Source organism: Streptomyces sp. NPDC001406 (assembly GCF_042895285.1).
Lineage (GTDB): Bacteria > Actinomycetota > Actinomycetes > Streptomycetales > Streptomycetaceae > Streptomyces.
Genome location: NZ_JBIAWG010000007.1, coordinates 28,813 through 84,808, shown reverse-complemented (window position 1 = coordinate 84,808; position 55,996 = coordinate 28,813). Strand labels below are relative to the sequence as shown.

Here is a 55,996-nt window from a genome sequence, read left to right as displayed (position 1 = left end):
CAACGGCCAAACCAACAAAAACGTGAGACCTCGTTCCAGGTCTTGCCATACAGGTTGAATCGTCAATACCGTCGTACATCTCACCCGCATCGGTCCGTCACTACGCGGTTCCAGGGGAGGGCTCAAGGACCGCGACGTTCCGGCGCGGGGCGCGGTAGGGGGGTGCCGTGCTCGGTGACCGCATGTGTGACCGAGTCGTGCCGCGCGACCGGCTGCCGTTTTTCCTCGGCAGCCCGGCCAGCTTTGCCAGCTCACCCGCGTGCACGGAGATCCGTTCGCCGTGCCGTATGTGAGAACCCCCCTTTCGAACCGGATACAGAGCCGGGCCGCCCAGGGGCGGGCGGTCCACCGGACGAGAGGGACAAGACTCATGAATTCTGTTGTGCGCCCGCCCACTTCGGGCCAAGATCCGTTAATGACGGGCACCTACCGGCCGATCTCTTCTCACCTGGCCATTGCGCCGCCGGTGAGCGTGGTGATCCCCGCCATGAATGAGGCGGAGAATCTGCCCTACGTCTTCAAGACACTTCCGGACTGGATACACGAAGTCGTTCTTGTGGACGGCAATTCCACCGACGACACCGTCGAAGTGGCCCGTGAACTGTGGCCGAAGGTCAAGGTCGTCGAACAGCGGGGCAAGGGCAAGGGGGATGCCCTGATCACCGGGTTCGAGGCCTGCACCGGCGACATCATCGTGATGGTCGACGCGGACGGCTCGGCCGACGGCAACGAGATCGTCTCGTATGTCTCCGCCCTGGTCTCGGGCGCCGACTTCGCCAAGGGCTCGCGGTTCGCCAACGGCGGCGGCACGGACGACATGACCTTCATCCGCAAGCTGGGCAACTGGACGCTGTGCACCATCGTCAACCGCAAGTTCGGCGCCCGCTACACCGATCTCTGCTACGGATACAACGCGTTCTGGCGGCACTGCCTCGACAAGATCGACCTCGATTGCACCGGCTTCGAGGTGGAGACCCTGATGAACATCCGGGTGGTCAAGGCCGGGCTGAAGGTGCAGGAGATTCCCAGCCACGAGTATCTCCGCATCCACGGCACGAGCAATCTGCGGGCCGTGCGGGACGGGTTCCGGGTGCTCAAGGTCATCCTGAGGGAGCGCTCCAACCGGCGTGCGCTGCGGCGCCGCGAGCACCACTCGCCGATGCTGAACACGGGCCGGGGAGAGCTGTCTTGAGCGATCCCGACATCTCCGTCGTGATCTGCGTGTACACCGAGGACCGCTGGGAGGACATCCTCGCGGCGGTCTCCTCGGTGCGCGCGCAGTCCCGGCCCGCCCGGGAGACGCTGCTGGTCGTCGACCACAACCGGGCGCTCCTGGAGCGGCTCACCAAGGAGTACAAGGAGGCCGGCGAGGTACGGGTGCTCGCCAACGCGGGTCCCCGTGGCCTGTCCGCGGGCCGCAACACCGGCATCGCCGCCTCGTACGGCGAGGTGATCGCCTTTCTCGACGACGACGCCGTGGCCGAGCGGGACTGGCTGCGCCGCTTCGCCGAGGGGTACGCCGACCCGCGGGTGATGGCGGTCGGCGGCCGCACGATGCCGATCTGGGCGTCGGGGCGCCGCCCCGCCTGGTTCCCGGAGGAGTTCGACTGGGTGGTGGGCTGCACCTACAAGGGGCTGCCGCCGGGCCGGGTCCGGGTCCGCAACGTCCTGGGCGGAAACGCTTCTTTCCGTCGCACGGCGTTCGACGCGGCGGGCGGCTTCGCCACCGGCATCGGCCGCGACGGCGACAAACGGCCGCTGGGCTGCGAGGAGACGGAGCTGTGCATCCGCCTCACCCGCGCCCGGCCGGACGCGATCCTGCTGATCGACGACCGGGCGGTGATCCACCACCGGGTGCCCGAAGCACGCGAGCACTTCCGGTACTTCCGCACCCGCGCCTACGCAGAAGGATTGTCGAAGGCCCTGGTGGCCCGGAGCGTGGGCGCGGACAAGGGACTCGAATCGGAACGCCGGTACACCACGCGTGTGCTGCCCGCCGGGGTCGCTCGTGGCCTGCGGGACGCACTGCTGGCCCGGCCGGGCGGCGCCGGCCGGGCCGGGGCGATCGTGGCCGGCGTGCTCACCGCGGCGGGCGGGTACGTGGTGGGGAGCGCACGGGCGCGCACAGGGGACACCACGTTCTCCGTCGTGGAGATCGAAGGGGGGACCGGATGAGCGACACCCGCGTGCCGATTCTCATGTACCACTCGGTCGCGGCCGCGCCGAACGACGCCACCCGCGCCCTGTCGGTCGCCCCGGAGGCGTTCGCGGAGCAGATGGCGCTGGTCGGCGACCTGGGCCTCACCCCCATCGGCACGGCCGAGCTGGCGGCGGGCTGGCGCTCGGGCGGCCCGCTGCCCGAGCGCCCGGTGCTGATCACCTTCGACGACGGCTACGAGGGCGTGCACCGGCACGCCCTGCCCGTCCTCGCCAAGCACGGCTTCGCGGCGACGCTGTTCGTCTCGACCGGCTGGATCCGGGGCGCCTACGACACCGGGGGCGGCCTGGACACCATGCTCGACTGGCACCAGGTGTGCGAACTCGCGGGCTCCGGGGTCGAGATCGGCGGGCACAGCCATACGCACCCGCAGCTCGACCAGCTCGACGACGACACGCTGCGCTCGGAGCTGACCCGCTGCAAGGAGATCGTCGCCGACGAACTGGGCACCGTGCCGACCTCGTTCGCCTACCCGTACGGCTACTCCAGCCGCCGGGTGCGCCGGGCCGTGCGGGAGGCCGGGTTCGCCCAGGCGCTCGCCGTCGGCAACGGGCTGGCCCGCCGCGGCCAGGGGCCGTACGCCCTGCAGCGGGTCACCGTGCGCCGCGGCACCGGCGCCGAGGAGTTCGAGCGGCTGGTCGAAGGCCGTTCGATCGGCCGCAACTTCGCCAGGGACCGTGCCCTGACCAAGGGGTACGCCGTCCTCCGCAGAGCACGTCAGGTCCGCCGGAAGGCCATCCGTTCCCGTGTCTGACACGACGACCACGACCGAGGCCGCATCGTCCGGGACACAGGCGCCCGAGCAGCCGGGGCGCCGTCTCCGGCTGCCCGTCAGGGGCCTGTCGCCCGGTGGCAGCCCACTGTTCCGGAACGCCTATGCCCTGATGCTCAACACCGGCATCTCCGCCGTCCTCGGGCTCGGCTTCTGGCTGGCCGCGGCCCGCTACTACACCGAGTCGGCGGTCGGCCAGGGCTCCGCCGCGATCGCCGCGATGAAGCTCCTCGCGGGCTTGACCGCGGTGACTTTGACCGGCGCCCTGGCCCGCTTCATCCCGGTCGCCGGGCGCGGCACGGGACGACTGATCTTCCGTACGTACGCGGGCAGTTCGCTGATCGTGGCGCTGGGCGCGGGCGTCTTCCTGATGACGCTGGGCGTGTGGGGGCCGTCGTACCGCTTTCTGCACGGGCCGCTCAACGGGCTCGGCTTCGTCGTGGCCGTCGTCGCCTGGAACGTGCTCACCCTCCAGGACGGTGTGCTGACCGGGCTGCGCAGCGCGCCCTGGGTGCCGGTCGGCAACACCGTGTTCTCGGCCGTCAAACTGGGTCTGCTGGTCGCGTTCGCGGTGGCGATCCCGACGACCGGTGTCTTCGTCTCCTGGGTCGCCGCGATCGCCACCTCGGTGGTGCCGCTCGGCTGGCTGGTGTTCAGGCGTCTGGTGCCCCGGCACGTCAAGGCGACCGCGGAGCACACGAGTCCGCCCACGCTGAGGGAGATCGGCAGATTCCTCGCCGGGGACTACACCGGCTCGCTGTTCTCGCTCGCCGTGGTCTACCTCGTCCCGGTGATCATCGCCTCGCAGGTCAGCTCCGAGGACAACGCGTACTTCTACATCACCACCACGATCGGCGGCACGGTCAATCTGCTCGCCATCAACATGGGCGCCTCCCTGACCGTCGAGGGCTCGCACGAGCCCGCCCGGCTGGCCGCCAACACCCGGGCGGCGCTGCGGCGGATGGCCCGGATCATGCTGCCGATCTGCGGGCTGCTGTTCGTCGGGGCGCCGTGGATCCTCGGCGTGTTCGGCACGGGCTACGCGGACGCGGCGACCCCGCTGCTGCGCTGGTTCGCGGTCGGCGCGCTGCTGCGGGTCGTCATGGAGACGTACTTCGCCGTGCTGCGCGCCCAGAGCCGCACCGCCGGACTCGCCTGGCTGCAGGGGCTGCTGTGCGTCCTGGTCCTCGGTCTGACGCTGCTGCTGCTCCCCCGTATGGGGCTGACCGGCGCGGGCGTGGCCGAGATCTCCAGCCTGGCGGTGATCGTGACGATCACCGCGCCCCGGCTGTGGAAGACGCTCCGGGCGGCACCGGCCGAGATCCCCGAGGACGCGGCACCGGACGGCGACCTCGCCGACCTGGGCGCGCCCGAGGTCCCGGCCACGACCCAGCCGCGCAGGCGGGGTCCGGCCTGGGCGCTGGACTCCGACACCCTCGCGCTGGGCATCCACGTCGACTTCGACCATCTGGAGCGCCGCCCCGACGTGCGCCCCGGTCCGGGCACCCCGCCCACGGGCACGCCCGTGCCGCACCCCGAGGACCGGCCGACGTGGGCACTGCGGCCCCGGGCGGCTGAAGCCGTGGGACTGCCTGTCGAGGAGCGTGAGCCGGGCTCGGAGGCCTCGCTGGGTCCGGCCGAGGCCTCGCTGCTGAAGGAGGCCGAGGTCGACGCGCCGTTCGAGGAGGACGTCGTAGCGGAGGCTCCCGACGCGCCGGAGGAAACCGCGACACCACCGGAGGAGGGCCCGCCCGGGACAGCGGCCGCGTCGCTGCGCGACCGGCTGACGCCCACCCGCTCCGGAGTCGTCCTCGGCTGTCTGCTGATCGCCGCGCTCCTGCTCTACTGGGTGCCGGCGCTGCGGCTCGGCGAGTCCGACCTGGACGAGATGGGCGGGCTCGGCCTGATCTCCGTACTGCCGCTGCCCACGCTGGTCGGGGCCGCGCTGCTGATCGCGGTGTTCGCCTCGCTGCTCTGGCTGCGCCGCGAGCACCGGGCGCTGCTGCTGGTCACCCTCCTTGCGACGGTGGTGTCGCTGCACGCCCTGCCGGCCGTGATCGAGACGGAACCGCGGTTCGCGACGGCCTGGCAGCACCTCGGGTTCATCGACTACATCGACCGCACCGGGTCCGCCGTGCCGGACCTGGACGCGCGCTGGAGCTGGCCGGGCTTCTTCGCGGTGGCCGCGTTCGTCGCCAAGGCGTGCGGGATCACGGACTTCACGGAGATCATCCGCTGGTGGCCGACGGGCATCCAGCTCGCCTATCTGGCCCCGATGTTCCTGCTCGTGCGCCATATGCGGGCGAGCTGGCGGGCCAAGTGGACCGGCATCTGGATCTTCGTGCTCAGCGGCTGGGTCGGCCAGGACTACTTCTCCCCGCAGGGCTTCACCTATCTGCTCTATCTCGTCTTCGTGGCGGTCCTCCTCGTCTGGTCCCGCGCCCCGCGCGTGATCTGGACGAAGTTCCGCCCCGGTGAGGCCGAGGTCGAGCCGGCGGACCGGCGTCAGCGGGCCGTGCTGCTCATGGTGCTCATCGGTCTGTACGCGGCGAGCGTCCCGGCGCACCAGCTCACCCCGTTCGTGATGCTGGGCGTGCTGGCGGTGCTGGTCCTGATCGGGCGGTCGGAGCTGCGCGGTCTGCCGATCCTGTTCGGGGTGCTGGCCGCGGTGTGGCTCGGCTTCATGGCGGAGCCGTACTGGTCCGGGCACTTCAACGACCTGTTCGGCGGGGTCGGCGGGGTCGGCAGCAATGTGTCGACCTCCGTCTCCGGCCGTATCCAGGGCGGCAGTTCGACACACAAGCTGGTTCTGTACACCCGGGTGCTGCTGGCCGGCGGGGTGATGGCGTTCGCCTGCTGGGGCTGGTGGCGGCGGCGCGACCACAAGTACCGCGAGCGGTCGCTGCTGGTGCTCACCTTCGTCCCGTTCCTGGGCTTCGGCATGCAGTCGTACGGCGGCGAGATGGCGCTGCGCGTCTTCATGTTCGCGCTGCCGGGCGCGGCTCTGCTCGGTGCGCTGGCCCTGTTCCCGCGCACCGGGGTCACCGCGAAGGAGCGCGACAAGGACCGGATCAGTCTGGCTCCGCTGGCCGCGCTCATGGCGGGCCTGCTGCTCATGGGCGGCTTCCTGGTGGCCCGCTGGGGCAACGAGCCGTTCGAGCGGATCCGGCCGGGCGAGGTCGCGGCCATGGACTATGTGTACGCCCATGACAAGCCGACCGTGCGGCTGCTGTGGCTGAGCAACGACACGGTCAACAACGTGACACCGGCGATGCCGTGGGGCGCGCGGGACATGGAGCGGGTCAACTATGTGCCGACCCTGGCCCCGACCGACCCGGTCCTGGTGTCGGGCCTGGTCAAGGCGCTCAAGGACGCGGGCCCGAACTCGTATCTGATGCTCAACAGGAGCCAGATCACCTACCTCCAGATGGACGTGGGCTACTCGGCGACCTGGGAGTCCCGGCTGATCCAGAACCTGGACAACCGGCAGGAGCTGACGAAGGTCCTGGTCAACGACGACGTCACGATGTACGCGATGCGCAAGCAGCCCGCGGGCGAGGTGCCGCGGCCGGATCCCGGTCCGATCGGGCCGCAGGTGACCTGGACGCCGTGGTCCGTGGTCGGCGGGCTCGCGGCGGTCGCGCTGATCCTGCTGCTCACCGTGCGCGAGGTGGTCCGGGTCGCGGTGCGGCCCGGGGTGCGTCAACTGCGCTGGCTGCAGAGCAGTTTCTGGTTCTCGCTGCCCCTGCTGGCGGTCCTGCTGGCCTCGCTGGTGCAGCGGTTTCTGACCATGAAGTGAGGCCCGAAGTGGCTCGCCGGGTTAGCGGGCGAGCCACTTCACCTCGTACGCATGCATGTCGAACCGCTTCCCGTCGACCTGCGCGCTGATGGTCCGGTCGAGTGTGTTGACCACGAGGACGGTCTTGTCACTGGCCAGCACGCGGACATTGGGCACGTCGTCCTTGGCGACGGACACGGTCTCGTACCGGGTGCCCGGCCCGAATGCCTTGCCGAACCTCGACACCAGGTCGTACATGGGCAGCTGCTTGCCCCCGTCCGCGCCGTCGGTCGGCGTCCACAGGCAGCCGGCGCAGTCGGTGCCCTTCTTCTCCTCCGGGTTCCAGTAGAAGCCGGAGTCGGCGCCGCCCTTGACCATGGCGATCATTCCGGTGGCCTGGACGGCGACGCGGTGGGTCTCGGACCAGCCCTTGCGGTCGTCGTTGCCGTCGGCGGGCTCGACGTAGTACTCGGCCCACCACAGGGGCAGGTCGTGGGTCTGCCGGCGCACCCACTCGCTCACCGCCGTGAGCTTGTCGGTGGCGGCGAACTCGTCGGGCAGCATGTCGTCGTCGTTGGTGTAGCTGGAGCCGTCGACAACCACGAAGTCGGCGCCGGCCTTGTGCGTGTTCCAGTAGTCGAAGGCGTCGAGGACCCGCTGGTCCATGGCTCCCCAGGCACCCCGGAAGGTCGTGGCGGCGTCCTGGGTCTGACGTGGGTCGACGCTGTCCATGACCAGGTACGGCCCGCCGACCATGATGTCCTTGTTCACCTTCTTCAGGGCCTTGTACACGAGGTTGTACATCGTGGTGTAGCCCTCGTAGTCCCAGCGCCCCTTGCCGTTGTTCCAGAAGCCCTTGAACTCGTTCCAGACGATGAAGTGGCGTACGTCCGGATAGCGCCTGGCGACGGTCGCGGCGAGGTCGGCGAAGTCCTGGTAGTGGTCGGGGGTCGGCGCCGTCTCCAGGGCGGCCTGGCTCCAGTCGGTGTTGCCGACACCGGCCTTGCCGCCCTTCATCCAGTCCGGGGAGCAGCACAGCGTGACGACCGGGGTGGCGCCGGACTTGCGCATGAAGTCGATACGGCGGTCCATCGCGCCGAAGTCGTATCGCCCCTTCACCGGCTCCGGGTTGTCCGCGCCCCAGCCCATGATGTGCTGGTTCTGCGGCAGCCCGCCGTTCTTGGCCAGCAGTTCCTCGACGCGCCGGGTGGCGGAGTCGCTGCCCTCGTCGGCGCTGTACTGGGTGTGGGTGAAGCCCCAGCCGACGTACGGGTCGGTCGGGTGGGGCGGGGTGGCCGGTGTGCCGTGCACCTTGTCGCCGTCGCGGGTGGTGCCCGCGGTGCTCGCGCCTTTGCCGGGGAGCGTGTTGATCAGGGTCACCACGAGGGCCAGCGCGGCCATTCCCACGCCGAGCAGGGCGGTGAGCCGCCACCGCCGATTCCCCGAATTCCACCCATGACGTCCCATCAAGGACAACAGTAATGGCGAATTTCGTGTACGGGGGAGGTGTTGGGAACACCGGGAACAAGCGGCGGAAATGCAGTGCACGGAGCGCGTCGGTGCCGGATCATGGCGGCATGTCTGCGAACCCACACGACGCTCTGCCGATCCGGCTCAACGTCGACGACTCCGACTCGCCGTCCGACGTCGTCGACGCGCTGTTCCTCGGCCGCTTCGCGACGGGCGAGCAACCCTACTCGCACGCGGTCAACATCGACCGGGTGCGCTCCGGCGCGAGCCTGCTGCCGCAGGACGCCCGGGTGCTGCGTGTGGCCCGCGACGACGACCGCAGCGCGACGCTGGCCGAGGGGGACGGCTGGACACTCCTCGTCTCCCGGTGGAACCGGGGCGCGGACGTCACGGTGACCGCGACCACCGCCGAGCTGGCGAAGAAGGTCGTCGACCAGGCCACGGACGGCGCGGCGGACGAGCCCGAGCCGCAGCCGGAGAACGTGACCATGGGCTTTTGGTACGTGTCGCCGAGGCGCGGCCCGCACCGCACGACCCGCCAGATCTCCGCGGGCACCTGGGACGAGGTGCGGCCCAACTACACCGCGCCGGTGGCGGAGGCCATGGAGCGCCTGATGAAGACGACCCCGGAGGACATCGCGGGCCGCCTTCTGCTGCTGCACGGTCCGCCGGGCACCGGCAAGACCTCGGCCCTGCGCACGCTGGCCCGCTCCTGGCGGGACTGGTGCCAGGTGGACTGTGTGCTGGACCCCGAGCGGCTGTTCTCCGACGTCGGCTATCTGATGGACATCGCGATCGGCGAGGAGGACGCGGCGGGCAAGGGACGCTGGCGGCTGCTTCTGCTGGAGGACTGCGACGAACTGATCCGCGGCGAGGCCAAGCACACGGCGGGACAGGCGCTGTCGCGGCTGCTGAACCTGACCGACGGCCTGCTGGGCCAGGGCCGCAACGTGCTGGTCGGGGTCACCACCAACGAGGACCTGGAGCGCCTCCACCCGGCCGTGGTCCGTCCCGGCCGCTGCCTGGCCCGGATCGAGGTGGGCCCGCTGACCCGCCGGGAGTCGGTGGCCTGGCTGGGCCGGGAGGACGGCGTGGGCCGGGAGGGCGCGACGCTGGCGGAGCTGTACGCGCTGCGCAGGGGCACGTCGCCGACGTCGGTGCCGGGGGCGCGGGACGGGGCGGACGCGGGGCTGTATCTGTAGGAGGCCCCCGCTGCCGGCCGGTGCTTTGATGGACGTATGACCCTGTATGTCGGCACATCCGGGTGGCAGTACAAGGACTGGCGGGGTGTCCTGTATCCCGCCGAGGTGCCGGTGCGGCTGTGGCTGGAGGAGTACGCGGAGCACTTCGCCACGGTGGAGATCAACAACGCGTTCTACCGGCTGCCGACGCGGGAGAACTTCGAGGCCTGGCGGGACCGGCTGCCGGACGACTTCGTGGTGGCGGTGAAGGCGAGCCGGTACCTCACGCACATCAAGCGGCTGAAGGACCCGGCGGAACCGGTGGAGCGTCTGATGTCGCATGCGGCCGGCCTGGGCGCCCGCCTCGGCCCGGTCCTCCTCCAGCTGCCGCCGACCCTGCGCGTCGACCCCGCTCTGCTGGACGCCTGCCTCGCCTGCTTCCCGTCCGGCACACGGGTCGCGGTCGAGCCCCGCCACGATTCGTGGTGGACGGCCGACATCCGCGAGGTCCTGGAGTCCCGGGGCGCCGCGCTGTGCTGGGCCGATGTGCAGGCCCACCCGGTGACCCCGCTGTGGCGCACCACGGACTGGGGCTACGTCCGCTTCCACGAGGGCCGCGCCCGGCCGTGGCCGCGCTACGGCCGCCGCTCCCTGGAAACCTGGGTCGACCGCATCGCGACGACCTGGTCCGACGACCACGACGTCTACACGTACTTCAACAACGACCCCGGCGGCGCGGCGGTGGAGGACGCGCGGACCTTCGGCAGACTGGCGACAGGCGCGGACCTGACGGCAACCCGCACACCGGAACTCGGCGCACACCGCTGAACGTCGACCGCTGCGCCGACGTCGGCGTGGGCGAGGCCGCTCGGGGAAGCCTCGCTGACGGACCAGGTCGCCGCGGTGGCTGCGGCCGGGCGAGGCCGCCGGACTGGAGCGGAAGTGCTCGAGGCGGCTGTGAAGCCTGCGGCGGCGGGCCGGAAGTGGCGGAAAGTGGCCGCTGCTCGATCTCCGCCACAATGGCACTCAGCCACAAGGACGCATCCCGGCGGTGCCGAACCCGCCTCACCCCTCCCCGAAAGCCGCCCGCAGGGCATCCCGCACGGCGGCCAGAGCCGCCTCCTCGTCCAACCCGAGCCGCCGAACACGCTCGACGTAAGCCTGAGCAGCCGACGCCGCCTCACGCACCGCGGCCGAGCCGGCGGCAGCCACGAACGTGCCGTTGCGTCCCCGGGTCTCGATCACCCCGTCCGACTCCAGCGCCCGGTACGCCTTGGCCACCGTGTTCACCGCGAGCCCCAGCGACTCGGCCAGCCCCCGTACGGTCGGCAGCCGATATCCCACCGGCAGCGCACCCGACCGCGCCTGCTCGGAAATCCGCGCCCGCACCTGCTCGTACGGCGGCGCGCTGTCGTCGATGTGGATCTTCAAGGTCACGGGGCCGATTGTCCCGCACCCACCGGAAAATGAGAGGCATCCCGACACGGCTCCCGCATACCGTGCGGCCCCATGACAGTGATCGTGCGGGACCTGCGTCCCGAAGTCCAGGCCGATGCAGAGGGCTTCGCCCACGTCCGGCACCTCGCCCTCCCCTTCTTCCTCGTCACTCCCGGCTCCATCGCCTACGACATCACCCACGCCCACCCCGAGGCCCACTTCCGCCCCCTCGTCGCGGAGGAGGACGGCGAGATCATCGGCACGGCCCAGGTCGGGATCGCCTACGACAGCCCCCACCCCGGCCAGGGCTATCTGAACGTGTACACGAACCCGGAGCGGACGCGCCGCGGCGCCGGGGCGCTCCTGGTGCGGGCGGCCGAGGAGCACCTGGCCGCGCACGGGGCGACGAAACTCTTCGCCTGGGTCCTGGACGAGCCCGGCAACCGCTCCTTCGCCGAGCGGCGCGGCTATCGCGCGAGCCGTTCCGCGCACTTCCTGCGCCTCGACCTGGCACACGGCGCCCTGCCGCCGCGCCAGGACCTCCCGCCGGGCGTCGAGCTGCGTACGGGCGCCGACTTCGCGGACGACCCGCGCCCGCTGTTCGCCCTGGACGCGGAGACGCTGGCCGACGAACCGAGCGACATCGACCACGAGTTCACGGACTACGAGGCCTGGCTCCAGGAGACGTGGAGCCACCCGCTGTTCAGCCCCGAGCTGACGTCGGTCGCCGTCGTCGAGGGCCGACCCGTCGCGTTCAGCGCGGCCCGCACGGACGGCGGCACCCGGTACGGAACCGTCATGACCGGCACGGCCCGCGCCTTCCGCGGCCGGGGCCTGGCCAAGCTCGCCAAGAACGACTCCCTGCACCGCGCCCGCGCCGCCGGGTACACGGAGGCGTTCACGGGCAACGACACCGGCAACGGTCCGATGCTCGCGATCAACAAGTGGTTCGGGTACGAGGTCTGTGCGACGGAGGTGCACCATGTCCGCGAACTCGGCTGAGCGGGCGACCGTCGTGGAGGTCGTGCTCGTCAAGGGCGGCCGTACGAAGATCCGTTACCCGGCGGAGCTGCTCCGCGACGACGGCGTGCGCGTGTCCGTGCGGGCCCCCTGGGCGGGCGAGGGCGTGCGCGACTTCGGCTTTGTGCGCTTCGAGCCGGGTGATGTGTTCACCGAGCACTACTGGCGCGACCGCTGGTACTCCGTGAAGGAGGTCCGCGCCGGTGACGGCACGATCAAGGGCTGGTACTGCGACATCACCCGGCCCGCGACGCTCTCCGGCACGGACCTGGTCGTCGAGGACCTCGACCTGGACCTATGGCGCTCCGCCGACGGCACGGACGTACGACGCCTGGACGAGGACGAGTTCGCCGAGAGCGGTCTGGCACAGACGGACCCGCGGGCCGCCGCTGCCGCCCTGGCCGCCCTCGACGAACTGGAGTCACTGGCACGTGAGGGCGGCTTCGAGGCCCTGACGCGGCCCTGAAGTCTGACGCGGCGCCGACGGCCCGATCCGGCACCGGGCAGGGCGGCTCATGTCGTCACCACCACGGCGTACCGCTCGTCGTCCACCCGCCTTCCCCACAGCCGTGCGTCCTCCGACAGCCGCTCCACGCGCACATGCCCGGCGAGCGGTTCCAGGAGGCCGACGAGCCGGTCGGCGGGTATGCCGACCGGGGTGACCGTCCCCCACACGCCCTCGACCAGCACGAGCCGCCCTCCCTCACTGCCGAAAGCGCGGGAGGTACCCCCAGGCCGCAGCAGCCCCCGCCAGTGCCGCAGAGCACGGGCGGGGTCGGGCAGCGTCCACAGCACATGCCGTACCAGCACGACGTCGTAACGCTGCTCCCCCACCGGAGGTGCCGCCGCGTCACCGACCAGGAACACCGCGTCACGCCCGGCGAGCTTGGCGCGGGCCCGCTCCACCATGGGCGCGGACAGGTCGACGCCGGTCACGCGGTGTCCCCGCTCGGCGGCGAGGAGCGACAGGCTGCCCGTGCCGCAGCCGAGGTCGAGGACGTCGGCGGGGCGGCCGGGGAGCCAGGCGCTGAGCCTTTCCGCCCAGGCCGCGCGCACCTCGGGGTCGCGCAGGCCGTGGTCCGGCTCGTCGTCGAAGGCGGCCGCCTCGGCGTCCCAGTCGATCGCGTCCGCACCCACCGCAGCCGTTCGGTCACTCTCGTTCGTCATGGCCCCAGAGTGACACCCGCCACTGACAGTCGAATCGTGACAGCGGCCACTGACAGACCGGGACCGATGAGGAACTCTCGCCGAAAGCGTCTACCTCCGTGAGACCGCGGGCCTCGGTAGGCACTGAAGGAGGCAGCCATGCGCCGCACCACCGTGCAGAAGCCCCTGAAGAGGACCGACAACAGCCGCCGGCACCGCGACGAGGTCGACGAGCGCCCCGCGGGACGCCCCGAGGTGCGGAAGGACATCGCACGCACCTGGTGGCCCGACGGCTGACGCCCAAGGCGCCTCACTCCAGTCGCTTGCGGTAGTGGAAGCGGTCGTACGGACCGTCGACGCGGCGCTCCACCACCTCGTATCCGAACCTCGGATAGATCTTCTGGTTCTCCCACATCATCGCGTTCGTATAGAGCCTGACCTCGGGCAGACCCAGCGCACGCGCGCGTGCGTCCACGAACTCCAGCAGCCGCCGTCCCACTCCCCTGCCATGCGCATCGGGGTGGACGGCGATGCTGTCGAGGAACAGATGGTCCTCGTGCGCCTCGACCACGACGAGGCCGATCACGGGCTCGCCCGTCACGTACACCCGCCCCGCGGCGACGTCCGCCGCGTGGTCCGCCCGCATGGGCCCGGGAACCACCCCGATGCGCTCGATGTAGTGGTGGTACGCCGCGTCGGTCACGGACTTCACGGCGGCCACATCGGCGGCCGTGGCCGGCCGGATCTCGTCGTTCTCCATGCCGCGCACGCTACCTATCTCAGCGCAGCCTGAGCACTCCCTTAACGGCACCATAAGGATCTCCATCACCCGCTTCCAGCAGGCGATTCCGCGGTTCCTTGCGGCTAGTTTCGGATCGCCCCCCACGGGATCCCCCACCTGGATCCGCCCCGCACCGAGGACCGTCCGAGGAGTTCCCCATGCCCGCACGCCGCAAGGCCGCCGCTGTCGCCGCCCTCGGTCTGGCCCCGCTCGCGCTGACCGCCCTCGCCGCCGCGCCCGCCTCGGCGCACGGTTCGATGGGCGACCCGGTGAGCCGGGTGTCGCAGTGCTACGCGGAGGGTCCGGAGAGCCCGAAGTCCGCGGCCTGCAGGGCGGCGGTCGCGGCCGGCGGCACCCAGGCGCTCTACGACTGGAACGGCATCCGGATCGGTGACGCGAACGGGCGGCACCAGCAGCTGATCCCGGACGGCAAGCTGTGCAGCGCGAACAACGACGAGTTCAAGGGGCTCGACCTGGCCCGCGCCGACTGGCCGGCGACGAGCGTGCGCAGGGGGTCGTACACCTTCAAGTACCGCGTGACCGCCCCGCACAGGGGCACCTTCAAGGTCTATGTCACCAAGCCCGGTTACGACCCGTCGAAGCCGCTCGGCTGGGGCGACCTGGATCTGACGCACCCAGTGGCGACGGCGACGAACCCGGTCGCCTCGGGCGGCTTCTACACGTTCTCGGGCACCCTCCCCGAGCGCTCCGGCCGACAGCTTCTGTACGCGGTCTGGCAGCGTTCGGACAGCCCGGAGGCGTTCTACTCCTGCTCGGACGTGGCCTTCGGCGGCGGAACGGACGGCGGGAAGGGCGGTGGGAGCAACGGTGGCGGTACGGCCGGCAACGCCACCCCGGCGCCGACCGCCTCCGCGCCCTCGGAGGAGCAGATCACGGCCGGTGCCGACAAGTCGACGATCGAGCACCACGGTCACGGGGACGACGACGCCGGTACGTCGGCGGAGCCCACGGCACGCGCCGAGGCCGGCCCGGCCAACGCGCCAGAGGCGGCGGGTACTTCCAAGGAACTCGCCGAGACCGGCGCCGACGGCAGCACGCCGTACCTGGCGATGGGGGGTGCGGCCGCCCTGGCGCTCGGGTCCGCCGCCGCGTTCGCCTCGATCCGGCGGCGTGCGATCAGCGGTGGCCGTGGCGGCCGCTGAACAAGGCTCCGGGGCCTGACCGGCGGCTCAGGCCGGACAAGCCCCGGCGAACGTCAGCTGAACACCGACGCGCAGGTGGTGGCGGTGGCGTGCGCCGGGTCGAGCGCGTTGGCCACTTCGTGGAAGGCGATGCGGTCGAAGAGCCCGATCGCCACGTGTTCGGAGAGGTCGAGCGGGCACAGGTCCTGGAGCAGGACGTTGTTGACGTCCGAGCCGCTCAGGTACTGGCTGCGCCAGGGCGTGGCCACCTCGTCGTACTTGGTGGCGATGACCGTGTAGTGCACTCCGGGGACGGTGTCGCCGCCCGCGTTGAGCCTGGTGAGGAAGTCGGAGCCGGCGATCTGGTCGGCGAGGCCGGGGGTGGTGGCCTTGATCAGGTCTTCGGCGCCCGGGAAGTACGGCAGCAGGTTGGTGAGGCCGTTCAGGTTCGTCCCGTGGTTGTCGGGGGCGAGGCCGACGAGGGCGTTCACCTTGGCGGCTCCGCCGAGGAACTTCAGGTAGTAGCGGGGCATCATGCCGCCCTGCGAGTGGCCGACGAGGTCGGCCTTGGCGGCTCCGGTGGCGGAGAGCACCTTGTCGACGTAGTCGGACAGTTGCTGTGCCGACTCGTCGATGGGGCCGAGGCCGTAGAAGAGCGGGACACCGGACAGTTGTCCGTAGTCGAGGGAGAAGACGCAGTACCCGCGGTCCTTCAGGTACGGTGCGAGGGACAGCCAGTTGTCGATGGAGTTGCCCAGGGTGCCGTGGACCAGCACGACGGGGCGGGGGTGGCTCGCGGACGGCTTGCAGGAGTAGTCGTTCCAACCGCTGGTCGGGGCGGTGGAGGCGTGGGCGGTGGCGGCGGGGACGGCGGCGACCGTGGCGGCCAGGAGCAGTGCGACGAGGGGTCTGGCGACTCTCTTCCAGGGCAGCATCGGGTGATCTCCTTGCGGCTCAAGGGAGTTGCGACGGCATGACGCCCTGTGATCCGGATCACGAAGGATGCTGTTCACTCGTCAAGTTACGGGCGAGTAGTGCAAGTGTGAAGTTACGCGTCAGTAAAAACTTCCAGTGGTAACCAGCGACGCGCCGGATCGCCGATGAACCGTCACCAAGCAGGCCTGACAGGACCGTAGGGCGCGATACGCACCAACCGGTCCCGCAACACGCGCACTTCACCTTCGCCCAGGAGTTCGACCCACGCCCCCACGGCCTCGGCGGCCGCCTCCTCCGCCGCCCGGGTGCAGGCCCAGCCACGCTCGGTGAGCACGATCAGCCGGGCGCGCGCGTCCGCGGGATGCGGGCGCCGCTCGGCGTACCCCTTGCGCACGATCTCGTCGACGAGCTGACTGGCCGCCTGCTTGGTCACCCCGAGATGCGCGGCGAGGTCGGTCACCGTGGCCCCGTCCGGGGCGAGCCGCGCGAAGGCGAAGCCATGGGCGGGCCGCAGCCCCTCGAAGCCACGGGCGACGACCCCGTCGTGAATGCGTTGCGTGAGCTCACCGGCGACGGCGAGCAGGGCGGCGGACAGGCCTATGGCTTCGGAGTTCTGCACGGAGGCATTGAAACACCCTTGACGAATTGGTCAAGCAGCTTGACCATGTAGTCAAGAAGCTTGACCAAACACCGGAGGTCGTCTTGCCCGTCGTCCGCTCGTCCGATGCCGTGACCCACGAGATCCACGGCGCCCGCTTCATCTCGTACGCCACTCCCCTCACCGGCAGCAAGGAGCTGTGCGCCTGGCGGGGCGAGATCCCGGCGGGGACCAAGGCCCCCGCCCACACCGTCACCCGTGAGGAGATATTCCATCTGCTGGTCGGCGACCTTCTGATCACGCTCGACGGCCACAGCGAGCGGATCGGCGCCGGCGACACGGTGATCGTCAACCCGGGCGTGGCCCTCGCCGTCGAGAACCCGACCGATCACACCGCGATCTCCTGGGTCACCACCTCCATCGGCCTGGAGGCGGAGCTGGCCGACGGCACCCTCATCACGCCGCCGTGGGCCAACTGACGCCCGGCCGAAGGGGTCACGCCGCCAGCGTCCCCGGCATCACCGCCCGTGGTCCGAACTTCGCTCGCACGCGGTCCGCGACCTCCTCGATACGGCGGACCCTCTCGTCCACGGGATCGAAGGTGAGCTGGTGGGAGGCCTGTGCGGCGGGGGTGAGGCCCTCCGCGCGCAGGACGAGCGCACGAACCCGGGCGCGCTGGAGGCCGAGCGCCTCGTACATGCCGTACGCGGTTTTCGTCAGCGCGGCGGAGTGCGCGGTCGGCTCCCCGAGGGTGCGGCTGCGGGTCGTCGAGGACCGGTCGGCATAGCGCACGGTGAGGGTCAGGGTGCGGCAGACCTTCTCCAGGGCGCGCAGCCTGGCGCCCAGTTCCTCGGCGGCCGAGAGCAGGGCACGGCGGTGCCGGTCGGGGTCCAGCTCGTCGAGGGGGAAGGGGCGTTCGGCGGCGAGGATGGGGGTCCCCCCTGCTCGAGCGCAGCCGAGAGCTTGGGGGAGGGAGACGGCGTTCGGCACGACCCGGCCGCGGTCGATGCCGTTCGCCTTCTCGTGCAGCTCACGGCCCGCCTTCGCGCCGACCAGGCGCTGGAGCGTGGACAGCGGCGCGGCGGCGACCCGGCCCAGGGTGTCGAGGCCGTACTCGCACAGGGTGCGGGCGGTGGCCGTGCCGACGCCGGGCAGCGCGGCCACGGGGCGGTCCGCGAGGAACTCCGCCATGGCGTCGGGGCCCTCGGGGACCGCGCGGGTCACCCCGGGCCGCGCGTCGCGCAGCGCCATGCGGGCCGTCATCGGACCCGGCCCGGCGCCGATCGTGCAGTCGACGCCGTACAGCGCGAGCGCACGGACGCGGATCACCGCCGCCAGCTCGACGGCGCTGCGGCCGAAGTAGCGCTCGGCGCCGCGCAGATCGGCCAGCGCCCCGTCCGGTGGCAGCGCCTCCACGACCGGGGTGAACTCCTCCAACAACCCGAGCAGCCCCGGCAGGGCCGCCTCGTACATCGGAGGCAGCTGGAAACGTACGCAGAGGATGGTCATCCCGCACTCCCCGGACTCTGGTGCCACAACTTCCGTATATGTGAGGGCTCTTGACCCGCGGGGCGGAGATCGGCCCATGGGTGCAGCTCGTATCCGGTGGGCAGCTGGATGCGGCGGCCGTGCGTCGGATCGCCGCCCGCCCCGTCCGGCACCGGCTCCGCGAGGCGGGCCGCCACCTCGTCGAGCCCGCCCTCGGCGCGCAGTTCGACGAGTTCGGCGAGGTTCCAGGCGGCGGCGCCCACCACGCTGACGCTGCGCGGGCCGCGCCGCTGCACCACCCCGCGCACCAGCAGCAGCCAGGAGTGGAAGACGGTGTGCGCGCAGGCGTCGTGGGAGTCGTCGAAGAAGGCGAGGTCGACCAGTCCGGTGCCGTCGTCCAGCGTGGTGAAGATGACCCGCTTGCCGGACCGGATCGGCGGGGTCTGGGTGGCCGCTTTGGCGCCCGCGACCAGCACCGTCTCGCCGTGTCCGGCCTCGCGCAGCCGGCGTGCCGACACCACGCCCAGCTCCTTCAGGAACTCCCGGTGGTCGTCCATCAGATTGCGCGAGGCGTCCATGGACAGCACGCCGAGTTCGGCGCTGAGCTTCTCCGCCGAGGTGAGGTCGGGCAGTCCGGCCGGGGCAGTCTTCCGTCCGCCCGCCAGCGGGAGCTGGCCGCCGCCGGCACCCCGGGCACCCCGGTGCAGCTCGGTCAGGTGAAGTTGCAGATCACGGCGGTTGGCGCCGAAGGCGTCCAGCGCGCCGACCTGGGCGAGCCGCCCGGCCAGTGGCCTGCTCGGTCGTGCCCGCTGCCAGAAGTCCAGCAGGGAGGCGTACGGCTGTCCGTCCGCGATCCGCGCCGCTTCGGCCTCACTGATGCCGTACACATCGGAGAGGGCGAGCCGGAGGCCCCACACGGCAGGCGATTCAGCCGATTCAGACACCAGTTCGATACGGTGGGCGACCGCGGACCGGTTCACGTCCAGCGGCAGGATCGGCACCCCGCGCCGGCGCGCGTCCGCCAGCAGCAGCCGCTTCGGGTACATCCCGGGGTCGTGCGTGAGCAGTCCCGCGTAGAAGGCGGCCGGGTGATGCGCCTTCAGCCAGGCCGACTGGTACGTCGGTACGGCGAAGGCGACCGCGTGCGCCTTGCAGAAGCCGTACGAGCCGAAGGCCTCGATGATCTCCCAGGTCCGCTGAATCGTTTCCGCGTCGTATCCGTGCGCCGCCGCGTGCTGGGCGAACCAGAACCGGATCCGCCCCTGCGACTCCGGGTCGGACAGCCCGCGCCGCACCCGGTCCGCCTCGCCGCGACCGCAGCCGGTCATGATGTCGACGATGTCGATGATCTGCTCGTGGAAGACCACGACCCCATAGGTGTCCCGCAGCGGCTCCGCCAGGTCCGGGTGCGGGAAGCGGACCGGCGCCCGCCCGTGCCGCGCCTCGATGAACGGCCGCACCATGTCGGCGGCGACCGGACCGGGCCGGAAGAGGGAGATGTCGACGACCAGGTCGTGGAAGGTGGCCGGCTGCAGTCGCCCCACCAGGTCCCGCTGGCCGGGCGACTCGATCTGGAAGCAGCCCAGCGTCTCGGTGGACCGGATGAGCGCGTACGTCGCCGGGTCGCCCGGCGCCACCGCGTCCAGGTCGATCCGCTCCCCGGTCGCCCGCTCCACCTCGGCGACCGCGTGTGCCATCGCCGACTGCATCCGCACCCCGAGCACATCGAGCTTGAGCAGCCCGAGGTCCTCCACGTCCTCCTTGTCGAACTGCGACATGGGGAACCCCTCGCCGCTGGTCGGTACGACCGGCGTACGGGAGAGGAGGGAGGCGTCGGAGAGCAGCACCCCGCACGGGTGCATGGCGATGCCGCGCGGGAGGGCGTCGAGGGACTCGACCAGTTCCCAGAGCCGCCCGTACCGCTCCCCCTCCCCCGCCAGCTGCCTGAGTTCGGGCAGCTCCTCCAGCGCCGCGCGGGCGTCGCGGGCGCGGATGTGCGGGAAGGACTTGGCGATACGGTCGATCTCGGCCGGATCCATGGACAGGGCCGCACCCACGTCACGGATCGCATGGCGGACCCGGTACGTCTCCGGCATGGAGACGGTCGCGACCCGCTCGGTGCCGAACCGACCGATGATCGCCCGGTAGACCTCCAGCCGGCGCGCCGACTCCACGTCGATGTCGATGTCGGGCAGCACGACCCGCTCCTTCGACAGGAAGCGCTCCATCAGCAGCCCGTGCTCGACCGGATCGGCGTGTGCGATGCCGAGGAGATGGTTGACGAGGGAGCCCGCGCCGGAGCCGCGCGCGGCGACCCGGATGCCCATCTCCCGTACGTCGTCCACCACCTGGGCGACGGTGAGGAAGTAGGAGGCGAAGCCGTGGTGGGCGATGATGTCCAGCTCCCGGTGCATCCGCTCCCAGTAGGCACGGTCTCCGGCGTGGCCGCGCAGCACCATCCCCGCCGCCGCCCGTGAGGCCAGCGCCCGCTGGGCGGTGCGGCGGCCGGCGCCGACGAGGTGCGGCTCGGGGAAGTGGACGGTGCCGATGCCCAGGTCGTCCTCGGGGTCGACCAGGCACTCGGCGGCCGTCGCCCGCGTCTGCTCCAGCAGGCGGTGGGCGGTGTCGCGCCGGTAGCCCGCGGCCTCCACGATCCGTTCGGCCGCCCCGAGCATGGCGCCCGCGTCCTTGAGCCAGGCCTCGCCGGAGTCCAGTTCCTTGGCCGGGTCGATCGGGACGAGTCGGCGGGCGGCGTCCAGGACGTCGGCGACCGGGCCCTGGCCGGGGTCGGCGTACCGGACGGCGTTGCTGAGCACCGGCCGGATCCGCTGTTCGGCGGCGAAGCCGACGGTGCGGGCGGCCAGGCGCAGGGAGCCGGGGCCGGTGCCCTGGCGGCCGTGCCAGACGGTCTCCAGACGCAGGGCGTCGCCGTAGATCTCGCGCCAGGGGGCGAGCAGCCGGGCCGCGCGGTCCGGGCGCCCGGCGGCGAGGGCACGGCCGACGTCGGAGGCGGGGCCGAGCAGGACGGTCAGGCCGTCGGCGTGGTTGCCGGACCAGGGCAGGAGGGGGGTGCCCTCGGCATCGGCGGCATGGGCGGCGGTGACCAGGCGGCACAGGTCGGCCCAGCCGCGGGCGCCGTCCCGGGCGAGGAAGGTCGCGCGGGGAGTCGACTCGTCGACGAAGGCACCGCCGCGCACGGGAGTACGGCGCCTTTCCCGTCGTACGGACGCGTCCTCGTCGCGCACCCGCGCGGGCGCCTCCACGGCCAGCTCCACCCCGAACAACGGGCGGACGCCGGCCTTCGCACAGGCCTTGGCGAAGCGGACCGTGCCGGAGAGGGTGTCGCGGTCGGTGAGGGCGAGGGCGTCCATGCCCCGCTCGGAGGCGCGCTCGGCGAGACGCTCCGGGTGTGAGGCTCCGTATCTCAGGGAGAACCCGGAGACGGTGTGCAGATGCGTGAAGCCCGGCACACGCACCTCCCGCACTCGTGAGCCCCTACCGGCTCTCGAACATCAGTTCCCTAATCCCCTACCCACCATACCCTCAATTCCGAACACCTGTGCGACATCCACTCCAGCGCGTCCCACCTGCGCAAACGCCGACCGACTGGGGGCGCGGGGACGGCAGGGACGGGGGGGCCGGTGAGCTGGGCACGGCGCGGTCCGGACGCCGTACGGCCGATGTCGGGGACGGGGTCGGGCGGGGTGCGTTCGGTGGCGGCGGGACGTGGGTGACCGGACGGCGGAGGTCGACCCAGCCGCGATCGGCGTACGGCAGAGGTCGGCCCAGCCGCGATCGCCGTCCCGTCGGTGAGGGCGCTGCGCGACGCACGGGCCGGGGTGGCTTGCGCGGCCCCAAGACCGTCGCGGAATTCCCCGCGGACCGGCCCCGTGGCCGCATTGCCCGGCGGCGCCACGGGCGGCGGTGCCACGGTCGGCTGCCACGGTCGGCTGCCACGGTCACGCCCGCGCCCTGTGCGACTCCGCCAAGGCCCGCCTCATCGGCCATCGCCATCGCCGCGCCCGGCCCGCCTTTACACCTGGCCGCCACAGCTGCCCGCCTCGCGGTTCGCGGCTCGTCCCACGCACGGCGGCTGCCGAGGCGACGGCCCGGGGCGGATCCCGGGCCGGGACATCAGTGGCGGGCGGATCACCCGCGACGGCCACTGGGCCCGCGATCCCGTGGGCCCACTGACCTGTACCTCGGGCGCGCCGCGCGGTCGGTTCGCCCCTTGTGCGCCCCCTGCCTCACCCCAGGGCTTCGGCGGAACGTCGGTCTTTCACCCCGGCCGTGGGCCGGTGCCGGCCGCCTGTGCCCCTTCGGGCCGACCCTCGGCGCCGCCCCGTGCGGATACGGCAGCGCGGCGGGCGCTGCCCAACCGACCCCCAGGGCCCCCAGGGAACCGCACACGAAAGTCCCGCCCCTCCTGTGTGGGGCGGGACCTCCTGGGAGTTCGCGGTGTGGGTCAGCCGATCTGGGTGCCCGTCGCGGACAGTGCCTCCGTGACCGGCTGGAAGAAGGTCTCCCCGCCGGAGGTGCAGTCGCCGCTGCCGCCGGAGGTCAGACCGATCGCGTTGCTGCCCGAGAAGAGGGAGCCGCCGCTGTCGCCGGGCTCGGCGCAGACGTCGGTCTGGATGAGACCGCTGACCGTGCCCTCCGAGTAGTTCACGGTGGCGTTCAGACCGGTGACCTTGCCCTCGTGCACCTGGGTCGTCGAGCCGCTGCGCGTGACCTGCATGCCGACCGTGGCCTCGGCCGCGCCCGTGATCTTCTGGGTGGAGCCGTTGTAGAGGTCGACCTCGCTCGGGTGCTCGGTGTTCGAGGTGTACTTGACCAGACCGAAGTCGTCGCCCGGGAAGCTGGACTTCTCGTTCTTCCCGATCTCCTTGCCGGACGAGTCCGACCAGGTGGAGATGGACGCGGTGCAGTGCCCGGCGGTCAGGAAGTACGGCTGCCCGTCCTTGACCACGTTGAAGCCGAGCGAGCAGCGCCCGCCCGAGCCGGTGATCGCGTCACCGCCCGCGATGAAGGGCTTGAACTCCCCCTTCGACCGCTGGAGTTCGGCCATGCCGCCGAGCCCGTCGACCACCTTGGCCAGCTTGGTCCACTCCGTCTTCGAGACGGTCCTGTCCGCCCTGACGACGACCTTGTTGGTGACCGGGTCGGTCGCCCACGAGGTGCCGGGAATGGTCGCGTCCTGCTTCAGCGTCGTACGGGCGCCGTCGAGTTCGGCGAGGGAGTTGGCGACGACTCTGGCCTTGGCCCCGGCCTCCTCGACGGTCTTCGCGGCGGCCTCGTCGAGCACGTTGACGACCAGGTTCTTCGTCTTCGTGTCGTAATACGTGCCCGCCGCGTCCGAACCGAGGTCGTCGACGAGTGTGGAGGCGAGCTTTCCGGCCGCCGGGGCCGACAGGGTCTCCGGCGCGGCGGCCTTGGCCGGCTCACTGGCGTTCGCACTCTGGAAGGTGACGCCCGCGGCGACCAGTGCGGTGATTCCCGCACCCGCCATGGCGATCCGGCGCCTGGGTATGCGTCGGTGCTTCAACTCATGTCCTCCTGTGGGGGGACGGCCCGGGCGGTTGTGGGGACCTTACGGGCCGGAAGGCTGGTTGACGGGCGCCTACTCTTCCGAACCCCACAGGGAGCGCACAAGGTCGAGTTCAGGACGCGCGTAGACGGGTGCCTCGCGCCCCTCCGCCTCGGACCACCCACGGCCACCACGGGAAAATTCGCACTGCAAACACTACGTGCGAGTAACTGATGAGCGGTCAGTGACATCAGCCCTGGCTGGAATTCGATCCTCCGGATGCCGGAGGCAGCTGCTGCGCCTTCTCCAGGAACCGCAGCAGCTCCACCGGGAACGGCAGCACCAGGGTGGAGTTCTTCTCGGCCGCCACCGCCACCACCGTCTGCAGCAGCCGCAGTTGCAGCGCGGCGGGCGTGTCCTGCATCTGCTGGGCCGCCTCCGCCAGCTTCTTCGACGCCTGCAACTCGGCGTCGGCATTGATGACCCGCGCCCGCCGCTCACGGTCGGCCTCGGCCTGCCGGGCCATGGACCGCTTCATGGTCTCGGGCAGCGACACGTCCTTGATCTCGACGCGGTCGATGGTGACACCCCACTCCACGGCCGGGCTGTCGATCATCAACTCAAGCCCCTGGTTGAGCTTTTCCCGGTTGGACAGCAGATCGTCCAGCTCGCTCTTGCCGATGATCGAGCGCAGGGAGGTCTGCGCCATCTGCGAGACCGCGAACCGGTAGTCCTCGACCCGGACGACCGCCTCGGCCGGCCCGGTCACCTTGAAGTAGACCACCGCGTCCACCCGCACCGTCACATTGTCCCGGGTGATGCCCTCCTGCGCGGGCACCGGCATCGTCACGACCTGCATGTTGACCTTCTGGAGCCGGTCCACGACGGGGACGATGAGGGTGAACCCCGGCCCACGGACCTCCGGACGGAGCTTGCCGAGCCGGAACACCACGCCCCGCTCGTACTGTTTGACGACCCGGGCCGCGGCCATCACATACACCGCTCCGGCGGCCACAAGGGTCGCTCCCGCCGCCACCAGCTCCTCGACCATGCCGGCCCCCAGGGGTCCGAAGTGGGAGTGTTCAGGAGAGCACTTCCTGTCCTTCGAAGGTAACTCCGCAACCCGGACAAGAGGGAGCCCCCGCACGCCGGTTGCGTGCGGGGACCAACGGAGCCGACCCGTCAGGGAAGGGTCACGCCGTAGTAGCTCAGTGCCTCGGTGACCGGCTGGAAGAAGGTCGTGCCGCCGGAGGTGCAGTTGCCGCTGCCGCCGGAGGTCAGACCGTAGGCCACGCTGCCCGCGTAGAGCGGACCGCCGCTGTCGCCGCCCTCGGCGCACACCGTGGTCTGGATCAGACCGTAGACGATGTCACCGCTGCCGTAGTTGACCGTGGCGTTCAGCGCGGTGACCCGGCCGCTGTGGGTGCCGGTGGTGGAGCCGCGCCGGTAGACGGTCGTGCCCACGGACGGGGTGGCCGCGCTGCTGATGGTCTGGCTGCCGACCGCGCTCGGGTGCGCGATCGAGGAGTTGGTGTAGCGCACCAGCGCGAAGTCGTTGCCCGGGAAGCTGTAACCGGTGTTCGTGCCCAGCACCGTGGCGTGGGACGAGTTGCTGTACCAGGTGGAGGCGACCTCACCGCAGTGACCGGCGGTCAGGAAGTAGTACGTGCTGCCTCGGTGCACGTTGAAGCCGAGCGAGCAGCGGTAGGAACCGCCGTAGATGGCGTCGCCGCCGGTGATGAGCTTGTTGAACTTGCCGGAGGTGTGCTTGATGGTGAGAGCCCCGGAGTCGGCCCCGGCCTGCCGCTTGATCTTGGCGATCTCGGCCTTGGAGACGGTGCTGTCGACGGTGACGACGACCCGGTTGGTCTTGCTGTCCACCGCCCAGGCCGTGCCGGCCACGTCGGCCTTCAGGACGGAGTCGCTCGCCTTGGTGAGCTGGGTGGCGCTGAACGTGTGGGCGTCACTCGCGCTTGCCGTGGGGGCGGCGAACGCGGCTGCGGCCACGAATCCGGAGACCAGGGCGATGAACCGGGTCCGTCTCGCGATACCGCTGTGGGGAGTGGTGCGCTTGATCCTCACTTTTCGTTCCCTCCCAGGGGAAGTCGGGGGCCCGCGTGGGGTCGGGGCCCGTGAGGCGCAGCCAGGGAGAGCGCCCGGGTTTCGAACACACAGTGCCCTGACAAGCGCTGAAGGGGAGTATTCGGTCGAACGACCGGTCGGCGCAAGGGCTCCTTTCGGCCGTGCGACCGTGTGCGATCTGTGCGAACTTTGTGCGATCCCGGGGTGGTCTGGGGGAGATGACTGTCCGTCACAATACCGGCGCACGGCCGTGTCCCCGTCGAGCGACCAGCGGCCGGGGATGTCCAAAAGTCAACCATTCCGATGGACATACGGTCCTGACACTCCCCCAGTCACGGCGGCGCGCTCTCGCGTCACACCCCGCAGTCGCAGCACGAGCAGCACTCGCAGCATTCACAGCACTCGCATGCCTCGCAGCATGAGCAGTCGCAGTCGCAATTGCCGCACCAGCCCTCGCGCTTCCTGCGCGACCAGGCACCCTCGTACTCGTCGGCGCAGCACACCTTGCAGGTGCAGCACAGCCCGAGGGCCGCCGCGCACCCGGCCCACAAGCCCCGCTTGTCCGGGCGCGGAGGCTCACCGCCGAAGGGGTTGCCGTAGGGGTTGCCCGGCGCCTGGGGCGCGTAGGGGCCCTGCGGCGACCCGAAGGAGGCCTCGGGCGCGTGCCCGCACGACGTGGTCCCGAACGCCCGGTCCACCGAGCGCCCCAGCTCGTGCACGAGCAGCAGATGCGCCAGCTTGCCGTCGACGAACTCCACCTCGCGCAGGGCGAGCCGGATGCCGTGCAGCGCGTCGTCGGCAAGCCGGCGGGCCTCGGTGAGGGAGGTACCGGTCGCGGTGAGCGGGTTCCAGGCGCCGGACGCGGCGTCGGCCTCCCGGTCCTCCACGGCATCCAGGAGGTGCGCCAGCCGCCCGAAGAGGCGCCCGGCCTCGGCGAGCGGCGCGGCGTTGCCCGGCCGCCCGGCCAGCACCGCGGTGTGGGCGAAGGCGGCGGCGGTCGCGGTCTCGGTCGGCTCGGTCACCGTCAGGACCGGCGTTCCCGGTCCCGCGAGGGCCTCGATGCCGACCTGCCGGTCGACGGCGTCGACGAGCAGGGCCGTGTCGAAGCCGACGGCGGACCCGCCGCGCGCGCCGGCCCGCCCCCAGTTGTCGGCCACCCGACGCGCGGCGAGCGCCACCGGCTTGCGGGCCAGCAGTCCGTCCCGGTCGGCGACATGATCGCGCACCTTGGCCGAGGCGAGCACCAGCGAGACGGCCGCCGCGAGCCGCGCGCCCTCACCCTGTGCGACGGAGGCGGTCCGCATACCGCGCAACGGGCAGGGTCCGGCCGTACGCCGCCACCCTCCGGCCGTCCCCGCCGCCCCGGCCGTGCCCGCCTTCCTGGCGTTCACGGCCTGAGCCTCCGTCAAAACCGATATGAGAAGCCCGTCATAGTTCGTCACGACGCGTGCGAACTGTCCGTGGTCACCACGCAGCGCGAGGCACAGCCCGCACAAGTGCGCCATCCACTGGGTCTTGAGGCTCTCCCCGAGCCGGTGGCTGCAGGGCCTGACGATTCCGAACACAACGATCCCCCGTGAGCTGTACGACGTTGAGCTGCGGCATCGTATCGACCGACTGTCATCTCGCAGCAGCCCCGCGACTCACCCAGACGCGCCATTCATCACCCGGACGCCACCGACAATAATATTTCACTCTCAGTCAGCAGCCGTATAGAGAACGACCCTTGGGGCACTTGGGCTCTCGACGGATGGGCTGTGCACCAGTACCGTCACAAACCCCCCGCGCGGCGTCTATCCACTTGGCGCGCCATCCGCATCATGGACGACCATAGGGATGCGAAAAGCAAGAAGGACCGCTGTGAGAGGAGGCGTCCATGGGATCGGTACGCAAAGCGAGTGCCTGGCTTGGCCTCGTCGACGACAACGACGACGAGCGTTACTACGACGACGACTACTCCGAAGGGACCGAGCAGCCCGGGGATGCCTGGGTCACCGACCCGCGGGTCAAGGTGGCCTCGGACGTCGCCGAGGAGAGGGGCCGCCGCATCGGCACGGTCACCCCGGACAGCTTCCGGGACGCGCGTGCCATCGGCGAGCTGTTCCGGGAGGGGGTCCCGGTCATCATGAACCTCACGGCGATGGAGCCGGCCGACGCCAAGCGCGTGGTCGACTTCGCGGCCGGACTGACCTTCGGCCTGCGCGGCACGATCGAGCGGGTCGCCACCCGCGTCTTCCTGCTGACGCCGGCGAACACGGAGATCGTCAGCGGCGAGGCGTCGGCCCACCGCTCGGACGGCTTCTTCAACCAGAGCTGAGGCAGGGCCGCTCGCCGGCCCTGCCTCGGCCTGAGGGGCCGGGTCAGCGGAAGGCGTCGAGTCCGGTGAGTGCCTTGCCCAGCACGAGCTGGTGCATCTCGACGGTGCCCTCATAGGTGAGCACCGATTCGAGGTTGGTCGCGTGCCGCATGACGGGGTATTCGAGCGAGATCCCGTTGGCACCGAGGATCGTCCGCGCCGTACGGCAGATCTCGATCGCCTCCCGTACGTTGTTGAGCTTGCCGAAGCTGACCTGCTCGGGACGCAGGCGGCCGGCGTCCATGCGCCGCCCCAGATGATGGGCGAGCAGGATTCCCTTGTGCAGTTCGACCGCCATGTCGGCGAGTTTGGCCTGGGTGAGCTGGAAGCCCCCGATGGGCCGCCCGAACTGCTCCCGCGTCTTCGCGTATTCGACAGCCGCCTCGAAAGAGCTGCGGGCCGCGCCCATGGCTCCCCAGACGATGCCGTACCGGGCGTGCGAGAGACAGCTGAGCGGACCGCGCAGCCCTACGACCTCCGGGAGCACGGCGTCGGCGGGCAGCCGTACGTCGTCGAGGACGAGTTCGCTGGTGACACTGGCGCGCAGGGACCACTTGTGCTTGATCTCGGGCGCGGAGAATCCGGGGGCGTCGGTGGGCACGACGAAGCCGCGGATGCCGTCGTCGGTCTGCGCCCAGACGACGGCGACTCCCGCCACCGACCCGTTGGTGATCCACATCTTCCGCCCGTTGAGCACCCAGTCGCCGCCGTCGCGCTTGGCGTGGGTGCGCATGGAGGCGGGGTCGGAGCCGTGGTCGGGCTCGGTGAGCCCGAAGCAGCCGATGACCTCGCCGGCGGCCATACGGGGCAGCCACTGCTGCTTCTGCTCTTCGCTCCCGAACCGGTGAATGGCGTACATGGCGAGGGATCCCTGTACGGAGACGAGGGACCGGATGCCCGAGTCGGCGGCCTCCAACTCCAGACAGGCGAGTCCGTACTGCACGGCGGAGGCACCGGCGCAGCCGTATCCGTCGAGGGACATCCCGAGCGCCCCGATCCCACCGAGCTCGCGGGCCAGCTCCCTGATGCCGGGCAGCTCGCCCTTCTCGTACCAGTCGGCGATGTACGGCAGGACGCGGTCCGCGGCCCAGCTTCGCACGGTGTCCCGGATGGCGAGGTCCTCCGGGTCCAGCAGGTCGTCGATCCCGAGGGGGTCGGCGGGGTCGAACGGGGGCAACTTCGAGGACGCGGACATGGAACACCCTCCGGCACGAGATAAAAACTAGCACCGCTAGTCACGACTCATCCCAGACGTTACGACGCAACCAACCGAACGTCCAGTCCACACTCTCCCACCCTCTGTGAGAACCCCCACGGGAAAGGCCGGCCTCTCAGCCGACTGTCACGGGCGGTGCGCGGGTGGGAGAACACAACCCACGCACGGACAGCCGCAAACGGCGAACAACCCCCCAGCGCTACGCCGAGACGCGCGTCCTCGCCGGCTCCCTGGGCGCCGGCACCTCAACGGCTGCCGCCGCCTCCTCCTCGCACTGCATGACCCGCGGCAACCGCACCGCCATCACCGCCCCGAGCAGCAACAACCCCGCGCTCACCAGCAACGTGACATGCAGACCATGCACAAAGGAGTCCCGCGCCGCCCGGCGCAGAGCCACCCCGGCCGACCCCCCGAGCCGCGCGGCGACGCCGTACGCCTCCCCCAGCGAATGCCCCGCCGCCGCGGACGCCGACGCCGGCACACCCGGCACCGCAGCGAGCCCGGGCGCGTACGCCGCGTTCATCACGCTCCCGAGAAGCGCGATCCCGATCCCCGCCCCCAGCTGGTACGAGGTCTCCCCGATCGCCGCCGCCCCACCGGCCTGCTCCGCGGGCGCCTCGCTCAGCATCGACTCGTACGCCCCGAAGAGCGTCGTCTCCAGCCCGAAGCCGAGCACGACGAAACCGGCCAGCAGTAGCCCCGTGTTGTCCTCGCCGCCCATTGCCGTCAGCGTCAGCACCCCCGCGGCGGTGAGGAGGAACCCGAAGCACACCATCCGCCGCGGCCCGAACCGGCGCAGCATGCGCGCGCCCGCGAGCCCCGCAGCCATCGCCGCGATCGTCAGCGGCAGCAGCCGCAGTCCCGTCTCCAGCGGCGACAGCCCGAGCACCAACTGCAGATACTGCGCCGCGATCAGCTCCAGGCCCACCAGCGCGAGCATCGCCAGCACGATGCACCCCACCGACGTGCTGAACGCCGGCCGCGCGAACATCCGCAGATCCACCAGCGGATGCGGGCGCCGTCGCTGACGGCGGACGAACAGCGTCATCAGCAGCGCGCCGAGAACCAGCGGCACCAGCGTGAACACGCTCGCCACCGGCTCCCCGCCGCCGAGCCGCTTCACACCCAGCACCAGAGCGAACAGCCCGGCCGCCGCCGTCAGCGCGCCGACCACGTCCCAGGGGCCGTTGCGCTCGCCCCTCGACTCGGGCAGCAGCAGTCGGCCCACCGGCAGGCTGACCAGCATCAGGGGGATGTTCACCAGGAACACCGAGCCCCACCAGAAGTGTTCGAGCAGGAAGCCGCCGAGCAGCGGACCGACCGCCGCGCCGACCGCCGCGACCGCGCTCCAGATGCCGATCGCCAGCGCCCGCTCCCGCCGGTCGGGAAAGACCTGGCGCAGGATCGACAGCGTGGCGGGCATGATCATCGCGCCGCCGACGCCGAGCAGCGCGCGGGCCAGAATCAGTACATGGGCACTCGGCGCGACGGCCGCCACGGCGGATGCGACGCCGAACAGGGCGTACCCGAGAAGGAGAATCCGTCTGCGGCCCACCCGGTCGCCGAGCGTGCCGAAGAGGATCAGCAGCGACGCGCAGATAAGCGGATAGGCGTCGACGATCCAGAGCAGTTCTATGGCACCGGGCCTGAGGTCCTCGGTGACCGCGGGCACGGCCACGTGCAGCACGGTCGCGTCGAGGGCGACCAGGAGCAGGCTGACGCAGAGGACGACGAGGACGACCCAGCGGTTGGCACGCACCCCGGCCGTCCGACGGCGCAGCCGAACGGCAGCCGTGGTCGTCCCGGACATGCACGTACCTCCCAGATGAACCCCTCGCGTGCGGCGGATCGGCGGGTGGGGACTACCCGTCGTACGGCCGGCGAGGAGCGGTGTCTCCGGCCTGCGCATACCAACGCGAGTGACACGTCAGCGTACGCGAGTTCGTTCCGGCTGAGCGTGGCCGACCTCTCACACTCCACGCGGAACCCTTGTGGCGTACGCCACTACCCGCCTCCCTTGACCACGCCCCGGTGAGCTGTCCGGTTCCGCCGCCGGTCGATAATCGAGCCCGTGACCGATCTTGAAACGCGCGTGGCACCCCGGTTCGCGCTCCTGCGCCGGGCGGCCCCGGCTCTGCTCGGGTACGCGGCCGTGCGTGTCCTGGACCTGCTCGTGCTGGCGGTGTGGAGCGCGGCACGCGGCAAGAGCGCGCACACGCTGCTGACCGCGCGCTGGGACGCCCTCTGGTACACGCGGGTCGCGGAGCTGGGCTATGGCTACGAGGTGCGGCTGCCGAACGGCGACGTCCACTCCAACCTGGCCTTCTTTCCGCTGCTGCCCTGGCTGGAGCGGCTGGTGCACGCGCTCACGCCGCTGTCGTACGCGGACGCGGGCCTCGTCGTGAGCGTGGTCGCCTCGCTCGCCGCGGCCTGGGGGATCTTCGCGGTCGCGGACCATGTGTACGGGCGGCGGGCCGGGGTGTGCGCCGTACTGCTGTGGGCGGTGCTGCCGGTCGGGATCGTGCAGTCGATGGCGTACAGCGAGTCGTTGTTCACCGCCCTCGCCGCCTGGTCGCTGTACGCCGTGCTGACCGGCCGCTGGGTGGGTGCCGGTCTGCTGGCCGCGTTCGCCGGGCTGACCCGTCCGGTGGGGCTCGCCGTGGTGGCCGCGGTGTGGACGGCGGGCATTGCCTCGTTCGTGCGAGATCGGCGCGCGGCTGTGGCAGACGGCGCACGGGGCGACGAGCACGCCCCCGATGCCGCCAGCGCCGTCCGCGCCCCGCGCGTCGTGACAACCGACGGCGCACCGGACGCAACACGCGCCCCATCCATCCCTTCCGGCGCGCCCGTCGCGCGCCGCGCCCTCGGCATGCTCCTCGCTCCCCTCGGTGCCGCCGCCTATGTCCTGTGGGTCGGCCATCACACCGGCAAGGGCCCGCTCGGCTATCTGGACGTCCAGGCGGGCTGGCGCAACGGCTTCGACGGCGGATATGCCTTCGCCCGCTTTGTCGCCGACAAGTTCACGTCATTTCCGTCGGCACTCGCCGGGCTGGGACTGATCGTCGGAGTGGGCCTGGTGATCTGGCTGTACGTGATCGGCGTACGGCAGCGCCAGCCGCTTCCACTGCTGGTGTACACGGGTGTCGTCACCGCGCTCGCGCTGTGTGCGTCGAGTTACTTCGGCTCCAAGCCGCGCCTCCTGCTGCCCGCCTTCCCTCTGCTCCTGCCGCTCGCCCTGGCCCTGGCCCGGCTGCGCACGTCAAGAGCGGTGCTGGTCACGGCCGGTGTGGCGGTGGCGTCGGCCGTCTACGGCGCGTTCTGGCTCAATGGATCCGGTCCACCATGATCATCTCGGAACGGCCGATGAGCGGACGGAGAAATCCACCCCATGCTTCGGTGAACGAATTCATAAGCGCCATAAAACCAACCCCCGGCATGATCAAAGGAATTGAAGGGAACGACCGACGGAGATTGCGGATTCCTCTGGAATATGGCGGCTGCTGAGAGGTTTCCCACATCACATCGTCATCACAAAGCCGGTGATTCGACCGGGGTCGGAGCTCACTCGCTGTAACGTCCTTTGGGTGCGTACCGAACGAAACCTCACCCGTCTGGACCGGGTGTTCGCCAGGCTGGACCGTGAGCCGGAACGACCGGCCCACATCGATGTGCCGAGGATGAGCCGGCACCGGGTCGTGCTGTTCACCGCGACCCTCGCCTTCTATCTGGCGATCGTGTGGGCCATCGTGATCACGTCCTGGCTGGTCCGGCTCGACTGGCAGGTCATGTTCTTCCGGCCCTACCAGCAGTGGCCGGAGATCCACGCCTTCCTCGACTACTACGTGGTGCTCGGCCAGCGCGGCCCCACCGCCGTGATGGTCGCCGCGTGGCTCGGCTGGCGCTCCTGGCGGCAGCACACGCTCCGCCCGCTGCTCACCCTCGGTGCGTCACTGCTGCTGCTCAACATCACGGTCGGCGCCGCCAAGCTCGGCATGGGCCGTCTCGGCCCGCACTACGCCACCACGATCGGTTCGAGCGAGATGGGCCTGGGCGGCGATATATTCCCCAGCGGCCACACCGCCAACGCGGTGGTGACCTGGGGAATCCTGGCCTATCTGGCCTCCACCCCGAGAGCGCGCCGCTGGCTGTCCGCGCTGTCGGCGGTCACCTCGCTCGGCGTCGGCCTCACCACCGTCTACCTCGGTACGCACTGGCTGAGCGACGTGTTGCTGGGCTGGGCCGCCGGTCTGCTGATCCTGCTCGCCCTGCCGTGGTGCGAACCGCTGATCGCCAAGGCCGAGATCGCGATCTTCGACCAGCGCGACCGTTGGCGCGCCCGCCGCGGTCGTACGGTGCCCGCTCCGGCGCTCCCGGTCGCTCCCGTGGTGCTCAAGCCGCGGACCGTGCCCGCCGAGGAGCCGGCCCCGGAGCGCGAACCGGCCGCCTCGGTCCGCTCGCCCCGCGCGCCGATCCATCTGGCGCCGGGCCCGCACACGGCCCGCTCCGAGCGCACTCCCGTCACCCCGGCGGGCAGCCGCCGCCCGCCGCACTCGGACCGCGTGCCGCGCGGCACCGCCCCGGCGGCCCGCCCGGTGACGGGCGGCTGACCGCAAACGGCACAGCGGGGCCGGTACGCACACCCAACCCCCGCCAGAGCGAAGGCCCCTGCTCCTCGATCCAGGAGCAGGGGCCTTCGCCGTGGTCGGTTCAGCCCTTCCAGGCCCGCGCCACCCGGCCGTCCCGCACCTCGAAGTTCATCCGTCCCGCCCGGTACTCCATGGTGATGATCGCGCCCGGCGGCAGCGACCGCACCGTCGACCACCCCCGCTCGCGCGCGAGCCGCTCGGCGCTCGCCGCGTCGAGGCCGACGTACCCTTCCGGACTGTCCTGGGGCTCCGCTGACGGAGTGGGAATCGGTGCCATGCGGCCACGCTAGGCCAGGTCCGGCGGCCACGGAAGTCACGAGCCGGAGAAGGCGACCGTCCCCCTCCGGTCACACTTCTGTCACAGGATCACGACACGCGTTTTGGTTCGACCGCGTCACACGTCCGAGCGGTTGCGTGCGCCTTCCCGGCGCATTCGAGCGAAATTCCCCGCGTGTCGGGACGGCCCTTCGAAAAGCCGGACGGAAAGGGACCGAAGCGCGGGACACGGGCGGTTGTCAAACCCGATTCCATTCCGAATCCACAACACGCGCGGGAGCTGACACCGCATAAGAATTTCACCGCTTCGGCACAGATCCCCCGTACCGCCCGAACCTCGGCTCACGGCCACGCGCCGCTCACGCGGATCGCTCCAGAGCGCGCGACAGCCGGTCCCGGATCGTTCCGATCGACTCGGTGAGCTCGGCCGGCTCCAGCACCTCGAAGTCGAAGCCCGTCATCATCACGTGAATGACCATCACGTCGAGATTCGGGGCGCCGGCACGCAGGACGCAGGCCTCGGCGCCGTCGGCCTCCAGCATCCCCGCCGAGGGCGAGATCCGCTGGGCGGCGACCTCCAGGGGCACCAGCAGGCGGACGGCGGCGTGGGCGGCGTACGCGCGCGTGGAGACGCCCCGGGAGACATAGGCGGCGAGGTCCTCGGCAGGGGGCTCGCGCGGCGTGAAGCGCGGGCCGTGCGGCGGCTTCGGCGTGATGCGGTCGGCGCGGAACGTGCGCCAGTCCTCGCGGTCGAGGTCCCAGGCGACCAGGTACCAGCGGTGCTCGGTGCACACCAGGCGGTGCGGTTCGACCGTACGGCGGGTCGAGGCACCGTCGTGGTCCCGGTACTCGAAGCGCAGACGCTCCGCGTCCCGGCAGAGGTGGGCCAGTTCGGTGAGCACGGCCGGGTCGACGGTGGAGGGCTGCGGTCCGCGCAGCATCGGCACGGTGAAGGCGTTGAGGGCGCCCACGCGGCGGCGCAGCCGGCCGGGCAGCACCTGCTCCAGCTTCGCCAGGGCCCGTACGGAGCTCTCGCCGATGCCCTCGATGCCCTGCCCGGCGGCGGTGCGCAGGCCCACGGCGACGGCGACCGCCTCGTCGTCGTCCAGGAGCAGCGGCGGCAGTTCGGCCCCCGCGCCGAGCTGGTAGCCGCCGCCGGTGCCGGGGCTGGCGTTGACCGGGTAGCCGAGCTCGCGCAGCCGGTCCACGTCGCGGCGCACCGTGCGAGGGGTGACCCCCAGCCGTTCGGCCAGCTCGGGGCCGGACCACTCGCGGTGGGCCTGGAGGAGCGAGAGCAGGCGCAGCAGTCGTGCCGAGGTCTCCAACATGGCGCCGAGTCTGCCAGCCAACGCGGACAACCACTGTCCGCGATCAGGGCGTGTAGGGCAGTTGCGGCACGTCGAAGCAGGTGCTGTTCATGTCCCCCTGCGACACCCAGCCCCTGCCGTCCTTCCAGCGGGCCACCGACAGGCATGCCCTGCGGGTCTTCGGCGGCTCGGGAAGCCGCTCGAACGACACCGGGATCAGCAGGCCGTCCGCGGTGTAGTCGCGCCCGCGGTTCACGAAGTCGTCGACGCACGCGCGCGTGATGCCCTTCGTCGCACAGGCCCTGGCCGCGTCGGTGAACCATCTCGCGGCCGCCCAGCCCTCCAGCTGCCACTGGGAGTGCGTGCTCAGCCCCTTGGTCGCGTCCCGGAACTCCCGTACGGCCGCGTCACCGGTGTCCTCGTAGTTGCGGCTGGCCCCGGTCACCCACAGGGCGTTGCGGCAGCGCGGGGAGTCCCTGTAGTCCTCGGGGACGTCGGACGTCCAGTTCTGGACGTTGGTCACCTTGGCCACGACCCGGGCGCCGACGTCGTCCATCGCCTTGCACAGCTGGGCGTTGCCGTGCGTGTCGATGGCGTCGAAGACCAGGTCGGCGCCCTGCTCCTTCAGATCGGCGGCGACGGCACGGAAGTTGGGCAGCGCGAAGTCGACCTGTTCGGGGACCACCTTGTAGCCCTCGGCCTTCAGTCCCCGCTCGACGAGCCGGGCGTAGGCGGCGGACGCGGCCTGGTTGTAGGAGACGACCGCGGCCGTGCGGGCGCCCTTCTCCCGCTTGAAGTAGCGGTACACCTCCGTGCCGCCGTACAGCTGCCCACCCCAGCCCGGTGTGCCGTCGCGGGGTGCCAGGCTGCCGTAGATGCCGTACAGGTGCGGCCAGGTGTCGTAGGCGGCGCCGATGGGCTGTCCGCCGATGTCGGGCACGCGCGCGTGGGAGACGCGGGAGGCGCCCGCGTAGTCCAGGGACGCGGTGGCGACCAGGGCGACCACCCTGTCCTCGTCGATCAGCCGGTGCACGCACGTGTTGTTGCCGACCCCGCTGCCGCCGTCGTCGCACAGGCGCACCTCGACCCGGCGGCCGTCGATGCCCCCGCGCGCGTTGAGTCGGTCGAAGTACGCCTTGGCGCCGTCGCGCGGACCGGTGAACGCGTTGCCGCCGACGGGGCTGGTGGCGCTGGTGATGATGCCGACGCGCAGGGGTGCGCCGCCGGGCGCGGGCGCCCGCGAGTCGTGCTCGCAGTCGCTCTCGGGCAGCCGGCTGCCGCAGGCCGTGCCCACGAGGAGCAGCAGCACCGCGGCAGCGGTCTCAGCAGCCCGGGTGCGCCGACTGCGAGGCATCGCCGCTCAACTGCACCAGCGCGCACAGCGTGTTGTCGGACACCTTCCAGGTGCCGTCCTCGAGGACGGCCGTCCCGGAGGCGTCGGGCAGGGCGGTGGCACCGTTCAGGGTCAGGCTGTACGTCACGGTCGCCTCGGCCGGCCCGGTGAACTCGACCTTGGTCACCTCGGCCGCGACCTGTCCGCCGCGCTTGTCGCCGTTGAAGCTCTTCAGCACGGCGGACATCCGCTCGCCGTGCTCCAGGACGGTCTGCTTGTCCTTCGTGGCGGTGGCCGGGTCGAAGAACTTCTTCCAGTTCTGCCTGATCTCCTTCTCGGCGGCCGCCGGATCGGCGGGCGCGGTCGCCGGGGCGCTGGTCGTCCTCTCCACGGAGGGCGTCGGGGGCGCGCTCTGGCTGCCGCCGCTCTCGTCGCTGCATGCCGCCAGGGCCGGGGCGAGGACGAGGACCAGGGCGGCCGCCAGTGCCGTGCCCCGTCCCGCCGCCCGTGGGCCGCGCCCTGTCGTCGTGTGTCCCCGCCTGACGTCGCTCCCGAGAACCATCTGGCTCACCACCGGGTGTCCGTCCGGGCCATGTGCGCCCGGAGCTTTCAGGGTCAGCTTCCAGAGGGCATAGTGCAAGCCATTGGCCGACATGGACAGATACATGACGTGTGGGAGCCGGCGATGCGGACAACGCGACCTCGGACCGTGCACCCCGTCCTCTGGGCCGGGTGGGCCGCGCTGGCCGCGGGCGCCGTGCTGTGCGTCATCGGCTGGTACGGCATCTCGGGCGAGCGGTACGCGGAGCGCCAACTGCCCTATCTCGCCTCGTGCACGATACCCGGCGCGGCTCTGATCATCGCCGGATCGGTGCTGCTCACACACGGCAGGAGCGCGCTCGCCGCCGCGCGCGTGGACGAGTTGTACGGGCTGCTGGTGGCCGCCGAACCCGTCGCCGTCGAGGAGGCGGAGCAGGCGGCGGCCGCGCCCGTGGCGGTCGGCGGGGAGACGCTGATGGTGCCGGGCGGCACGCTGTACCACCGCGCGGACTGCCCCTTGGTGGCGGGGAAACCGGGCGCGGTCCCGGTGGACGGCAAGCTGCTGGCGAGCGGTGCGCTCGGCCCGTGCCCGATCTGCGAGCCGGATTCCGTGGCGGACCCGTGTCCTCGCTGACGTACGACCTCACGCTCGCCGGTCTCTCCGTGGGCAGCGCCGCCGCGCTCACCGGGATCGGTCTGGTCGTGACGTACCGCGCGACCGGCGTGCTCAACTTCGCGCACGGGGCGATCGCGATGGTGTGCGCGTACGTGCTGCGGGAGTCGGTGGTGGAGTGGGGGTGGCCGCTGTGGCTCGGGGCGGTGGCGACGCTGCTCGTGCTGGCGCCGGGGATCGGTGTGGTGCTGGAACGTCTCGTCTTCCGGCCGCTGTCGGTGCTGGGCGGCGATCCGGCGCAGACCCTGGTGGCGTCCATCGGGGTGTTCGTGCTGCTGGTGGGCGGGGCGGCGCTGGTGTGGGGCCAGGGAGCACGGGACGACGCGCCGGAGCTGGTGTCGGCGGACCCGTGGGGGCAGTTGACGGTGGCGCTGCTGCTCGCGGTGGGCGTCGGCGTGGTGATCCGGTGGACCCGGTTCGGGCGGGAGCTGCGGGCGGTGGTGGACGACCGGCAGCTGGCGGTGCTGGGCGGCATCGACGCGGACCGGGTGGCCGCGGCGGGCTGGGCGTTCGGCTCGTTCACCGCGGGCCTGACGGGCGTGCTGCTCGCGCCGTACGTGCGCCTCGACCCGTACGGTCTGCCGCTGCTCGTCATGGAGGTGGTCGCGGTCGCGGTGGCCGCGCGGATGCGCAGCCTGTCCCTTGCGGTGCTGGTGGCGCTCGGCGTCGCGGTCGGGCAGAGCCAGTTGACACGGCTGCACCCGACGGGCTGGGGCGGGCAGCTGCTCCAGGCGGTCGGGGCGAATCTCTTCGTCGTGGCGCTCCTGGTCGCGGCCCTGGTCCTGCCGGGCATCGGCACGCGTGACGCCCTGCCGCGCTCGGCCACCGCGCGCGTGCCGACCCCGCCCGGCGCCTGGATCGTGGCCGTGGTGCTGTTCCTGTTGCCGCTCGGCTTCGCGGGCTCGGACCTGCACACCTCGGTCCAGGTACCGGCGCTCGGCGTGATCCTGCTGTCCCTGGTGGTCGTCACCGGCCGCGGCGGACAGATCTCCCTGGGACAGGCGGCGTACGCGGGGCTGGGCGCCCTGTTCACGGCGCTGCTCGCGGCGGGCCGCTTCCCAGGCCTGCCACGGCTGCCCGAACTGGCGGCGCTGTCCGTGGCGGTGGCCCTGGTCGCACCGCTCGGCCTGCTGACCGGCTGGCCCGCCATCGGCCGCCACGGCCTGGCCCTGGCGCTGGCCACGTTCGCGGTGGGCGTCGGGGTGAGCCGCTTCGTCTTCGCGCAGCCGTACGCCACCTCCGGGCTGTCGCTGGACCGCCCGGCGGGCTTCGACGGGGACCGCGCGTACTACGTCCTGGAACTGGCCCTGCTGGCCGCCGCGCTGCTGGCGACCCACGCGCTGCGCCGGGGTCGCACCGGACGTGCCCTCGCCGCCATGCGGGACCACGAGGCGGGCGCGTCGGCGGCGGGCGTCCGGGTCCCGTCCCTGAAGCTCCTCGCCTTCGTCTCGGGCGCCGCCCTTGCCGCTCTCGGCGGCGGCATGCTCGGCATGGGGCAGCGCGCGTTCGACCCCGGCGCGTACGACCCCGTGCGCGGACTGCTGTGGTTCGCCGCGGTCGTGGTCCTGGGCGCGGACAGCACCTTGGGCGCCCTGGCCGCCGCGGCTCTTCTGGTGGGGCTCGACGCGGGGGCCCGGGGCGGGGTGGCGGCGGCGCTGATCGGGGTGCTGGCGGTGCTGGTCGGACGGTTCCCCGGCGGGCCGTACGAGGCGCTGCGTGCGGCCGGGCAGCGGCTGCGCCCGCGGCGCGGGGCGCGGCTCACGGCGGTGGGGACGAGGGCGCGCGCGAGACTGCGGCCACCGGCCGCGCGGGCGGCGCCGCACATCGCGCACATCGGCCCGCGGCCGTCGCGCGCCACCGCCGTGCCGCGCCCGACGGCCGAGGCGGCCGCGCTCCCGCCCCCCGCGGTCCCGCTGCTCGCTGCGCGTCGCCTCCACGCCCGCTACGACGGCTTCACCGCCCTCGACGGTGTCGATCTGGAGGTCCGGCCCGGACGGGTCACCGCCGTCGTCGGGCCCAACGGGGCCGGCAAGAGCACGCTGTTCCACTGTCTGGCCGGGACGCTGCGGCCCGCGCGCGGGCAGGTCGTGTTCGGTGGCCGGGACATCACCCGGCTGCCGGACCATGCCCGCACCCGGCTCGGGATCGCGCGGACCTTCCAGCAGCTGGCCGTGTTCCCGTCGTTGACCGTGACCGAGAACGTCCGGGTGGGTGCCGAGCAGGGCCGGCTCGCCGACCCCGGCGCGGTGGAGCGGGCGCTGCGGCTGGCCGGGCTCGACGGGCCGGTGCGGGCGCTGCCCGCCGCGGGGCTGCCCACCGGCACGCTGCGCCGGGTCGAGCTGGCCCGGGCGCTGGCCGGCGGCCCCCGCGTGCTGCTGCTCGACGAGCCCGCCGCGGGGCTCGACACCGTCGAAGTGGCCGCGCTGGCCCGGCTGCTGGACGCGCTGGCCGCCGACGGCACCGCCCTGCTGGTCGTCGAGCACGACCTCGACCTGGTCGCCGGTATCGCCGACGTCGTGCACGTCATGACGGCGGGCCGCATCGTCGCGTCCGGCCCGCCCCGCCAGGTGCTGGACTCGCTCGAAGCGGCGGCCGGGCCATGACCGTCTCACTGCGCCACGCGCGCGTGCGCTACGGCCCCCTGGAGGCCCTGCACGGTGTCAGCCTCGCCGCGCCGGGCCCGGGGCTGACCGTGCTGCTGGGCCGCAACGGCTCCGGTCGCAGCACCGTGCTGCGCGCGCTCGCCGGAACCGTGCCGCTGTCCGGCGGGGCGGTGGTGTGGGACGGCGTCGACGTGACCCGTGTGCCCGCGTACGAACGGGCCCGGCGCGGACTGTTCCTGGTCCCCGAGCGGCAGGCCGTGTTCGGGTCGCTGACCGTACGGGAGAACCTGGAACTCATGGCGCCCGCGTACGACTCGGCGCTCGACGCCTATCCGCGGCTGCGCCCCCTGCTCCCCCGCCGCGCGGGCACCCTGTCCGGCGGTGAGCAGCGGATGCTCGCGCTCTCCCGTGCCCTGCTGGCACGCGCGCGTGTGCTGCTCGTCGACGAGCCCGCGCAGGGCATGTCCCCTGCGGTGGCGGCGCGTACGTACGAGCTGCTGAGCGCGCTCGACGCGTGCGTCGTGGTCGCCGAGCAGCGGCTGCCGCCGGTGCTGCGCGGGCGGCCCGCGTTCGTGTACGAACTGCGCCGCGGGGCTGTCGTGTTCGGCGGCGAGGCGGGCGAGCGTGCCGTCCGCCCCTGAGGCCGCCGTCGCCGAAGGGCAGCGCCCCACCCGGTCGGTGGACCGGGTGGGGCGTCGTGCCCGGGACAGGGGGAGCGGCTCAGAGCGAGAGGCGCTGCCCGGGCACGATCATGTCGGGATCACCGCCGATGACGGACTTGTTGGCGGCGTAGAGCCGCTGCCAGGTGGTCCCGTGCCGGGCGGCGATGCCGCTGAGCGTGTCGCCCTTGCGGACGGTGTAGTTGCCGCCGGACGAGTCGCGCGACGAGCCGCGGTTGGTGTGGCCGGTCGAACGCTTCGGCGCCTTCGACGGCTTGGCCGGGGCCGCCTTCGTGGTGTTCGTGGTGTTCGTGCTCTTGGTGTTCGTGCTCTTGGTGCCCGCCGTACCGGAGGAGCCCGCCGCGGGTGCGGCGCCGTACGCTCCGGCCCGGGCCGAACAGGTCGGCCAGGCACCCCAGCCCTGGGCGTGCTGGACCTTGGTGGCCACGGCGATCTGCTGGGTCCTGCTGGCCCGGTCGGCGGTCGGCGCGTAGGCCGTGCCCCCGTAGGCACGCCAGGTGCCGGCGGAGAACTGGAGTCCGCCGTAGTAGCCGTTGCCGGTGTTGATGTGCCAGTTGCCGCCGCTCTCGCACTGGGCGATGCGGTCCCACACTCCGCCGTCCGCCGCCGCGGCGTTGCCGGTGGCGGCCAGCAGCCCGAGCGGAGCGAGCAGTGCCGCCCCGGCGAGGACCGCCGTCGTACGCGCCCTGCGGGCGGTCTCGCCGCGGGTGCTGTCGTCACGGACGTAGTTGCGAGTGGTATCGGCACATTCGGACATGTAATTCCCTCTCCACGGACCCGGGGTCCCCCACAGGCGGGGCGCGGCCGCCGCGCATGGACGCGGTCGCTCGCGCTCGCCCCGTCCGCCTGAGCCGGTGCTGCGATCTTGCTTGCCTGGTGCGCGGCCGGCGGACGTACCCGAGCGGTGCTCGTTGCACACGGCGGAGGAATGTACGGAGCGTGGCCACCCGGTATCAACCAACTCCTTGTCATTCCAGGCCAGTTCGCCGTTACCTCGGGTATCGGCGATTTTCGGCCACCCACTTCATTCGCTGATTTCCTGATTTGTCGACCAGCCCCTCGGGTGATCTGTGACCCACTTCACCGATTCAAAGTCCTTTGCCATTCGAAGAGTTGACTTTGAGTGGGCGATTCCGTACCGCATGTAACCCTGCGCGGTGGATGGTTCGATTCCGTTCCCGTCCGGGCGTGACCCCCGCCACAGATCGCCCGTTGTCTCCTTCATGAGCCCGGATCCCCCCGGGGCTCATGGACCGGGAGCCACCCGGCCCTTCACGCACGCATCCCGAGGGAGCCACCGTGCCGCGCATGCTCGACGTCAGCGACGCCGTACGCGCCGAGATCGGCGACGAAGAAGCCGACCGGCTGCTCGCCGGAGAGAACGCCCCGGGCAGTTACGACTGCACGTCCTGCCGCACCCCGGGCGACTCCGAGCAGGAGCGCACCAGCACCGTCCTGTTCATCGGGGACGAGACCGCCGTCCTCGCCTTCGCCCACGCCACCTGCCTGCCCTCGCAGGTCGTCCAGGTCACCGAGGAGCAGTTGCAGGGCGCGGTCCGCTCCATCAACGGGGACAGCGCCCCCGGCGGAGACGCGCACCGGGCCGTGCCCGAGCAGGCCGTGCTCGGCGTCACCAGCGGACTGGTGCTGATCGCCGGGGAGTTGCACCCGGCGCTCGTCGTGGAGCCGACCACGCCGATCGTGCGGCCCGGCACCACGGGCGTGGGCGACGACTTCCTGCCGCTGCTCATCGAGCAGGGGTACATGCCGGTGACCCAGATCAGCGCGGTGCCCCCGGTGCTGCACGGGTGGTCGGTGCTGCTGGCGGTGGGCCAGCTGCACGCGGTGCTCCAGCCCGGCACCCACGGCGGTCAGCCGGTCGCCTGGTGGCAGGCGCACCAGCCGCTGCAGGTCACGGACGGCTGGCGGGCGGCGGCGAACAAGCACCAGCAGGTGCTGCTGTTCGCGGCTCCGGTGGGCTCCATCGGGCGTCAGCCCCGCGAGGACCTGCTGCGGGACGCGCTCGACAAGGCGGCGGCCAACGGGAAGCTGGTCGCGGCCGCGCTGCCGCTCGCGGGTACCTGACGGCGAAGCGGCCCCGCGCCCCCGAAGGGGCGCCCCACGACCGCATCTCTTCCCGCACACGGTCGTTTGGACATACGTGCACGCATACGACGTTCCTCCCCGCCGTCCGTCCTTCTCCTCGATCCCGTCCGCACGGGCGCCGCAGGAGAGCGCGGCCGTGTCATCGCCGACCCCCATCTACGACACGCTCTACGCGGAGTGGGTCAAGATGCTCCGGGCGCTGCCGGGCGACCGCAGCGGCGAGGAGGAGCTGGGGTTCGTCGCCTTCGGGATCGCCCCGCACAACGCCGGCACCTATGGCACGGGAACGTACGGCACGGGGGCGTACGGCACGGGGGCGTACGGCACGGGGTCCCACGGCTCGAACTCGTACAGCGCGTACAGCGCGGGTGCGTACAGCGCCCGCCACGGCACGGGGCAGCAGCAGGCGCAGTGGCAGCGGGTCGGGACGATCGGGCGGCACGACACCGGGATGCACCATGTTCCCGCGGCACTGCCACCGGGACCGCGCCGGGGTATGTGAGCCGGGGTGTGTGACATGCGAAAGGGCAGCCCTTCACCAAGGGCCGCCCTTTCGCCTGCCGTCACTTCTTCTTCGTACCGCGCTTCTCGCGCACCCGCACCGAGATATGGATCGGCGTCCCCTCGAAGCCGAACTCCTCGCGCAGTCGGCGCTCGATGAAGCGGCGGTAGCCCGCCTCGATGAAGCCGGAGGCGAACAGCACGAACCGCGGGGGCTTGGTGCCGGCCTGGGTGCCGAACAGGATGCGCGGCTGCTTGCCGCCCCGGACCGGGTGCGGGTGGGCCGAGACCAGTTCGCCGAGGAAGGCGTTGAGGCGGCCGGTCGGCACGCGCGTCTCCCAGCCCGCGAGCGCGGTCTCGATCGCCGGTACCAGCTTCTCCATGTGGCGGCCGGTGCGCGCGGAGACATTGACCCGCGGCGCCCAGGCGACCTGGCCGAGCTCGGTCTCGATCTCGCGCTCCAGGTAGTAGCGGCGCTCCTCGTCGAGGTTGTCCCACTTGTTGTAGGCGATGACCATCGCGCGGCCCGCCTCGACGGCCATGGTGATGATCCGCTGGTCCTGCACGGAGATGTTCTCGGAGGCGTCGATCAGGACGACGGCCACCTCGGCCTTCTCCACCGCCGCCGCGGTGCGCAGCGAGGCGTAGTAGTCGGCGCCCTGCTGGAGGTGGACCCGCTTGCGGATGCCGGCGGTGTCGACGAACTTCCAGGTGACGCCGCCCAGTTCGATCAGCTCGTCGACCGGGTCACGGGTGGTGCCCGCGAGTTCGTTGACGACGACGCGCTCCTCGCCCGCGACCTTGTTCAGCAGCGAGGACTTGCCCACGTTCGGGCGGCCGATCAGCGCGATGCGGCGCGGGCCGCCGACTGCGGTGCCGAAGGTCTGCTCGGGCGCGTCCGGCAGCACCTCCAGGACGGCGTCCAGCATGTCGCCGGTGCCGCGGCCGTGCAGCGCGGAGACCGGGTGCGGCTCACCGAGCCCGAGGGACCACAGGTACGCGGCATCCGCTTCGCCGCTCGGTCCGTCGACCTTGTTGGCGGCCAGCACCACGGGCTTGCCGGCCTTGCGCAGCAGACGTACGACGGCCTCGTCGGTGTCGGTCGCGCCGACCTTGGCGTCGACGACGAAGACGACCGCGTCGGCCGCCTCGATCGCGTACTCGGCCTGGGCGGCCACGGAGGCGTCGATGCCGAGGACGTCCTGCTCCCAGCCGCCGGTGTCGACGACCTTGAAGCGGCGGCCCGCCCACTCGGCCTCGTAGGTCACACGGTCGCGGGTGACGCCCGGCTTGTCCTCGACGACCGCCTCACGGCGGCCGATGATCCGGTTCACCAGGGTCGACTTGCCGACATTGGGCCGGCCGACGACGGCGAGCACGGGCAGCGGGCCGTGGCCCGCCGCCTCGATGGCGCCCTCGACGTCCGCGATGTCGAAGCCCTCTTCCGCGGCGAGCTCCATGAACTCCGCGTACTCGGCGTCGCCAAGCGCTCCGTGGTCATGCTCTTCGAGCGAACCCTCGGAGTGGATGTCGTCGTTCATGAAGTCCGTACCTCGTTCATCGTGGTGATCGGTGGAGCACCCCGCAGGGGCTGATCCACTACTCAGTGTCGCCTAGCGTCCACTACTCAGTGTCGCCTGGCGCCCGGTCAGGCGCCTGGCGTTTTCCAGGTGCTCGGTGAGCTGCTTCTGGATGCGCTCGGTCGCCTCGTCCAGCGCCCTGCGCGTGCGTCGTCCGCTGCCGTCGCCCGCCTCGAAGGGGTCGCCGAAGACGACGTCGACGCGGGAGCGCAGCGGTGGCAGTCCCTTCATCAACCGTCCCGGCCGCTCGGAACTTCCCAGCACGGCCACGGGCACGATCGGGGCGCCGCTGCGGACCGCGAAGTAGGCGAGGCCCGCACGCAGCGAGGCGAAGTCGCCCTCGCCCCGGGTGCCCTCCGGGAAGATGCCGAGCACTTCCCCGGCCTCCAGTACGCCCAGCGCCCGCGCGATCGCCGTGCGGTCGGTGCTCTCGCGGTCCACCTTCACCTGGCCGATGCCGGTCAGGAACCGGCCGAGCGGGCCGACGAACGCCTCCTTCTTGATCAGGAAGTGCGTCGGCCGGGGCGCCACGCCCATGACCATCGGGCCGTCGATGTTGTGGGAGTGGTTGACGGCGAAGATCACCGGGCCGGTCGCGGGCACCTTCCAGGCGCCGAGCACACGGGGCTTCCACAGCCCGTACATCAGGCCGACGCCGATGCGCCGCCCGACCTCGGCGCCTCTCGCCGAAGCAGCTTCGGTCACTTTCCGGCCCGCTTCTCCTCGACGAGGGTGACGACGCACTCGATGACCTGCGGCAGCGTGAGGTCGGTGGTGTCCACCTCGACCGCGTCGCCCGCCTTGGCGAGCGGCGAGGTCTTACGGCTGGAGTCGGCCGCGTCACGCTTGATCAGCGCCTCGCGGGTGGCGTGGACGTCCACGCCCTTGAGCTCACCGCTGCGGCGGGCGGCGCGGGCCTCCGGGGAGGCGGTCAGGAAGATCTTCAGGTCGGCGTCCGGCAGCACCGTGGTGCCGATGTCACGGCCCTCGACCACTATGCCGACCTCGGCGGTGGCGGCCAGCGTGCGCTGCAGCTCGGTGATCCGGGCGCGCACCTCGGGCACCGCGCTGACCGCGCTGACCTTGGAGGTGACGTCCTGGGTGCGGATCGGGCCGGCCACGTCGACGCCGTCGACCGTGATCGTGGGGTTGGCCGGGTCGGTGCCCGAGACGATCTCCGGCTTGCCCGCCACGGCGGCGATCGCGGTGGGGTCTTCCAGGTCGATGCCGTTGTTCACCATCCACCAGGTGATCGCCCGGTACTGGGCCCCGGTGTCCAGGTAGCTCAGGCCGAGCTTCGAGGCCACGGCCTTCGACGTGCTCGACTTGCCCGTGCCGGAGGGGCCGTCGATCGCGACGATCACGGGCAGGGCGGTCCGGGCGGCGCCGTTTTCCACGGGGGGACACCTTCCTGGTGCGGTGTGGTGGGTGTGCGGGACGCGAGGGCGCCCCGCACAAGGTTACTGGGTGCGGGTCACTCGTCCGGACGCGAGAGGTGCGGGACCTCGCAGCATCGTGGCGCACACCACGGCCGCACCGGCGGCGCCGGGCGCCCTACTGCCGGATCGCCCAGCCCCGCTCCCGCAGTGCGGCGGCCAGCGCCACGGCCGCCTTCGGCTCCACCATCAGCTGCACCAGACCGGCCTGCTGCCCGGTCGCGTGCTCGATGCGTACGTCCTCGATGTTGACGCCGGCCCGCCCCGCGTCGGCGAAGATGCGGGCCAGCTGGCCGGGCTGGTCGTCGATGAGCACGGCGACCGTCTCGTAGATCCGCGGAGCGGACCCGTGCTTGCCGGGCACCCGGACCTGCCCCGCGTTCCCGCGCCGCAGCACGTCCTCGATCCCGGAGCTGCCCTCCTGCCGCTTGGCCTCGTCGGTCGACTGCAGGGCGCGCAGGGCGCGGACGGTCTCGTCGAGGTCGGCGGAGACATCGGCGAGCAGATCGGCGACCGGACCGGGGTTCGCGGACAGGATGTCGATCCACATCCGGGGGTCGGACGCGGCGATCCGGGTCACGTCCCGAATGCCCTGGCCGCACAGCCGTACGGCCGTCTCCTCGGCGTGCTCCAGGCGCGCGGCGACCATGCTGGAGACCAGGTGGGGCATGTGGGAGACCAGGGCGACGGCACGGTCGTGGGCGTCGGCGTCCATGACCACCGGCACCGCACGGCAGTGCGAGACCAGCTCCAGGGCGAGGTTCAGCACCTCGGTGTCCGTGTCACGGGTGGGCGTCAGCACCCAGGGGCGGCCCTCGAAGAGGTCGCCGCTCGCGGCCAGCGGGCCGGACTTCTCCCGGCCCGACATGGGGTGCGTGCCGATGTACGACGACAGGTCGAGGCCCAGCGACTCCAGCTCGCGGCGCGGACCTCCCTTGACGCTGGCCACGTCGAGATAGCCGCGGGCCACGTTGCGGCGCATGGCGTCGGCGAGGACCGCGGACACATGTGCGGGCGGGGCGGCCACGACGGCGAGGTCGACGGGACCCTCCGGGGCCTCGTCCGTACCGGCGCCCAGCGCGGCCGCCGTACGGGCCTGCTCGGGGTTGTAGTCGGCGAGGTGGACGGTCACGCCCCGCTGGGTCAGGGCGAGCGCGGCGGACGTGCCGATGAGGCCGGTGCCGATGACGAGAGCGGTCCTCACTGGGCGATGTCCTTGCGCAGGGCGGCCGCCGCGCCGAGGTAGACATGCGCGATGTCGGCGCGGGGCCGCTCCGACTCGATATGGGCGAGGACGCGGACCACCCGGGGCATGGCGCCCTCGATCTCCAGCTCCTGGGCGCAGATCAGCGGCACGTCGACGATGCCGAGCTTGCGGACGGCGGCCGCCGGGAAGTCGCTGTGCAGATCGGGAGTGGCCGTGAACCAGATGCTGATCAGGTCGTCCACGCTCAGCCCGTTCCGCTCCAGGATGGCGGTGAGCAGGGCTCCGACCTGCTCGTCCATGTGGCCGGCCTCGTCCCGTTCCAGCTGGACGGCCCCCCGGACCGCTCGTACCGCCACGGTGCTGCTCCTTGCTGAGATGCGTATCGGCTCTTGGTCCGTCCAGCGTAGTCAGGGCGGGCCGGTGGAGTGGGCGGCGCCCGCCCCCTGAGACGGTCATCCCGAGCGGTGAACCGTCCCAATGTCACTCATATCGCCGTATCCCGCTACTTGATGTGAGAACACCGCCGTGCGCCTCTTTACGCCGGGGCCGCCGGTCCGCTCTGATGTCAGGAAGCCCGCCTCGGGGGAGGCCCGTCATGAAACGTCCCGGACCTTTGCTGACCCTTCTCGCGGGTCTGCTGCTCGGCCTGTTCCTGCTGACGCTCGACGCGACGACGGGGACGAGGAACACGGTGCCCACGTACAAGGGGCGGTCGCCCGTCCCGACGCCTGCCGGATCCGCCGCGTCACCCGCCCCCACCCCGTCCCGCGCCCAGATCGCCGACGCGTCCTACGCGGGCCGCACCGACGACGACTCCTCCTCGGTGGCCGTGTCGATCCGCGGCGGCAAGGCGATCGCGTACTTCTGCGACGGCCGCCGCAAGGAGGCGTGGCTGAAGGGCGACGTGGCGGACGACGGCAGCATGCGACTGACCGGACGGCACGGCGCCGAGCTGAACGGCCGGCCCCAGGAGAGCCGGCAGCTCCGCGGCACGGTGGACCTCGACGGCGGCCACTACGCCTTCACCGCCGACAAGGCGGTCAAGCCGTCCGGGCTCTACCGGGCGACGGCCACCGTGCGCGGCGCGAAGATCGACGGCGGCTGGATCGTGCTGTCCGACGGCCGGCAGGTCGGCATCCTCAGCCGCGACGGCAAGGCAGGCGCCGCGCCCCGCATCGACCCGGCGACCGGCGCGGTCACGGTCGACGGCGAGCGGCTGACGGCACGTCCCGTGACCCCGTGACCGGAGGGAGCCGACCATGAACGTCGACCCGAACGCCGCCACCCAGGGCTTCCCCTCGCCCGAGTCCCGCCCGCACCCGGCCCGCTATCTCGTCCCGGCGCTGGTGGCCGCCGCCGTCGCGGTCGCCCTCGGTGTGTACGGAAAGGTCCACCATCCGACGGGGACCGCCTTCAATCTCGCCGGGTTCAACAGCACGGGCGCCGTGAAGTCGTGGCTGGCGACCACCGCGGTCTTCTTCGCGGTGATCCAGCTGGTCTCGGCGCTGATGATGTACGGGAAGCTGCCCGGGCCGGGCTGGGCGCCGGTGCTGCACCGCTGGTCGGGCCGGGTGGCGTTCCTGGTGACGGTCCCGGTGGCGGTGCACTGTCTGTACGCGTTCGGCTTTCAGACGTATGAAACACGCGTTTTGTGGCACTCCCTCCTGGGTTGCTTCTTCTTCGGTGCTTTCAGTGCCAAGATGCTGCTGCTCCGCTCGGAGCGTCTTCCCGGCTGGCTGCTGCCCGTCGTCGGCGGACTGGTGTTCGCCGTTCTCACGGTCATCTGGCTGACCTCGGCCTTCTGGTTCTTCCGCACGTTCGGAGTGACGACATGACGCACGACTCGACGCGGCGCACGGCTCTCGCGACCGGCGCGGCGGCGCTCGCGGCGGGTTGCGTGGGGTGCAGCAAGTACGGCGAGAGCACGAGCTCCGGCGAGAAGAAGGAGTCCGGACCGTCCGTGGCCGCCACCGCCGGGCAGGCGCTGGCGAAGACCAGCGAGATCCCGGTCGGCGGCGGCACGATCTTCAAGGAACAGAAGATCGTGGTCACCCAGCCGAGCCAGAACGAGTTCAAGGCCTTCTCGGCCGTCTGCACCCATCGGGGCTGCACCGTGGCCCGGGTCGCGGACCGCACGATCGACTGCCCCTGTCACGGCAGCAAGTTCGACATCAGCGACGGCGCGGTGGCCCACGGCCCGGCGACCAAGCCGCTGGCGCCGGAGAACATCAAGGTCAACGGAGAGACGATCCACCTGGCGTGACCCCGAGCCGGACGCGCACCACGAAATCGTGCAGAGCGTCATGGGCGCTGGGCGCGTCGGGCAGCTCCGAGGCGCTCTGGGCCTCGTCGAGCACGGAGTGCAGGCGTTCCACGTCGGCCTCCACGCGCGCGTGGTCGACCTCGGCGGCTCCGTGCTCCCGCTCCGCCTTCGCCGCTATCAGCTCCGGCAGACACGCGGGCGCGTCCGGTTCCGCGGCGAGCGTGGGCAGATGGGCCTGCACCTGCCCGCTGCGCATCAGATGGATGCCGGTGAGCAGCGCCCGGAACGTGTAGAGCAGCGGCTTGAGTTCACCGGTCTTCTCGAACAGCCGCCACTGCGTCACCGCGAACCCCCGGTAGTGGTGGGCGTGATGACGGGTGAGGACGCCGACCGCGAGCTCGGCCAGCTCGCTGTGCGCGTCGGTGGTGTGCACGACCAGGGGTGAGAGCAGTTGCTCCAGGACGTAGCCGTTGCGGCGCAGCATCAGTCGTACGAACTTGCGCAGATCGTGGGTGACGAGGTCCAGCTCGACGCCGTGGCGCACCCAGGTCCGTGACCGCGTCTCGTCCGGCTCCCGCAGCCCCACCAGGTCGGCGGCGGGCAGCAGATGGACGCCCCGCAGGTCCAGGTCGGAGTCCTGCGAGGGGAAGCCGTACAGATGCGCGCCGGAGACGGTCGCGAACAGCAGGGGGTCCGGCTGTTCGGCGATGACGGGCGTCAGGTGCAGGTCGAGATCGTCGATCATGGGCTAAGCGTCCCAGAGCGCTCCCAGGGTGAGCAGGTCTCCCCCGTACTCGATCCGGTCCGCCCACGCGGTCGGCCAGGCGTCCGCGCCCAGGTGGGCGCCCGCGAAGGCGCCGGTCAGGCAGGCGATGGAGTCCGAGTCACCGGAGGTGCACGCGGCCCGGCGCAGGGCGGTGACCGGTTCGTCGACGAAGAGCAGGAAGCACAGCAGGCCGGTCGCCAGGGCCTCTTCGGCGATCCAGCCCGCGCCCGTGGCCAGGCACGGGTCGGCCTCGGGCGAGGCGGTGCGCACGGCCTCCTGGAGACGGCCCAGGATCTCCAGGCACTCGTCCCAGCCGCGCGCGATGAAGTGCTCGGGCGAGGGGTCCTGCGAGCGGGTCCACAGGTCGCCGAGCCAGGTGTGGTGGTAGCGGGTGCGGTTGTCGAGGGCGTACGAGCGCAGCAGTCCGACCAGGCCGGTGGGCTCGGTGCCGTGGGCGAGCAGCCGTACGGCGCGGGCGGTGAGGTCGGAGGCGGCCAGTGCCGTCGGATGCCCGTGGGTCAGCGCGGACTGCAACTGGGCGGCGCCGGCGCGCTGTTCGTCGCTGAGGCCGGGGACGAGTCCGATCGGGGCGACGCGCATGTTGGCGCCGCAGCCCTTGGAGCCGATCTGGCTGGCGTCCTGCCAGGCCCGCCCCTCCTCCTTGAGGAGGCTGCACGCGGTCAGGCAGGTGCGCCCGGGAGCCCGGTTGTTCTCCGGCGACTGGTACCAGTCCACGAACTCCTCGCGCAGCGGCCGCTCCAGCCGCTTGGGCGCGAGCACCCCGCGGTCCATGGCCGTGCGCAGCCCGCGGCCCAGCGCCAGCGTCATCTGGGTGTCGTCGGAGACGAAGGCGCGCTTCGGCAGCTCCATCTCCCGCCAGGGTCCGCACTTGGCGAGGATCGACGGGACGTCGTTGAACTCGGTGGGGAAGCCGAGCGCGTCCCCGAGGGCGAGGCCCAGCAGGGATCCGGTGGCGGCGCGCTTGTTCACGGTGGTGGTCATGCGGGGCGTCCTTCCCGGGACGGTCGGAGCAGGGGTGGGTGCAGGGCGGTGGCGGTGCCCGCGCGGTAGAGGGCGGCCGGCTTGCCGCGGCCGCCGGTCAGCCGCGCGGCCCCGGGCACGGGCTCGACGAACCCCGGCGTGGCCAGCACCTTGCGGCGGAAGTTGGGACGGTCGAGCGCCGTACCCCACACCGTCTCGTAGACCTGCTGCAGCTCGCCGAGGGTGAACTCGGCCGGGCAGAAGGCGGTGGCGAGGCAGGTGTACTCGAGCTTGGCGCCGACCCGTTCGTGGGCGTCGGCGAGGATCCGGTCGTGGTCGAAGGCGAGCGGCCGGGCGGCGTCGTACGGCAGCCAGCGGGCCTGGGCCGCGTCGCCTCCGCCGTGCGGCTCGGGCGCGTCGGGCAGCAGCGCGGCGAACGCGACCGACACGACCCGCATCCGGGGGTCGCGGCCGGGCTCGCTGTAGGTGCGCAGCTGTTCCAGATGCAGTCCGGAGACGTCCGACAGGCCGGTCTCCTCGGCGAGTTCACGCCGGGCGGCCGTCTCGGCGGACTCGTCCGGCAGCACGAAGCCGCCGGGCAGCGCCCAGTGGCCGGCGAAGGGTTCCTGGCCCCGCTCGACGAGCAGCACGTGCAACGCGTTCGCGCGCAGGGTGAGGACGGCGAGGTCGACGGTGACGGCGAAGGGTTCGTGGGCGTACTTGTCGTAGCCCTCCACGGTCTCGCCTCCTTCACGGTCAGGACCACTAATAGTCACTTCGACTATAATAACCCACCCCCACCACCGTAAGCCCTCAGCTGCCCCCTGAGCGCCTTGCGCGCACACGGAAGCGGCCGGCACCGGGAAACCCGGTACCGGCCGCCACAGAGCCGCTGACAGCCCTCCTAGAGGTCGACCTCCTTCATCAGCATGCCGACCTCGGTGTTCGACAGCCGCCGCAGCCAGCCCGACTTCTGGTCGCCCAGGGTGATCGGGCCGAAGGCGGTCCGCACCAGCTTCTCGACCGGGAAGCCGGCCTCGGCCAGCATGCGGCGCACGATGTGCTTGCGGCCCTCGTGGAGGGTCACCTCGACGAGGTAGTTCTTGCCGGTCTGCTCGACGACCCGGAAGTGGTCCGCGCGCGCGTAGCCGTCCTCCAGCTGGATGCCGTCCTTCAGGCGCTTGCCGAGGTCGCGCGGGATCGGGCCCACGATGGCCGCGAGATAGGTCTTCTTCACGCCGTACTTGGGGTGGGTCAGACGGTGGGCCAGCTCGCCGTGGTTGGTGAGCAGGATGACGCCCTCGGTCTCGGTGTCGAGCCGGCCGACGTGGAAGAGCCGCGTCTCACGGTTGGTGACGTAGTCGCCGAGGCACTGGCGTCCCTCGGGGTCCTCCATCGTCGACACGACACCGGCGGGCTTGTTCAGCGAGAAGAACTGGTACGACTGGGTCGCCACCGTCAGGCCGTCGACCTTGACCTCGTCCTTCTCCGGGTCGACACGGCGGCCCTGCTCCAGGACGATCTCGCCGTTGATCTCGACGCGCGCCTGCTCGATGAGCTCCTCGCAGGCACGCCGGGAGCCGTAGCCCGCGCGCGCGAGGACCTTCTGCAGCCGCTCGCCCTCCTGCTCGGCGCCCGGGAAGGTCTTGGGCAGCTTGACGTCCTTCTTGCCCGCGTACCGCTCGCGGTTGCGCTCCTCGGCCCGCGCCTCGTACTCGCGGGAGCGACCCGGAGCCGTACGCCCGCCGCCGCCCTGCTGGGACTGCTTGGGCCCGCCCTTGGCACCGCCGCGGGCGGCGCCGCCGCGCCCCGCCTTGGGGCCGTCCTTCGTGGCGCCGGGGCCCACGTCGTAGCGGCGCTCCTCGGGACGGGGCTTGCGGGGACGGCCCTGCCCCTGCCGCTCGTCCCTGTTGTTGCCGGCACCGCGGTAGTTCCCGCGCCCGCCGCTCTTGCCGCTGCCGCTGCTTCGCATCAAGTTTCCGTCTTAGTCGTCTGCGTCCTGACCGCCGGGCGCGTCGGGCGCGTCCGGGTCGAACGACGGTACGCCCTCCTGGGTCTCGGCCTCGATCGCCTCCGCCTCCGGGAGGAAGGGCGCGAGCTCCGGGAGCTCGTCCAGACCGCGCAGGCCCATCCGCTCCAGGAAGTAGTTCGTCGTCCTGTACAGGATCGCACCTGTTTCGGGTTCCGTGCCCGCCTCCTCGACCAGACCGCGCTGCAGGAGGGTGCGCATCACACCGTCGCAGTTCACTCCGCGTACGGCCGAGACACGGCTGCGGCTCACCGGCTGGCGGTAGGCGACGACGGCCAGGGTCTCCAGCGCGGCCTGGGTGAGGCGGGCCTGCTGGCCGTCCAGGACGAAGCCCTCGACGGCGGCGGCGTACTCGGGGCGGGTGTAGAAGCGCCAGCCGCCGGCGATGAGCCGCAGCTCGAATCCCCGCCCCTGGACGGTGTACTCGTCGGCCAGCTCGCGCAGCGCGTCCGCGATCTGCCGCCTCGGCCGCTGGAGGATCTTCGAGAGGTGCTCCTCGGTCGCGGGTTCGTCCACGACCATGAGGACCGCCTCCAGGGCGGGCTTGAGGTCGAGGTCGGCGACGGTGCGCGGACCGGCCGGGACGTCGGTGATCTCCTCGCTCACGCCTTCTTCTCCTCCTTGGGCTCCTCGGGCGGCCGATCGAACTCGTCGGTCACCCGCGGTGTCTCGTCGCTGTCCCCACCGGTCCACCGCACGATCAGGTCCCCGAGGGCGGTCTCCTGATCCAGTGCGACGGCCTTCTCGCGGTACAGCTCCAGCAGGGCCAGGAAACGGGCCACGACGGTCAGGGTGTCGTCGGTGTCCTCGACGAGGACCCGGAAGCTGGCCTCCCCCATCTCCCTGAGCCGTGCGACGACGATCCCGGCCTGCTCCTGCACGCTGACCAGCGGGGCGTGGATGTGGTCGACGTACACCTGGGGCTTGGCCTTGGGCTGCATCGCCTTGACGGCGAGCTTGGCGAACCCCTCGGGGCCGATGCTGATGACGACCTCGGGCAGCAGCTTGGCGTGGTGCGGTTCGAGGCCGACGGTACGGGGGTAGCGGCGGGCCTCCTGATCGAGGCGGTAATTGAAGATATCCGCGATCTGCTTGTACGCCCGGTACTGCAGCAGCCGCGCGAACAGCAGGTCCCGGGCCTCCAGCAGGGCCAGGTCGGCCTCGTCCTCGACCTCGGCGGCGGGCAGCAGCCGGGCGGCCTTGAGGTCGAGCAGCGTGGCGGCGACGACGAGGAACTCGGTCGTCTGATCCAGGTCCCAGTCCGGCCCCATCGCCCGGATGTGCGCCATGAACTCGTCGGTCACCTTGGAGAGGGCGACCTCGGTGACGTCCAGCTTGTGCTTCGAGATCAACTGGAGAAGCAGATCAAAGGGCCCCTCGAAGTTGGCCAGCCGCACCTTGAACACACCGTCGACGACCGCGGCACCATCCCCGGAGGAAACACCTGCCGACCGCAACTGCGCAGACTCCACCCCGACCGGGCCAAGACCCGGCCCGGCCCCGGGGAGAACCACCTCGGTCCGGGAGAGCCCCGACTCACGTCCCGGCCCCACGGAGCCGGCCTCGGCAAGAAGGCCCGCACGCTCGGAGCGCGGGGTGACAGTCCCGGTCACGGAGATCCCCGGCTCTGCCGACGAGCCCTCCGCCCCGGCCCCAGGGAGGACGGCCTCGGGCCTGGCGAGCCCCGGCTCAGGCCCCAGGGCCACGGCCTCGGACCTGGGCTCGGAGAGGAGGTTCGCAGGCTCAGGCCCCGCGAGGCCGGCCCCGGACCCGGAGACCCCCGGCTCTGCCGACGAACCCTCCGACTTGGGCCCAGGGAGGACCGCCTCGGGCCTGGCGAGCCCCGGCTCAGGCCCCAGGGCCACGGCCTCGGACCTGGGCTCGGAGAGGAGGTTCGCAGGCTCAGGCCCCGCGAGGCCGG

52 protein-coding genes are annotated in these 55,996 nt (G+C 71.6%); 22 read left to right on the top strand and 30 right to left on the bottom strand.

Annotation, left to right across the window (positions count from 1 at the left end):
* The first annotated feature begins 370 nt into the window (after positions 1–370).
* From ACFY1J_RS18190 to ACFY1J_RS18175, 4 genes are read left to right on the top strand one after another with little or no spacing between them, the layout of a single operon-like run.
* Positions 371–1,192: a glycosyltransferase family 2 protein gene (locus ACFY1J_RS18190; RefSeq protein WP_390712230.1), complete on the top strand. Its 822-nt coding sequence runs from the start codon at positions 371–373 to the stop codon at positions 1,190–1,192.
* Positions 1,189–2,175, top strand: coding sequence for a glycosyltransferase family 2 protein (locus ACFY1J_RS18185; RefSeq protein ID WP_390712229.1), 987 nt, complete (start codon positions 1,189–1,191; stop codon positions 2,173–2,175). The genes ACFY1J_RS18190 and ACFY1J_RS18185 overlap by 4 nt, the downstream gene beginning before the upstream one ends.
* Positions 2,172–2,972 carry a polysaccharide deacetylase family protein gene (locus ACFY1J_RS18180; protein WP_390731522.1) on the top strand — a complete coding sequence of 267 codons (801 nt, stop codon included), beginning with the start codon at positions 2,172–2,174 and terminating at the stop codon, positions 2,970–2,972. Before ACFY1J_RS18185 ends, ACFY1J_RS18180 begins: the two co-directional genes overlap by 4 nt.
* On the top strand, positions 2,965–6,789 hold the full coding sequence (locus tag ACFY1J_RS18175; protein WP_390731521.1) for a lipopolysaccharide biosynthesis protein: 3,825 nt from the start codon (positions 2,965–2,967) through the stop codon (positions 6,787–6,789). The genes ACFY1J_RS18180 and ACFY1J_RS18175 overlap by 8 nt, the downstream gene beginning before the upstream one ends.
* 21 nt (positions 6,790–6,810) lie before the next feature.
* On the opposite strand, the gene ACFY1J_RS18170 is transcribed toward ACFY1J_RS18175, so the two are convergent.
* Positions 6,811–8,235 (bottom strand): xylan 1,4-beta-xylosidase, encoded by a 1,425-nt coding sequence (locus ACFY1J_RS18170; protein WP_390712226.1) that lies wholly within the window; start codon positions 8,233–8,235, stop codon positions 6,811–6,813.
* A gap of 110 nt (positions 8,236–8,345) precedes the next feature.
* Between ACFY1J_RS18170 and ACFY1J_RS18165 the strand changes: the two genes are divergently transcribed.
* Together ACFY1J_RS18165 and ACFY1J_RS18160 are read left to right on the top strand one after the other, a co-directional pair.
* The gene (locus tag ACFY1J_RS18165; protein ID WP_390712225.1) at positions 8,346–9,440 is read left to right on the top strand and encodes a DUF5925 domain-containing protein; all 1,095 of its coding nucleotides are present in this window, start codon (positions 8,346–8,348) and stop codon (positions 9,438–9,440) included.
* Positions 9,441–9,476: 36 nt separating this feature from the next.
* Positions 9,477–10,247, top strand: coding sequence for a DUF72 domain-containing protein (locus tag ACFY1J_RS18160; RefSeq protein ID WP_390731520.1), 771 nt, complete (start codon positions 9,477–9,479; stop codon positions 10,245–10,247).
* Between the two features lie 237 nt (positions 10,248–10,484).
* On the opposite strand, the gene ACFY1J_RS18155 is transcribed toward ACFY1J_RS18160, so the two are convergent.
* Complete coding sequence (locus ACFY1J_RS18155; RefSeq protein WP_390712223.1) at positions 10,485–10,856, bottom strand: GntR family transcriptional regulator; 372 nt, start codon at positions 10,854–10,856, stop codon at positions 10,485–10,487.
* 72 nt (positions 10,857–10,928) lie between these two features.
* Between ACFY1J_RS18155 and ACFY1J_RS18150 the strand changes: the two genes are divergently transcribed.
* Both ACFY1J_RS18150 and ACFY1J_RS18145 read left to right on the top strand, forming a co-directional pair.
* Positions 10,929–11,858, top strand: a complete 930-nt coding sequence (locus ACFY1J_RS18150) for a GNAT family N-acetyltransferase (RefSeq protein ID WP_390712222.1) — start codon at positions 10,929–10,931, stop codon at positions 11,856–11,858.
* Complete coding sequence (locus ACFY1J_RS18145) at positions 11,839–12,342, top strand: DUF402 domain-containing protein (RefSeq protein WP_390712221.1); 504 nt, start codon at positions 11,839–11,841, stop codon at positions 12,340–12,342. Before ACFY1J_RS18150 ends, ACFY1J_RS18145 begins: the two co-directional genes overlap by 20 nt.
* A 47-nt stretch (positions 12,343–12,389) precedes the next feature.
* On the opposite strand, the gene ACFY1J_RS18140 is transcribed toward ACFY1J_RS18145, so the two are convergent.
* Complete coding sequence (locus ACFY1J_RS18140; protein ID WP_390712220.1) at positions 12,390–13,043, bottom strand: class I SAM-dependent methyltransferase; 654 nt, start codon at positions 13,041–13,043, stop codon at positions 12,390–12,392.
* 138 nt (positions 13,044–13,181) lie between these two features.
* Here ACFY1J_RS18140 and ACFY1J_RS18135 point away from each other — a divergent pair, with 138 nt between their 5' ends.
* Positions 13,182–13,319, top strand: a complete 138-nt coding sequence (locus tag ACFY1J_RS18135; protein WP_363296593.1) for a hypothetical protein — start codon at positions 13,182–13,184, stop codon at positions 13,317–13,319.
* A 13-nt stretch (positions 13,320–13,332) separates the two neighbouring features.
* Here the strand turns inward: ACFY1J_RS18135 and ACFY1J_RS18130 are convergent, their stop codons facing one another.
* Positions 13,333–13,782, bottom strand: coding sequence for a GNAT family N-acetyltransferase (locus ACFY1J_RS18130; protein ID WP_390712219.1), 450 nt, complete (start codon positions 13,780–13,782; stop codon positions 13,333–13,335).
* Positions 13,783–13,961: 179 nt separating this feature from the next.
* Between ACFY1J_RS18130 and ACFY1J_RS18125 the strand changes: the two genes are divergently transcribed.
* On the top strand, positions 13,962–14,966 hold the full coding sequence (locus ACFY1J_RS18125; RefSeq protein WP_390731519.1) for a lytic polysaccharide monooxygenase: 1,005 nt from the start codon (positions 13,962–13,964) through the stop codon (positions 14,964–14,966).
* A 53-nt stretch (positions 14,967–15,019) separates the two neighbouring features.
* Here ACFY1J_RS18125 and ACFY1J_RS18120 read toward each other — a convergent pair whose 3' ends face one another.
* Together ACFY1J_RS18120 and ACFY1J_RS18115 are read right to left on the bottom strand one after the other, a co-directional pair.
* Positions 15,020–15,880: an esterase/lipase family protein gene (locus ACFY1J_RS18120; RefSeq protein WP_390712217.1), complete on the bottom strand. Its 861-nt coding sequence runs from the start codon at positions 15,878–15,880 to the stop codon at positions 15,020–15,022.
* A 173-nt stretch (positions 15,881–16,053) separates the two neighbouring features.
* Positions 16,054–16,500: a MarR family winged helix-turn-helix transcriptional regulator gene (locus tag ACFY1J_RS18115; protein ID WP_390712216.1), complete on the bottom strand. Its 447-nt coding sequence runs from the start codon at positions 16,498–16,500 to the stop codon at positions 16,054–16,056.
* Between the two features lie 83 nt (positions 16,501–16,583).
* Here ACFY1J_RS18115 and ACFY1J_RS18110 point away from each other — a divergent pair, with 83 nt between their 5' ends.
* Positions 16,584–16,958 carry a cupin domain-containing protein gene (locus tag ACFY1J_RS18110; protein WP_390731518.1) on the top strand — a complete coding sequence of 125 codons (375 nt, stop codon included), beginning with the start codon at positions 16,584–16,586 and terminating at the stop codon, positions 16,956–16,958.
* 16 nt (positions 16,959–16,974) lie between these two features.
* On the opposite strand, the gene ACFY1J_RS18105 is transcribed toward ACFY1J_RS18110, so the two are convergent.
* From ACFY1J_RS18105 to ACFY1J_RS18080, 6 genes are all read right to left on the bottom strand, one after another.
* Complete coding sequence (locus ACFY1J_RS18105) at positions 16,975–17,988, bottom strand: hypothetical protein (RefSeq protein ID WP_390712214.1); 1,014 nt, start codon at positions 17,986–17,988, stop codon at positions 16,975–16,977.
* Positions 17,985–21,437 carry a DNA polymerase III subunit alpha gene (locus tag ACFY1J_RS18100; RefSeq protein WP_390731517.1) on the bottom strand — a complete coding sequence of 1,151 codons (3,453 nt, stop codon included), beginning with the start codon at positions 21,435–21,437 and terminating at the stop codon, positions 17,985–17,987. The genes ACFY1J_RS18105 and ACFY1J_RS18100 overlap by 4 nt, the downstream gene beginning before the upstream one ends.
* Before the next feature lie 995 nt (positions 21,438–22,432).
* The gene (locus ACFY1J_RS18095; protein ID WP_390731516.1) at positions 22,433–23,512 is read right to left on the bottom strand and encodes a S1 family peptidase; all 1,080 of its coding nucleotides are present in this window, start codon (positions 23,510–23,512) and stop codon (positions 22,433–22,435) included.
* Between the two features lie 232 nt (positions 23,513–23,744).
* Complete coding sequence (locus ACFY1J_RS18090) at positions 23,745–24,545, bottom strand: slipin family protein (protein ID WP_390712211.1); 801 nt, start codon at positions 24,543–24,545, stop codon at positions 23,745–23,747.
* A 131-nt stretch (positions 24,546–24,676) separates the two neighbouring features.
* On the bottom strand, positions 24,677–25,576 hold the full coding sequence (locus tag ACFY1J_RS18085) for a S1 family peptidase (protein ID WP_390731515.1): 900 nt from the start codon (positions 25,574–25,576) through the stop codon (positions 24,677–24,679).
* Positions 25,577–25,929: 353 nt separating this feature from the next.
* Positions 25,930–27,141, bottom strand: coding sequence for a DUF5685 family protein (locus tag ACFY1J_RS18080; protein WP_390731514.1), 1,212 nt, complete (start codon positions 27,139–27,141; stop codon positions 25,930–25,932).
* Between the two features lie 311 nt (positions 27,142–27,452).
* Here ACFY1J_RS18080 and ACFY1J_RS18075 point away from each other — a divergent pair, with 311 nt between their 5' ends.
* Complete coding sequence (locus tag ACFY1J_RS18075) at positions 27,453–27,893, top strand: cell division protein SepF (RefSeq protein WP_263207075.1); 441 nt, start codon at positions 27,453–27,455, stop codon at positions 27,891–27,893.
* Between the two features lie 43 nt (positions 27,894–27,936).
* Here the strand turns inward: ACFY1J_RS18075 and ACFY1J_RS18070 are convergent, their stop codons facing one another.
* Together ACFY1J_RS18070 and ACFY1J_RS18065 are read right to left on the bottom strand one after the other, a co-directional pair.
* Positions 27,937–29,127, bottom strand: coding sequence for an acyl-CoA dehydrogenase family protein (locus ACFY1J_RS18070; RefSeq protein WP_390712208.1), 1,191 nt, complete (start codon positions 29,125–29,127; stop codon positions 27,937–27,939).
* A gap of 220 nt (positions 29,128–29,347) precedes the next feature.
* Positions 29,348–30,958, bottom strand: coding sequence for an MFS transporter (locus ACFY1J_RS18065; RefSeq protein WP_390712207.1), 1,611 nt, complete (start codon positions 30,956–30,958; stop codon positions 29,348–29,350).
* A 261-nt stretch (positions 30,959–31,219) separates the two neighbouring features.
* Between ACFY1J_RS18065 and ACFY1J_RS18060 the strand changes: the two genes are divergently transcribed.
* Both ACFY1J_RS18060 and ACFY1J_RS18055 read left to right on the top strand, forming a co-directional pair.
* Positions 31,220–32,494, top strand: a complete 1,275-nt coding sequence (locus ACFY1J_RS18060; protein WP_390731513.1) for a mannosyltransferase family protein — start codon at positions 31,220–31,222, stop codon at positions 32,492–32,494.
* A 238-nt stretch (positions 32,495–32,732) separates the two neighbouring features.
* Complete coding sequence (locus tag ACFY1J_RS18055) at positions 32,733–33,755, top strand: phosphatase PAP2 family protein (RefSeq protein ID WP_390712205.1); 1,023 nt, start codon at positions 32,733–32,735, stop codon at positions 33,753–33,755.
* Positions 33,756–33,855: 100 nt separating this feature from the next.
* Here ACFY1J_RS18055 and ACFY1J_RS18050 read toward each other — a convergent pair whose 3' ends face one another.
* The 4 genes from ACFY1J_RS18050 to ACFY1J_RS18035 form a co-directional block, all read right to left on the bottom strand.
* A complete protein-coding gene (locus tag ACFY1J_RS18050) occupies positions 33,856–34,071 on the bottom strand; it encodes an I78 family peptidase inhibitor (RefSeq protein WP_390712204.1) in 216 nt (71 codons plus the stop codon).
* Between the two features lie 358 nt (positions 34,072–34,429).
* Positions 34,430–35,398: a helix-turn-helix transcriptional regulator gene (locus ACFY1J_RS18045; RefSeq protein WP_390712203.1), complete on the bottom strand. Its 969-nt coding sequence runs from the start codon at positions 35,396–35,398 to the stop codon at positions 34,430–34,432.
* A 43-nt stretch (positions 35,399–35,441) separates the two neighbouring features.
* Positions 35,442–36,731: an ABC transporter substrate-binding protein gene (locus tag ACFY1J_RS18040; protein WP_390712202.1), complete on the bottom strand. Its 1,290-nt coding sequence runs from the start codon at positions 36,729–36,731 to the stop codon at positions 35,442–35,444.
* Positions 36,700–37,272 (bottom strand): hypothetical protein, encoded by a 573-nt coding sequence (locus tag ACFY1J_RS18035; RefSeq protein WP_390712201.1) that lies wholly within the window; start codon positions 37,270–37,272, stop codon positions 36,700–36,702. Before ACFY1J_RS18035 ends, ACFY1J_RS18040 begins: the two co-directional genes overlap by 32 nt.
* A gap of 123 nt (positions 37,273–37,395) precedes the next feature.
* On the opposite strand from ACFY1J_RS18035, the gene ACFY1J_RS18030 reads away from it, so the two are divergent.
* From ACFY1J_RS18030 to ACFY1J_RS18020, 3 genes are read left to right on the top strand one after another with little or no spacing between them, the layout of a single operon-like run.
* Positions 37,396–37,884: a hypothetical protein gene (locus ACFY1J_RS18030; protein ID WP_390712200.1), complete on the top strand. Its 489-nt coding sequence runs from the start codon at positions 37,396–37,398 to the stop codon at positions 37,882–37,884.
* Positions 37,872–40,526, top strand: coding sequence for an ATP-binding cassette domain-containing protein (locus tag ACFY1J_RS18025; protein WP_390731599.1), 2,655 nt, complete (start codon positions 37,872–37,874; stop codon positions 40,524–40,526). The genes ACFY1J_RS18030 and ACFY1J_RS18025 overlap by 13 nt, the downstream gene beginning before the upstream one ends.
* Complete coding sequence (locus ACFY1J_RS18020; RefSeq protein ID WP_390712199.1) at positions 40,523–41,167, top strand: ATP-binding cassette domain-containing protein; 645 nt, start codon at positions 40,523–40,525, stop codon at positions 41,165–41,167. The genes ACFY1J_RS18025 and ACFY1J_RS18020 overlap by 4 nt, the downstream gene beginning before the upstream one ends.
* A 79-nt stretch (positions 41,168–41,246) precedes the next feature.
* Here ACFY1J_RS18020 and ACFY1J_RS18015 read toward each other — a convergent pair whose 3' ends face one another.
* The gene (locus ACFY1J_RS18015) at positions 41,247–41,963 is read right to left on the bottom strand and encodes a transglycosylase family protein (protein ID WP_390731512.1); all 717 of its coding nucleotides are present in this window, start codon (positions 41,961–41,963) and stop codon (positions 41,247–41,249) included.
* A gap of 542 nt (positions 41,964–42,505) precedes the next feature.
* Here ACFY1J_RS18015 and ACFY1J_RS18010 point away from each other — a divergent pair.
* Together ACFY1J_RS18010 and ACFY1J_RS18005 are read left to right on the top strand one after the other, a co-directional pair.
* Positions 42,506–43,291 (top strand): hypothetical protein, encoded by a 786-nt coding sequence (locus ACFY1J_RS18010; protein ID WP_390712197.1) that lies wholly within the window; start codon positions 42,506–42,508, stop codon positions 43,289–43,291.
* A 76-nt stretch (positions 43,292–43,367) separates the two neighbouring features.
* On the top strand, positions 43,368–43,814 hold the full coding sequence (locus ACFY1J_RS18005; protein ID WP_390731511.1) for a hypothetical protein: 447 nt from the start codon (positions 43,368–43,370) through the stop codon (positions 43,812–43,814).
* A gap of 61 nt (positions 43,815–43,875) precedes the next feature.
* Here ACFY1J_RS18005 and der read toward each other — a convergent pair whose 3' ends face one another.
* The 5 genes from der to aroH all read right to left on the bottom strand — a co-directional run bounded on the left by der (position 43,876) and on the right by aroH (position 48,392).
* Positions 43,876–45,354 carry a ribosome biogenesis GTPase Der gene (der, locus tag ACFY1J_RS18000; RefSeq protein WP_363296567.1) on the bottom strand — a complete coding sequence of 493 codons (1,479 nt, stop codon included), beginning with the start codon at positions 45,352–45,354 and terminating at the stop codon, positions 43,876–43,878.
* Positions 45,355–45,426: 72 nt separating this feature from the next.
* Entirely contained in the window at positions 45,427–46,038 is a 612-nt protein-coding gene (locus ACFY1J_RS17995; protein ID WP_390712272.1) for a lysophospholipid acyltransferase family protein, read from the bottom strand.
* 56 nt (positions 46,039–46,094) lie between these two features.
* Positions 46,095–46,790, bottom strand: coding sequence for a (d)CMP kinase (cmk, locus tag ACFY1J_RS17990; protein WP_390712195.1), 696 nt, complete (start codon positions 46,788–46,790; stop codon positions 46,095–46,097).
* 157 nt (positions 46,791–46,947) lie between these two features.
* On the bottom strand, positions 46,948–48,033 hold the full coding sequence (locus ACFY1J_RS17985; RefSeq protein WP_390712194.1) for a prephenate dehydrogenase: 1,086 nt from the start codon (positions 48,031–48,033) through the stop codon (positions 46,948–46,950).
* Positions 48,030–48,392: a chorismate mutase gene (gene aroH, locus ACFY1J_RS17980; RefSeq protein ID WP_390712193.1), complete on the bottom strand. Its 363-nt coding sequence runs from the start codon at positions 48,390–48,392 to the stop codon at positions 48,030–48,032. The genes ACFY1J_RS17985 and aroH overlap by 4 nt, the downstream gene beginning before the upstream one ends.
* A gap of 239 nt (positions 48,393–48,631) precedes the next feature.
* Here aroH and ACFY1J_RS17975 point away from each other — a divergent pair, with 239 nt between their 5' ends.
* From ACFY1J_RS17975 to ACFY1J_RS17965, 3 genes are read left to right on the top strand one after another with little or no spacing between them, the layout of a single operon-like run.
* Entirely contained in the window at positions 48,632–49,279 is a 648-nt protein-coding gene (locus ACFY1J_RS17975) for a hypothetical protein (protein ID WP_390731510.1), read from the top strand.
* Between the two features lie 16 nt (positions 49,280–49,295).
* Positions 49,296–49,871 carry a DUF6529 family protein gene (locus tag ACFY1J_RS17970; RefSeq protein ID WP_390712191.1) on the top strand — a complete coding sequence of 192 codons (576 nt, stop codon included), beginning with the start codon at positions 49,296–49,298 and terminating at the stop codon, positions 49,869–49,871.
* On the top strand, positions 49,868–50,299 hold the full coding sequence (locus tag ACFY1J_RS17965; RefSeq protein ID WP_390712190.1) for a Rieske (2Fe-2S) protein: 432 nt from the start codon (positions 49,868–49,870) through the stop codon (positions 50,297–50,299). The genes ACFY1J_RS17970 and ACFY1J_RS17965 overlap by 4 nt, the downstream gene beginning before the upstream one ends.
* Here ACFY1J_RS17965 and ACFY1J_RS17960 read toward each other — a convergent pair.
* From ACFY1J_RS17960 to ACFY1J_RS17935, 6 genes are all read right to left on the bottom strand, one after another.
* Positions 50,271–51,044 carry a DNA polymerase beta superfamily protein gene (locus ACFY1J_RS17960; RefSeq protein WP_390731509.1) on the bottom strand — a complete coding sequence of 258 codons (774 nt, stop codon included), beginning with the start codon at positions 51,042–51,044 and terminating at the stop codon, positions 50,271–50,273. The two genes, ACFY1J_RS17965 and ACFY1J_RS17960, sit on opposite strands and share 29 nt — an antisense overlap.
* Positions 51,045–51,047: 3 nt before the next feature.
* The gene (locus tag ACFY1J_RS17955; RefSeq protein ID WP_390731508.1) at positions 51,048–52,067 is read right to left on the bottom strand and encodes an ADP-ribosylglycohydrolase family protein; all 1,020 of its coding nucleotides are present in this window, start codon (positions 52,065–52,067) and stop codon (positions 51,048–51,050) included.
* Entirely contained in the window at positions 52,064–52,783 is a 720-nt protein-coding gene (locus tag ACFY1J_RS17950; RefSeq protein ID WP_390712187.1) for an NUDIX domain-containing protein, read from the bottom strand. Before ACFY1J_RS17950 ends, ACFY1J_RS17955 begins: the two co-directional genes overlap by 4 nt.
* 167 nt (positions 52,784–52,950) lie before the next feature.
* A complete protein-coding gene (locus tag ACFY1J_RS17945; protein WP_390712186.1) occupies positions 52,951–54,018 on the bottom strand; it encodes a pseudouridine synthase in 1,068 nt (355 codons plus the stop codon).
* A 12-nt stretch (positions 54,019–54,030) separates the two neighbouring features.
* A complete protein-coding gene (gene scpB, locus ACFY1J_RS17940; protein WP_390712185.1) occupies positions 54,031–54,681 on the bottom strand; it encodes an SMC-Scp complex subunit ScpB in 651 nt (216 codons plus the stop codon).
* Positions 54,678–55,688, bottom strand: coding sequence for a segregation and condensation protein A (locus tag ACFY1J_RS17935; protein ID WP_390731507.1), 1,011 nt, complete (start codon positions 55,686–55,688; stop codon positions 54,678–54,680). The genes scpB and ACFY1J_RS17935 overlap by 4 nt, the downstream gene beginning before the upstream one ends.
* Positions 55,689–55,996: the final 308 nt, after the last annotated feature.

What these genes read in the sequence shown, in the direction of transcription:
- ACFY1J_RS18190 (WP_390712230.1), top strand. Translation starts at nt 371, where the DNA reads ATGAATTCTGTTGTGCGCCCGCCCACTTCGGGCCAAGATCCGTTAATG.
- ACFY1J_RS18180 (WP_390731522.1), top strand. Translation starts at nt 2,172, where the DNA reads ATGAGCGACACCCGCGTGCCGATTCTCATGTACCACTCGGTCGCGGCC.
- ACFY1J_RS18170 (WP_390712226.1), bottom strand. Translation starts at nt 8,235, where the DNA reads ATGGGACGTCATGGGTGGAATTCGGGGAATCGGCGGTGGCGGCTCACC.
- ACFY1J_RS18165 (WP_390712225.1), top strand. Translation starts at nt 8,346, where the DNA reads ATGTCTGCGAACCCACACGACGCTCTGCCGATCCGGCTCAACGTCGAC.
- ACFY1J_RS18160 (WP_390731520.1), top strand. Translation starts at nt 9,477, where the DNA reads ATGACCCTGTATGTCGGCACATCCGGGTGGCAGTACAAGGACTGGCGG.
- ACFY1J_RS18150 (WP_390712222.1), top strand. Translation starts at nt 10,929, where the DNA reads ATGACAGTGATCGTGCGGGACCTGCGTCCCGAAGTCCAGGCCGATGCA.
- ACFY1J_RS18145 (WP_390712221.1), top strand. Translation starts at nt 11,839, where the DNA reads ATGTCCGCGAACTCGGCTGAGCGGGCGACCGTCGTGGAGGTCGTGCTC.
- ACFY1J_RS18140 (WP_390712220.1), bottom strand. Translation starts at nt 13,043, where the DNA reads ATGACGAACGAGAGTGACCGAACGGCTGCGGTGGGTGCGGACGCGATC.
- ACFY1J_RS18135 (WP_363296593.1), top strand. Translation starts at nt 13,182, where the DNA reads ATGCGCCGCACCACCGTGCAGAAGCCCCTGAAGAGGACCGACAACAGC.
- ACFY1J_RS18130 (WP_390712219.1), bottom strand. Translation starts at nt 13,782, where the DNA reads ATGGAGAACGACGAGATCCGGCCGGCCACGGCCGCCGATGTGGCCGCC.
- ACFY1J_RS18125 (WP_390731519.1), top strand. Translation starts at nt 13,962, where the DNA reads ATGCCCGCACGCCGCAAGGCCGCCGCTGTCGCCGCCCTCGGTCTGGCC.
- ACFY1J_RS18120 (WP_390712217.1), bottom strand. Translation starts at nt 15,880, where the DNA reads ATGCTGCCCTGGAAGAGAGTCGCCAGACCCCTCGTCGCACTGCTCCTG.
- ACFY1J_RS18105 (WP_390712214.1), bottom strand. Translation starts at nt 17,988, where the DNA reads ATGACCATCCTCTGCGTACGTTTCCAGCTGCCTCCGATGTACGAGGCG.
- ACFY1J_RS18090 (WP_390712211.1), bottom strand. Translation starts at nt 24,545, where the DNA reads ATGGTCGAGGAGCTGGTGGCGGCGGGAGCGACCCTTGTGGCCGCCGGA.
- ACFY1J_RS18075 (WP_263207075.1), top strand. Translation starts at nt 27,453, where the DNA reads ATGGGATCGGTACGCAAAGCGAGTGCCTGGCTTGGCCTCGTCGACGAC.
- ACFY1J_RS18070 (WP_390712208.1), bottom strand. Translation starts at nt 29,127, where the DNA reads ATGTCCGCGTCCTCGAAGTTGCCCCCGTTCGACCCCGCCGACCCCCTC.
- ACFY1J_RS18065 (WP_390712207.1), bottom strand. Translation starts at nt 30,958, where the DNA reads ATGTCCGGGACGACCACGGCTGCCGTTCGGCTGCGCCGTCGGACGGCC.
- ACFY1J_RS18050 (WP_390712204.1), bottom strand. Translation starts at nt 34,071, where the DNA reads ATGGCACCGATTCCCACTCCGTCAGCGGAGCCCCAGGACAGTCCGGAA.
- ACFY1J_RS18045 (WP_390712203.1), bottom strand. Translation starts at nt 35,398, where the DNA reads ATGTTGGAGACCTCGGCACGACTGCTGCGCCTGCTCTCGCTCCTCCAG.
- ACFY1J_RS18040 (WP_390712202.1), bottom strand. Translation starts at nt 36,731, where the DNA reads ATGCCTCGCAGTCGGCGCACCCGGGCTGCTGAGACCGCTGCCGCGGTG.
- ACFY1J_RS18035 (WP_390712201.1), bottom strand. Translation starts at nt 37,272, where the DNA reads ATGGTTCTCGGGAGCGACGTCAGGCGGGGACACACGACGACAGGGCGC.
- ACFY1J_RS18030 (WP_390712200.1), top strand. Translation starts at nt 37,396, where the DNA reads ATGCGGACAACGCGACCTCGGACCGTGCACCCCGTCCTCTGGGCCGGG.
- ACFY1J_RS18020 (WP_390712199.1), top strand. Translation starts at nt 40,523, where the DNA reads ATGACCGTCTCACTGCGCCACGCGCGCGTGCGCTACGGCCCCCTGGAG.
- ACFY1J_RS18015 (WP_390731512.1), bottom strand. Translation starts at nt 41,963, where the DNA reads ATGTCCGAATGTGCCGATACCACTCGCAACTACGTCCGTGACGACAGC.
- der (WP_363296567.1), bottom strand. Translation starts at nt 45,354, where the DNA reads ATGAACGACGACATCCACTCCGAGGGTTCGCTCGAAGAGCATGACCAC.
- ACFY1J_RS17995 (WP_390712272.1), bottom strand. Translation starts at nt 46,038, where the DNA reads ATGTACGGGCTGTGGAAGCCCCGTGTGCTCGGCGCCTGGAAGGTGCCC.
- ACFY1J_RS17975 (WP_390731510.1), top strand. Translation starts at nt 48,632, where the DNA reads ATGAAACGTCCCGGACCTTTGCTGACCCTTCTCGCGGGTCTGCTGCTC.
- ACFY1J_RS17970 (WP_390712191.1), top strand. Translation starts at nt 49,296, where the DNA reads ATGAACGTCGACCCGAACGCCGCCACCCAGGGCTTCCCCTCGCCCGAG.
- ACFY1J_RS17965 (WP_390712190.1), top strand. Translation starts at nt 49,868, where the DNA reads ATGACGCACGACTCGACGCGGCGCACGGCTCTCGCGACCGGCGCGGCG.
- ACFY1J_RS17960 (WP_390731509.1), bottom strand. Translation starts at nt 51,044, where the DNA reads ATGATCGACGATCTCGACCTGCACCTGACGCCCGTCATCGCCGAACAG.
- ACFY1J_RS17955 (WP_390731508.1), bottom strand. Translation starts at nt 52,067, where the DNA reads ATGACCACCACCGTGAACAAGCGCGCCGCCACCGGATCCCTGCTGGGC.
- ACFY1J_RS17945 (WP_390712186.1), bottom strand. Translation starts at nt 54,018, where the DNA reads ATGCGAAGCAGCGGCAGCGGCAAGAGCGGCGGGCGCGGGAACTACCGC.